General features: G+C 59.8%; 58 protein-coding genes and 1 riboswitch (1 of these 59 only partly in view). Of the genes, 19 read left to right on the forward strand and 39 right to left on the reverse strand.

Annotated elements, in window-relative coordinates; all coding sequences use genetic code 11:
* From ACK9YZ_RS19270 to ACK9YZ_RS19300, 7 genes are all read left to right on the forward strand, one after another.
* Positions 1–74 carry the end of an NADPH-dependent FMN reductase gene (locus ACK9YZ_RS19270; protein WP_216756149.1) on the forward strand. Its footprint begins 502 nt before the window's first position, so only the last 74 of its 576 coding nucleotides appear in the window; its start codon lies off the left edge, out of view; its stop codon occupies positions 72–74.
* A 190-nt stretch (positions 75–264) separates the two neighbouring features.
* Positions 265–378: riboswitch (TPP riboswitch) on the forward strand.
* Positions 369–977, forward strand: a complete 609-nt coding sequence (locus tag ACK9YZ_RS19275; RefSeq protein ID WP_416064845.1) for a YkoF family thiamine/hydroxymethylpyrimidine-binding protein — start codon at positions 369–371, stop codon at positions 975–977. Its footprint overlaps the riboswitch before it by 10 nt.
* A 14-nt stretch (positions 978–991) precedes the next feature.
* A complete protein-coding gene (locus ACK9YZ_RS19280; protein WP_416064846.1) occupies positions 992–1783 on the forward strand; it encodes an ABC transporter permease in 792 nt (263 codons plus the stop codon).
* Positions 1780–2535 carry an ABC transporter ATP-binding protein gene (locus ACK9YZ_RS19285; RefSeq protein WP_416064847.1) on the forward strand — a complete coding sequence of 252 codons (756 nt, stop codon included), beginning with the start codon at positions 1780–1782 and terminating at the stop codon, positions 2533–2535. The genes ACK9YZ_RS19280 and ACK9YZ_RS19285 overlap by 4 nt, the downstream gene beginning before the upstream one ends.
* A gap of 7 nt (positions 2536–2542) precedes the next feature.
* Complete coding sequence (locus ACK9YZ_RS19290; RefSeq protein WP_416066776.1) at positions 2543–3553, forward strand: ABC transporter substrate-binding protein; 1011 nt, start codon at positions 2543–2545, stop codon at positions 3551–3553.
* A gap of 65 nt (positions 3554–3618) precedes the next feature.
* Positions 3619–4833, forward strand: a complete 1215-nt coding sequence (locus tag ACK9YZ_RS19295) for an acyltransferase family protein (RefSeq protein ID WP_416064848.1) — start codon at positions 3619–3621, stop codon at positions 4831–4833.
* Positions 4834–4995: 162 nt separating this feature from the next.
* Positions 4996–5733: a sugar transferase gene (locus ACK9YZ_RS19300; RefSeq protein WP_416064849.1), complete on the forward strand. Its 738-nt coding sequence runs from the start codon at positions 4996–4998 to the stop codon at positions 5731–5733.
* A gap of 161 nt (positions 5734–5894) precedes the next feature.
* Here the strand turns inward: ACK9YZ_RS19300 and ACK9YZ_RS19305 are convergent, their stop codons facing one another.
* From ACK9YZ_RS19305 to ACK9YZ_RS19350, 10 genes are all read right to left on the reverse strand, one after another.
* Positions 5895–6302 carry a F0F1 ATP synthase subunit epsilon gene (locus tag ACK9YZ_RS19305; protein WP_416064850.1) on the reverse strand — a complete coding sequence of 136 codons (408 nt, stop codon included), beginning with the start codon at positions 6300–6302 and terminating at the stop codon, positions 5895–5897.
* A complete protein-coding gene (locus tag ACK9YZ_RS19310; RefSeq protein WP_416064851.1) occupies positions 6302–6541 on the reverse strand; it encodes a hypothetical protein in 240 nt (79 codons plus the stop codon). Before ACK9YZ_RS19310 ends, ACK9YZ_RS19305 begins: the two co-directional genes overlap by 1 nt.
* Complete coding sequence (gene atpD, locus ACK9YZ_RS19315; protein WP_416064852.1) at positions 6541–7968, reverse strand: F0F1 ATP synthase subunit beta; 1428 nt, start codon at positions 7966–7968, stop codon at positions 6541–6543. Before atpD ends, ACK9YZ_RS19310 begins: the two co-directional genes overlap by 1 nt.
* A 22-nt stretch (positions 7969–7990) precedes the next feature.
* Complete coding sequence (locus tag ACK9YZ_RS19320; protein WP_416064853.1) at positions 7991–8875, reverse strand: F0F1 ATP synthase subunit gamma; 885 nt, start codon at positions 8873–8875, stop codon at positions 7991–7993.
* Between the two features lie 28 nt (positions 8876–8903).
* Positions 8904–10433, reverse strand: a complete 1530-nt coding sequence (gene atpA, locus ACK9YZ_RS19325) for a F0F1 ATP synthase subunit alpha (RefSeq protein WP_416064854.1) — start codon at positions 10431–10433, stop codon at positions 8904–8906.
* Entirely contained in the window at positions 10433–10999 is a 567-nt protein-coding gene (locus ACK9YZ_RS19330; RefSeq protein WP_416066777.1) for a F0F1 ATP synthase subunit delta, read from the reverse strand. The genes atpA and ACK9YZ_RS19330 overlap by 1 nt, the downstream gene beginning before the upstream one ends.
* 254 nt (positions 11000–11253) lie before the next feature.
* The gene (locus ACK9YZ_RS19335; RefSeq protein ID WP_416064855.1) at positions 11254–11643 is read right to left on the reverse strand and encodes a DUF4345 domain-containing protein; all 390 of its coding nucleotides are present in this window, start codon (positions 11641–11643) and stop codon (positions 11254–11256) included.
* 79 nt (positions 11644–11722) lie between these two features.
* Entirely contained in the window at positions 11723–13939 is a 2217-nt protein-coding gene (locus ACK9YZ_RS19340) for a primosomal protein N' (protein ID WP_416064856.1), read from the reverse strand.
* 54 nt (positions 13940–13993) lie between these two features.
* On the reverse strand, positions 13994–15142 hold the full coding sequence (locus ACK9YZ_RS19345) for an AAA family ATPase (RefSeq protein WP_416064857.1): 1149 nt from the start codon (positions 15140–15142) through the stop codon (positions 13994–13996).
* A gap of 25 nt (positions 15143–15167) precedes the next feature.
* Positions 15168–16112, reverse strand: coding sequence for a GNAT family N-acetyltransferase (locus ACK9YZ_RS19350; RefSeq protein WP_416064858.1), 945 nt, complete (start codon positions 16110–16112; stop codon positions 15168–15170).
* Between the two features lie 143 nt (positions 16113–16255).
* On the opposite strand from ACK9YZ_RS19350, the gene ACK9YZ_RS19355 reads away from it, so the two are divergent.
* On the forward strand, positions 16256–17191 hold the full coding sequence (locus ACK9YZ_RS19355; RefSeq protein WP_416064859.1) for a tyrosine recombinase XerC: 936 nt from the start codon (positions 16256–16258) through the stop codon (positions 17189–17191).
* A gap of 87 nt (positions 17192–17278) precedes the next feature.
* Complete coding sequence (locus ACK9YZ_RS19360) at positions 17279–18355, forward strand: TraB/GumN family protein (RefSeq protein ID WP_416064860.1); 1077 nt, start codon at positions 17279–17281, stop codon at positions 18353–18355.
* An 8-nt stretch (positions 18356–18363) separates the two neighbouring features.
* Here ACK9YZ_RS19360 and ACK9YZ_RS19365 read toward each other — a convergent pair whose 3' ends face one another.
* From ACK9YZ_RS19365 to sdhC, 18 genes are all read right to left on the reverse strand, one after another.
* Entirely contained in the window at positions 18364–18864 is a 501-nt protein-coding gene (locus ACK9YZ_RS19365) for a cytochrome b (RefSeq protein WP_416064861.1), read from the reverse strand.
* 102 nt (positions 18865–18966) lie between these two features.
* Positions 18967–20370 carry a dihydrolipoyl dehydrogenase gene (gene lpdA, locus ACK9YZ_RS19370; RefSeq protein ID WP_416064862.1) on the reverse strand — a complete coding sequence of 468 codons (1404 nt, stop codon included), beginning with the start codon at positions 20368–20370 and terminating at the stop codon, positions 18967–18969.
* 24 nt (positions 20371–20394) lie between these two features.
* The gene (locus ACK9YZ_RS19375; protein WP_216756167.1) at positions 20395–21147 is read right to left on the reverse strand and encodes an SDR family oxidoreductase; all 753 of its coding nucleotides are present in this window, start codon (positions 21145–21147) and stop codon (positions 20395–20397) included.
* Positions 21144–21671, reverse strand: a complete 528-nt coding sequence (locus tag ACK9YZ_RS19380; RefSeq protein WP_216756168.1) for a hypothetical protein — start codon at positions 21669–21671, stop codon at positions 21144–21146. The genes ACK9YZ_RS19375 and ACK9YZ_RS19380 overlap by 4 nt, the downstream gene beginning before the upstream one ends.
* On the reverse strand, positions 21671–22411 hold the full coding sequence (locus tag ACK9YZ_RS19385) for a DUF4241 domain-containing protein (RefSeq protein ID WP_216756169.1): 741 nt from the start codon (positions 22409–22411) through the stop codon (positions 21671–21673). Before ACK9YZ_RS19385 ends, ACK9YZ_RS19380 begins: the two co-directional genes overlap by 1 nt.
* A 15-nt stretch (positions 22412–22426) precedes the next feature.
* Positions 22427–23674: a 2-oxoglutarate dehydrogenase complex dihydrolipoyllysine-residue succinyltransferase gene (gene odhB / locus ACK9YZ_RS19390; protein ID WP_416064863.1), complete on the reverse strand. Its 1248-nt coding sequence runs from the start codon at positions 23672–23674 to the stop codon at positions 22427–22429.
* A gap of 31 nt (positions 23675–23705) precedes the next feature.
* Positions 23706–24023: a YciI family protein gene (locus ACK9YZ_RS19395; RefSeq protein ID WP_416064864.1), complete on the reverse strand. Its 318-nt coding sequence runs from the start codon at positions 24021–24023 to the stop codon at positions 23706–23708.
* Positions 24024–24040: 17 nt separating this feature from the next.
* Positions 24041–27025 carry a 2-oxoglutarate dehydrogenase E1 component gene (locus tag ACK9YZ_RS19400; protein ID WP_216756172.1) on the reverse strand — a complete coding sequence of 995 codons (2985 nt, stop codon included), beginning with the start codon at positions 27023–27025 and terminating at the stop codon, positions 24041–24043.
* Positions 27026–27193: 168 nt separating this feature from the next.
* Complete coding sequence (gene sucD / locus ACK9YZ_RS19405) at positions 27194–28096, reverse strand: succinate--CoA ligase subunit alpha (protein WP_216756173.1); 903 nt, start codon at positions 28094–28096, stop codon at positions 27194–27196.
* A gap of 18 nt (positions 28097–28114) precedes the next feature.
* Positions 28115–29308 (reverse strand): ADP-forming succinate--CoA ligase subunit beta, encoded by a 1194-nt coding sequence (sucC, locus tag ACK9YZ_RS19410; RefSeq protein ID WP_416064865.1) that lies wholly within the window; start codon positions 29306–29308, stop codon positions 28115–28117.
* Between the two features lie 36 nt (positions 29309–29344).
* The gene (mdh, locus tag ACK9YZ_RS19415) at positions 29345–30307 is read right to left on the reverse strand and encodes a malate dehydrogenase (RefSeq protein WP_007822364.1); all 963 of its coding nucleotides are present in this window, start codon (positions 30305–30307) and stop codon (positions 29345–29347) included.
* 174 nt (positions 30308–30481) lie between these two features.
* Positions 30482–31645 carry a cell division protein ZapE gene (zapE, locus tag ACK9YZ_RS19420; protein WP_416064866.1) on the reverse strand — a complete coding sequence of 388 codons (1164 nt, stop codon included), beginning with the start codon at positions 31643–31645 and terminating at the stop codon, positions 30482–30484.
* A 48-nt stretch (positions 31646–31693) separates the two neighbouring features.
* Positions 31694–32200, reverse strand: coding sequence for a protease inhibitor Inh/omp19 family protein (locus tag ACK9YZ_RS19425; RefSeq protein ID WP_216758947.1), 507 nt, complete (start codon positions 32198–32200; stop codon positions 31694–31696).
* A 137-nt stretch (positions 32201–32337) separates the two neighbouring features.
* Complete coding sequence (locus tag ACK9YZ_RS19430) at positions 32338–33162, reverse strand: DNA polymerase beta superfamily protein (protein WP_416064867.1); 825 nt, start codon at positions 33160–33162, stop codon at positions 32338–32340.
* On the reverse strand, positions 33159–33938 hold the full coding sequence (locus ACK9YZ_RS19435; protein WP_007822372.1) for a succinate dehydrogenase iron-sulfur subunit: 780 nt from the start codon (positions 33936–33938) through the stop codon (positions 33159–33161). The genes ACK9YZ_RS19430 and ACK9YZ_RS19435 overlap by 4 nt, the downstream gene beginning before the upstream one ends.
* A 15-nt stretch (positions 33939–33953) precedes the next feature.
* Complete coding sequence (sdhA, locus tag ACK9YZ_RS19440; protein WP_216756178.1) at positions 33954–35795, reverse strand: succinate dehydrogenase flavoprotein subunit; 1842 nt, start codon at positions 35793–35795, stop codon at positions 33954–33956.
* Positions 35796–35802: 7 nt separating this feature from the next.
* Positions 35803–36183 carry a succinate dehydrogenase, hydrophobic membrane anchor protein gene (gene sdhD / locus ACK9YZ_RS19445; RefSeq protein WP_216756179.1) on the reverse strand — a complete coding sequence of 127 codons (381 nt, stop codon included), beginning with the start codon at positions 36181–36183 and terminating at the stop codon, positions 35803–35805.
* Between the two features lie 11 nt (positions 36184–36194).
* Positions 36195–36587, reverse strand: a complete 393-nt coding sequence (gene sdhC / locus ACK9YZ_RS19450) for a succinate dehydrogenase, cytochrome b556 subunit (RefSeq protein WP_216756180.1) — start codon at positions 36585–36587, stop codon at positions 36195–36197.
* Positions 36588–36890: 303 nt separating this feature from the next.
* On the opposite strand from sdhC, the gene ACK9YZ_RS19455 reads away from it, so the two are divergent.
* Entirely contained in the window at positions 36891–37385 is a 495-nt protein-coding gene (locus ACK9YZ_RS19455; RefSeq protein WP_416064868.1) for a hypothetical protein, read from the forward strand.
* Between the two features lie 98 nt (positions 37386–37483).
* On the opposite strand, the gene ACK9YZ_RS19460 is transcribed toward ACK9YZ_RS19455, so the two are convergent.
* From ACK9YZ_RS19460 to tsaD, 5 genes are read right to left on the reverse strand one after another with little or no spacing between them, the layout of a single operon-like run.
* Entirely contained in the window at positions 37484–38131 is a 648-nt protein-coding gene (locus tag ACK9YZ_RS19460) for a class I SAM-dependent methyltransferase (protein WP_216756182.1), read from the reverse strand.
* 24 nt (positions 38132–38155) lie between these two features.
* Entirely contained in the window at positions 38156–38587 is a 432-nt protein-coding gene (locus ACK9YZ_RS19465; protein WP_416064869.1) for an EVE domain-containing protein, read from the reverse strand.
* 4 nt (positions 38588–38591) lie between these two features.
* Complete coding sequence (locus ACK9YZ_RS19470; RefSeq protein WP_416064870.1) at positions 38592–38885, reverse strand: YciI-like protein; 294 nt, start codon at positions 38883–38885, stop codon at positions 38592–38594.
* Positions 38886–38894: 9 nt separating this feature from the next.
* Positions 38895–39878 carry an NAD(P)H-dependent glycerol-3-phosphate dehydrogenase gene (locus ACK9YZ_RS19475; RefSeq protein WP_416064871.1) on the reverse strand — a complete coding sequence of 328 codons (984 nt, stop codon included), beginning with the start codon at positions 39876–39878 and terminating at the stop codon, positions 38895–38897.
* Positions 39875–40972 carry a tRNA (adenosine(37)-N6)-threonylcarbamoyltransferase complex transferase subunit TsaD gene (gene tsaD, locus ACK9YZ_RS19480; protein WP_216756186.1) on the reverse strand — a complete coding sequence of 366 codons (1098 nt, stop codon included), beginning with the start codon at positions 40970–40972 and terminating at the stop codon, positions 39875–39877. The genes ACK9YZ_RS19475 and tsaD overlap by 4 nt, the downstream gene beginning before the upstream one ends.
* Positions 40973–41044: 72 nt before the next feature.
* On the opposite strand from tsaD, the gene hemC reads away from it, so the two are divergent.
* The 6 genes from hemC to ACK9YZ_RS19510 all read left to right on the forward strand — a co-directional run bounded on the left by hemC (position 41045) and on the right by ACK9YZ_RS19510 (position 46874).
* On the forward strand, positions 41045–41974 hold the full coding sequence (gene hemC / locus ACK9YZ_RS19485; protein ID WP_416064872.1) for a hydroxymethylbilane synthase: 930 nt from the start codon (positions 41045–41047) through the stop codon (positions 41972–41974).
* Positions 41975–41979: 5 nt separating this feature from the next.
* Entirely contained in the window at positions 41980–42687 is a 708-nt protein-coding gene (locus ACK9YZ_RS19490; protein WP_216756188.1) for a uroporphyrinogen-III synthase, read from the forward strand.
* Between the two features lie 68 nt (positions 42688–42755).
* Complete coding sequence (locus ACK9YZ_RS19495) at positions 42756–44027, forward strand: COG4223 family protein (RefSeq protein ID WP_416064873.1); 1272 nt, start codon at positions 42756–42758, stop codon at positions 44025–44027.
* A gap of 2 nt (positions 44028–44029) precedes the next feature.
* On the forward strand, positions 44030–45637 hold the full coding sequence (locus ACK9YZ_RS19500) for a heme biosynthesis protein HemY (RefSeq protein WP_416064874.1): 1608 nt from the start codon (positions 44030–44032) through the stop codon (positions 45635–45637).
* Between the two features lie 18 nt (positions 45638–45655).
* Complete coding sequence (locus tag ACK9YZ_RS19505) at positions 45656–46141, forward strand: TerB family tellurite resistance protein (protein ID WP_216756191.1); 486 nt, start codon at positions 45656–45658, stop codon at positions 46139–46141.
* The gene (locus ACK9YZ_RS19510; protein ID WP_216756192.1) at positions 46131–46874 is read left to right on the forward strand and encodes a glutamine amidotransferase; all 744 of its coding nucleotides are present in this window, start codon (positions 46131–46133) and stop codon (positions 46872–46874) included. Before ACK9YZ_RS19505 ends, ACK9YZ_RS19510 begins: the two co-directional genes overlap by 11 nt.
* On the opposite strand, the gene ACK9YZ_RS19515 is transcribed toward ACK9YZ_RS19510, so the two are convergent.
* The gene (locus tag ACK9YZ_RS19515; protein ID WP_216756193.1) at positions 46855–48099 is read right to left on the reverse strand and encodes an MFS transporter; all 1245 of its coding nucleotides are present in this window, start codon (positions 48097–48099) and stop codon (positions 46855–46857) included. The genes ACK9YZ_RS19510 and ACK9YZ_RS19515 overlap by 20 nt on opposite strands.
* Positions 48100–48236: 137 nt before the next feature.
* Here ACK9YZ_RS19515 and ACK9YZ_RS19520 point away from each other — a divergent pair, with 137 nt between their 5' ends.
* Positions 48237–48527 (forward strand): YggT family protein, encoded by a 291-nt coding sequence (locus ACK9YZ_RS19520; RefSeq protein ID WP_183734650.1) that lies wholly within the window; start codon positions 48237–48239, stop codon positions 48525–48527.
* Positions 48524–48835, forward strand: coding sequence for a DUF167 domain-containing protein (locus tag ACK9YZ_RS19525; RefSeq protein ID WP_416064875.1), 312 nt, complete (start codon positions 48524–48526; stop codon positions 48833–48835). Before ACK9YZ_RS19520 ends, ACK9YZ_RS19525 begins: the two co-directional genes overlap by 4 nt.
* A gap of 58 nt (positions 48836–48893) precedes the next feature.
* Here ACK9YZ_RS19525 and ppa read toward each other — a convergent pair whose 3' ends face one another.
* The 4 genes from ppa to ACK9YZ_RS19545 form a co-directional block, all read right to left on the reverse strand.
* A complete protein-coding gene (gene ppa / locus ACK9YZ_RS19530; RefSeq protein ID WP_183734387.1) occupies positions 48894–49430 on the reverse strand; it encodes an inorganic diphosphatase in 537 nt (178 codons plus the stop codon).
* A gap of 148 nt (positions 49431–49578) precedes the next feature.
* Positions 49579–50085: a GNAT family N-acetyltransferase gene (locus ACK9YZ_RS19535; protein WP_216756196.1), complete on the reverse strand. Its 507-nt coding sequence runs from the start codon at positions 50083–50085 to the stop codon at positions 49579–49581.
* Between the two features lie 197 nt (positions 50086–50282).
* Positions 50283–52103 (reverse strand): translational GTPase TypA, encoded by a 1821-nt coding sequence (gene typA, locus ACK9YZ_RS19540; RefSeq protein ID WP_216756197.1) that lies wholly within the window; start codon positions 52101–52103, stop codon positions 50283–50285.
* Between the two features lie 159 nt (positions 52104–52262).
* Positions 52263–54350 (reverse strand): M3 family metallopeptidase, encoded by a 2088-nt coding sequence (locus ACK9YZ_RS19545; protein WP_416064876.1) that lies wholly within the window; start codon positions 54348–54350, stop codon positions 52263–52265.
* Between the two features lie 204 nt (positions 54351–54554).
* Between ACK9YZ_RS19545 and ACK9YZ_RS19550 the strand changes: the two genes are divergently transcribed.
* Complete coding sequence (locus ACK9YZ_RS19550; RefSeq protein WP_216756199.1) at positions 54555–55001, forward strand: hypothetical protein; 447 nt, start codon at positions 54555–54557, stop codon at positions 54999–55001.
* Here ACK9YZ_RS19550 and ACK9YZ_RS19555 read toward each other — a convergent pair whose 3' ends face one another.
* Entirely contained in the window at positions 55002–55643 is a 642-nt protein-coding gene (locus ACK9YZ_RS19555; protein WP_416064877.1) for a LysE family translocator, read from the reverse strand.
* Between the last annotated feature and the right edge of the window lie 81 nt (positions 55644–55724).

The following is a 55724-nucleotide window of genomic DNA, read 5'->3' on the forward strand; positions in this document are numbered from 1 at the left end:
CCCAGTTGCAATGGTGGACTGAAGCGCTGATCACCGCCCGCAGCGACACTCCTTATGCCGGTGTAGCCGCCTGAGACAACGACATCCGGTTCCGTTTCTGGCAGGTACGGAAGCGGCTGGACACCCGGACAGGGCCTCCGTCCGGGTGTTTCCTTCCCCGACACCTAACAGGTGCTCCCAAACGGTCATCGCCCTCATACCGACCGTGTAGCCGGGTAGGAATTTTGCGGTTGCAGTATCGCAAACCCGGTGTTAGTTTCCGCCACAATTTCACGGGGGAGCTCCGAACTGCCGGGGCTGAGATGTGAGGCGCATGCCTCCGGACCCTTCAAAGCTGATCTGGGTAATGCCAGCGGAGCGAGGTCCAAATGTTTTCCGGCGCGCAAGTGTCCCTGTATCCGATGTCCGGCATTTTCGTCGGCATCATCCTTGACGCTATCAAGGCTCTCGAGCCCTATCGCGATCGTCTTCGCATCGAAACCGACGATATTTCTACGCTGATGGTCGGCCCGCCCGACGTGCTGTTTGCCGCCATGCGCGACCTCTTCGTCTCGGCTGCCGCAAGCGGCGAGCATTGCGTATTGTCCGCCGCCATCTCGCGTGGCTGCCCCGGCGAACCGGATGATGCGATCTGCGGCGCCGGCTTGTCTTCCAGCCGGTCCGAGCCGCTTGCCGAGCGCGTCGAGGCCGCGATTACGGCAGTCAGGGATACGAAACAGACCGGCCGGGCAACGGCAGCCCAGTTTTCTCTCTATGTTATGGGAACGGGCACGCATATGGACGAGATCTATGGCTGCATCGATTTCCTGAAGCGTTCGGGCACATTCGACCGCTCCAAGAATTTCTGCACCAAGCTGCGCGGCGATGCCGGCGCGATCTTTGCGACCATTCACGAAGCCTTCTATCGCTTCGGCGATCCAGAAGGCCATGTGACGCTGGATATCACGGTCTCCGCAAACAGTCCGAGCAAAGCCTGAGACGCTTGACGGCGATGACCTTATCGAACTCGGATTCGACATTTACGGCACTGAGGCGGGCCTTGCCTGCCATTCTTGCCGTGTTTGCCTTCCTGGCTGTCTGGGAGCTCTATGTCGATCTCTCCAGCATCAAACCCTCCATCCTGCCCTCGCCTTCGCGCATCTTCACACAAGGCTGGGTGAAAAGGCAGGCGCTGCTCGACAATACCTGGCCGACGCTCAGCGCAACACTCGGCGGTTTTGCCCTGTCGCTGGTCTTTGCCTTCGTCTCATCGGTGCTGATGGATTTCGTACCCTTCATGCGACGCGCACTGTTGCCGCTGTTCATCGTCAGCCAGACACTGCCATTGGTCGCGATTGCGCCCCTGGTCGTGCTCTGGTTTGGTTTCGGGCTGCTGCCGAAACTTCTGCTCGTCGCACTCGTCACCTTCTTTCCGTTGCTGGTCGCCCTGCTGCAGGGCTATGAATCGACGGACGGGGATATTGCCGAGCTTCTGAGTTCCATGAAGGCGAGCCGCTGGCGCATCTTCTGCCTGGCGAGACTTCCTTCCGCCATGCCCTTCTTCTTTGCAGGTCTGCGCATATCGATCACCTATGCCGTGGTCGGCGCGATCTTTGCCGAATATGCAGGCGCCTCCCGTGGCCTCGGGATTTACATCCTCAACGCCAAGAACAATTTCCGGCCGGATCTCGTGCTCGCCGCCGTCGTTCTCAGTGCCCTTCTGACGCTGTGCCTTTTCGGCCTTACGCTGGCGATCCAGCGTCTCGCCATGCCCTGGCAATCCGCCGCGGAGAAACGCCGATGAGCGGGATGCTGGAGCTTAAGAACATCTCGAAGTCCTTCGATGGCATGGAGGTGCTGAAGGACATCTCTCTCCATATCGCCAGGGGTGAATTCGTTTCGATCGTCGGCCCCTCCGGCTCCGGCAAGTCGACGATCCTCAGGCTGCTGACACAGGCATTGCTGACCGATAAAGGCGACATTCTCTTCGACGGCACTCCGCTCTCACAGGCTGCGCATGCCTTCGCTTTCATGCCCCAGCGCGATGCGTTGATGCCGTGGCGAAGCGTGATCGACAATGCGATCCTCGGCCTCGAAGTACATGGCATGCGTCGCAAGCAAGCGCGCGCCGTCGCGGCCCCTCTCTTCGAACGCTTCGGCCTTTCCGGCTTCGAAAACCACTATCCCGCAGCCCTTTCGGGCGGCATGCGCCAGCGTGCGGCCCTGCTGCGTACTGTGATCCAGCGGCAGGACATGCTGCTGCTCGACGAGCCCTTCGGGGCCCTCGACGCGCTGACCCGCACACAGATGCAGGAATGGCTGCAAGGCATGTGGATCGATCATCGCTGGACGGCGCTGCTGATCACACATGATGTGCGCGAGGCGGTCTTTTTGTCCGACCGTATCTATGTGCTTTCAGCCCGCCCGGCGGCTGTGGTCAGGGAATTCGAGGTACCGCTGGCAAGACCGCGAACGCTTGCCGATCTCGGCTCCCCGGCCGCACAGGCGATCGAAACAGAAATTCTTCAAACACTGCTGCATCCGCAAAGAACCTGAGGAGGTCCTGATGCTTCTCACACGCCGACAAACTCTTTTTGCCGCCATGGCTGCAAGCCTCTCCGGCCGCACCGCCTTCGCCCAGTCCGCCGCCGCAAAGGTCCGCATCGCGCTCGACTGGACGCCGAACACCAATCACATCGGCATCTATGTCGCCAAGGCGAAGGGCTTCTATGAAGCTGCCGGCCTCGATGTCGAAATCCTGCCCTATGCCGATACCAGCGCCGGCACGCTGGTCGCGAACGGCGTTGCCGATTTCGGCATTTGCGGGGAGATCGAAGCCTTCACCCAGCGCGCCGCCGGCGCGGATGTGAAGCTCGTCTACGCCGTGGTGCAGACGGAAACCGGCAGGCTGATCTTCAAGAGCGACCGCGACGACATCAAGAGCCCTAGAGATCTTGATGGTAAGACCTATGGTGGCTTCGGCGGCGCATGGGAGGAGGCACTCGTCTCCGCGATGATCCGCAACGACGGCGGCAAGGGCACCTTCCAGAATGTCACGCTCGGCACTTCGGCCTATGAGGCGCTCGACAACGGCGCCGTCGACTTCACACTGGAAATCTACACCTGGGAGGGCATTGCCGCCCAACTCGAGAACCGGCAGATCAGCCGCTGGCACTACAGCGATTACGGCATTCCCGACGAACAGACGACCGCGATCGCTTCCAGCGACGCATATCTTGCGGCCAATCCGCAAAATGCCCGCGCCTTCATCCAGGCAACACTGAAGGGTTACGCCTATTCGGTCGACAATCCGGACGAGGCCTGCGACCTCTTGATTGCCGGCAGCAATGGCGCACTGCTCAACACCGACCTTGTCAAGGCATCGCAGAAGGCCCTCGTCGAGGGGCATTTCCTCAGGAGCGAAAGCGGCGCGATCGGCACCATCGATCCGGCCAAGGCCGAAGCGATCGGCATTTTCCTGTTCGATCATGGCATCCTCCTCGATGCCAATGGTGCGGCACTGACGGAAAAGCCCGACTTTTCCGCCTACTACACCAACAGTCTCCTTGGCTGAGACGAGCCTGCCCTTGCGGGCAGCAGTTTTTCACTGCAAAGTCCCGCAAGGAGCGAGGGAGTGACATGCAGCAGCAGGACCGGGTGGCTGGAGCGGATTTCTTGCGCGCAGCCGCCTGCTTGCTCGTCCTCATCCATCATCTCATTCTGCGCATCGACCTCACCAAGCTCGGCGAAGGATTGCGGCCGACACTGACTGCCCTGCGCTTCGGCAATTTCGGCGTCGCCATCTTCTTCGTCCTCAGCGGCTTCCTGCTGGCCTTGCCGTTCTGGCGTTCCCTCGACGCCGGCGGCGCCATGCCCGACCTGCACATCTATGCGCTACGCCGCGCGGCCCGCATCGTGCCCGGTTATTGGGTGGCTTTGACGGCGGGCTTCATCCTCAGCGTCACATTGCTCGGATATGCGCTGACGCCGGAACTCGCTATGCGCTATGCCAGCGGCCTTTTCTTCATGAGCCAATGGCACTGGCGCACTTTCTTTCCTGTGGAAGGCAACGGCCCGCTCTGGTCCATCTCTTTCGAAGCGACGAGCTATGTGCTGCTGCCGCTTTGTTTCCTCTGGATTTTCGCGATCCCGGAAAACCGCCGTTCTCCACTTGTCACGCGCCTTGCCTGGCTCGGCATCATTGCCGTGACGCTGATCGCCCATGAAACCTTCCGTACGCTTTCCCCGCCCAATGAGCTGGACCGTGGCTGGCAATATGGCATGCAGGGCGGCGCGAAGGAGTGGATGCCCAACTACAATCCCATCGGCTTTTTCGCCGTTTTTGCGCTCGGCACGCTCGCAGCCGGCATTCAGATCCTGCTGCCGCGAAAGCGTCGGATCTGGTTCGACATCATCGCACTCGCCTGCCTCGTCGCCACCGGCCTCCAGCTACCGCTTTCGACAGGCGGGTCCTGGGAAGCCTACGGATGGCTCGGAGTTCCCTATGCCTTTCCGCTGTTTCCGGTTCTGATCGCTGCCGCTCTTGTGACCCTCTCGCGCTCGGTGCTGCTTGCGGCACTGCTCGACAATACCGTCATGCGCTTTACGGCAACCATCTCATTCGGGATCTATATCTGGCAGGATATCGTGCTGACCTCGATGCAAACGATTTCTCCGGCGATATTCGGGATCGGCAGGGACGATCCGGTACAGGACTGGTTTATCGGCTGCGCCGTTGCGACGCCGATCATTTTTCTTCTCGCAACCTTCAGCTATTTCACGCTGGAACGACCGGCAATACGAAGCGCCGCACGCATAACGCGCAAGAATTCAGCCGTTACCCAATATAGTTAATTCTCAATCCATTGAAAATATCAGAGACATATTTCGAAATACTCCCAAATTTGGCACCGTTATGGTTACGAAAACGTTAAGGAGGCGAGTGACAAATCGATCTCGTCCATGTATTTGTGCCAGCACCACGCAATATGCGAGTATTTCCACGGACGTTGCTTAGTGAACGTGTTTACTTCAAATAAGCTTCAAGATGCGGCTTTCGCTGTGAAAACAGTGAAGATGGAGGCTCTTGACGCAGCGAATTCCAATATTCGCCAGCCCGAGAGCTTTGCCGCATTGGATGGCCGGAACAGACTTCAGCTCGGCTTGAAGAGAGCGTTCGACATTTTCGGTGCAACAAGCGCTCTGGTTATTCTGTTTCCAGTTCTTCTAGCGATCGCGCTTCTCATCGTGATCGATGACGGCGGACCGGTGTTTTTCCGGCAGATTCGCTGGGGCCTGAAGGGCAGCAAGATCACCGTCTATAAGTTTCGCTCCATGCGGGCCGATCTCTGCGATCCAACCGGCGTCCAGCAGACTGTCAAGGGTGATTGGCGCGTGACGCGGATTGGCGCCTTCCTGCGCAAGACCAACATCGACGAGCTTCCGCAGCTTCTCAACGTCATCAAGGGTGATATGTCGCTCGTCGGCCCCCGCTGCCACGCGATCAATATGCGCGCAGCCGGTATGCTCTACGAGGAACTGGTGCCAGAATATCATTGCCGCCATCTGATGCGGCCTGGCATCACCGGCCTTGCCCAGACGCGCGGCTGGCGCGGCCCGACAGATCGACCGACAGAAGCGCGCGCCCGCATTGCCAGCGATATCTATTACATTAGAAATTTCAGCATCTGGCTGGATATGAAGATCCTGTTCCGCACGCTGCTGTCCGAATTGCGCGGCGGCACCGGCTTCTGAGATACTGAATTTTCACGGACGAAATCCATCAGGCCAGCGGTGAGATACCGGCTGTTTTGTTTTTACAGCATTCGCCGGGATAAGGGGCAGCATGTTCTCCCATGAGAAAAGCGGCCTGAAGGCCGCTTTTCTGTTCAATCTATGATGTCTGACTGAGCCGATCAGTCTTGATCGACCATGCCCTGCAGGCGGGTCATCTCCATGATGAAGTGCTCGAGCTTGGACTTGTGCTCGTGATGCACGACATCCTCAAGTTCCTTCTTCGCAGCTTCGATGCGGCGGGTCAGTTCGTCCTTGTTGAGTTCTTCCACCGGAACGGCAGATTCGGCAAGCAGCGTGCATCCGGTCGGCAGGACATCAGCAAAACCGCCGAACACGACATAATCCTGCTTCGAGCCGGAAGAGGTGCGAACGCTCACGATGCCTGGCTTGATTGTCGTCATCGTTGGGGCATGATTGGCCATAACAGTCATTTCGCCTTCGGTGGCAGGAATGACCACCTCGGTCACCATTTCCGACAGCAGCAGACGCTCCGGCGAAACGAGCTCAAAGTTGAAATTGTCAGCCATCAGTGACTTACCTTCTCGGCTATGGCTTCTGTATCTTGCAGTTTGGTCCCGCAGAACGGGCAGTGCATTATCGCTTGGTCGAGATAACCGAGGCCTTTCTCGGTCTGAGCCAGCCCGACAACCATCATCATCACGCCGTTGTCGGCGCGGTAGATGGTCGGCACCGCCGGTTCAGGAAGTTCTGCGACGACCCCCTTCAGGGAGTCGCAGCAGAATATCTCGTCCTGAGTGTCGCTCATCAAGCGGCAGCGAGCTTCTTGGCCTTCTCGATGGCTTCGTCGATCGATCCAACCATGTAGAAGGCAGCTTCCGGCAGGTGGTCGTACTCGCCGTTTACCAGGCCCTTGAAGCCCTTGATCGTGTCCTCGAGAGCAACCAGCTTGCCCGGCGAACCGGTGAAGACTTCGGCGACGAAGAACGGCTGCGACAGGAAACGCTCGATCTTGCGGGCGCGGGCAACCGACAGCTTGTCTTCTTCAGACAGTTCGTCCATGCCCAGGATGGCGATGATGTCCTGCAGGGCCTTGTAGCGCTGCAGCGTCGACTGAACCTTACGAGCAATTTCATAATGCTCTTCGCCGACGACCAGCGGATCGAGCATGCGCGAGGTGGAGTCGAGTGGGTCGACGGCCGGGTAGATACCCTTTTCAGCGATCGAGCGCGACAGAACCGTCGTTGCATCCAGGTGGGCGAACGAGGTTGCCGGTGCCGGGTCGGTCAAGTCGTCGGCCGGAACGTAAATGGCCTGAACCGAGGTGATCGAACCCGTCGTCGTCGTGGTGATGCGTTCCTGCATCTGACCCATGTCGGTTGCGAGCGTCGGCTGATAGCCCACGGCCGAAGGAATACGGCCGAGCAGAGCAGACACTTCCGAGCCAGCCTGCGTGAAACGGAAGATGTTGTCGACGAAGAACAGAACGTCCTGGCCCTGGTCGCGGAAATGTTCTGCAACCGTCAGACCCGTCAGAGCAACGCGAGCGCGGGCGCCCGGCGGTTCGTTCATCTGGCCGTAAACCAGCGCAGCCTTGGAGCCTTCGCCGCCGCCATGCTTATTGACGCCCGATTCGATCATTTCGTGGTAAAGGTCGTTGCCTTCGCGGGTACGTTCACCCACGCCTGCGAAGACCGAGTAACCACCGTGCGCCTTGGCGACGTTGTTGATCAGTTCCATGATGAGAACGGTCTTGCCGACGCCTGCGCCGCCGAACAGACCGATCTTGCCGCCCTTTGCATAGGGAGCGAGAAGGTCGACGACCTTGATGCCGGTGACAAGGATCTGCGCTTCCGTGGACTGCTCGACGTAGGCCGGAGCGTCCTGGTGGATGGCGCGCTTGTGAGAGGTGTTCAGCGGACCTGCTTCATCGACCGGCTCGCCGATGACGTTCATGATACGGCCGAGCGTTTCGTCACCAACCGGAACCGAGATCGGAGCGCCGGTGTCGGTAACCTGCTGGCCGCGAACGAGACCTTCGGACGAGTCCATGGCGATCGTGCGGACTTCGTTTTCGCCCAGATGCTGAGCGACTTCGAGAACCAGACGGTTGCCGTTATTGTCGGTTTCGAGCGCGTTCAAAATCGCCGGCAGTTCGCCTTCGAAAGCAACGTCGACGACGGCGCCGATAACCTGGGTGACTTTGCCGACAGAGCGGGTAGCTGCCTCAGCCATTTTCTTACCCTCTTTCCCTAACTCAGAGCGCTTCCGCGCCCGAAATGATTTCAATCAGTTCCTTGGTGATCTGCGCCTGACGCTGACGGTTGTAGTTCAGTGTCAGCTTGTTGATCATCTCACCAGCATTGCGCGTCGCATTGTCCATTGCGCTCATCTTGGCGCCCATTTCGCCCGCGACGTTCTCGAGGAGGGCGCGGAAGACCTGGACAGAGATGTTGCGCGGGATCAGATCACCGAGGATCGACGCCGGATCCGGCTCGTACTCGTAGACGGCGCCGGCATGGTCTGCATCCTCGGCAACCGCTTCCGGAGCCTTGGCGGGGATGAGCTGCTGTGCCGTCGGAACCTGGCTGATGACCGACTTGAACTCGGAGTAGAACAGCGTGCAGACGTCAAATTCGCCGGCATCGAACATCTCGATGATACGCTTGCCGATCTGGTCGGCATTCTCGAAACCGATCTTCTTGACGTCGCGCAGTTCCTTGCGCTCGACGATCATCGATGCGAATTCGCGACGCAGGATGTCGTAGCCCTTCTTGCCGACGGTGAAGATCTTCACCGTCTTGCCTTCAGCGACAAGTCTGCGGACATGATCGCGCGCGAAGCGGGCGATCTGCGAATTGAAGCCGCCGCACAGGCCGCGTTCGGCCGTGCAGACGACGAGCAGGTGAACCTGGTCCTTGCCCGTGCCGGTCATCAGGACCGGCGCGCCATCCGCATCGGTAACGGCCTTGGCGATGTTCGCCAGGACCGCATTCATACGCTGCGAGTAAGGCCGGGCGGCCTCGGCCGCCTCCTGCGCACGCCGAAGCTTCGCCGCGGCGACCATCTTCATCGCCTTGGTGATCTTCTGCGTCGCCTTGACGGAGGCGATCCGGTTTTTCAGATCCTTAAGTGAAGGCATCCGTTATCCGTCCTAACCTAGTGCCCGATTACTGGAAAGACTTGGCGAAGCTGTCGAGGGCAGCAGTGAGCTTGCCCTTCGTCGCATCGCTGATAGCCTTTTCCGTACGGATCGCATCGAGGATGTCGGAGCCTTCCGAACGCAGGTAGGACAGCAGACCCTGTTCGAACTTGCCGACCTGAGCAACCGGCAGCTTGTCGAGGTAGCCGTTGACACCCGCGAAGATCACGGCGACCTGCTCTTCCGTCTTCAGCGGCGAGAACTGCGGCTGCTTCAGGAGTTCGGTCAGGCGTGCGCCGCGGTTCAGCAGTCGCTGCGTGGCAGCATCGAGGTCCGAACCGAACTGTGCGAAGGCGGCCATCTCACGATACTGGGCGAGTTCACCCTTGATCGAGCCGGCAACCTGCTTCATCGCCTTAATCTGGGCCGAAGAACCGACGCGGGAAACCGACAGACCGACGTTAACGGCCGGGCGGATGCCCTGGTAGAACAGGTCGGTTTCGAGGAAGATCTGACCGTCGGTGATCGAGATCACGTTGGTCGGAATGAAGGCAGAAACGTCGTTACCCTGCGTTTCGATGACCGGCAGAGCGGTGAGCGAACCAGCGCCCTTGTCGTCGTTCATCTTTGCCGCGCGCTCAAGAAGACGCGAGTGCAGGTAGAAAACGTCGCCCGGATAAGCTTCGCGGCCCGGCGGGCGGCGCAGCAGCAGCGACATCTGGCGGTAAGCAACAGCCTGCTTGGACAGGTCATCGTAACCGATCAGCGCGTGCTGAGCGTTGTCGCGGAAGTATTCGCCCATTGCGCAACCCGCGAACGGAGCAAGGTACTGCATCGGAGCCGGATCGGAAGCCGTGGCGGCAACAACGATCGAGTACTTCAGGGCGCCGCGCTCTTCCAGAACCTTGACGAACTGAGCAACGGTGGAGCGCTTCTGGCCGATGGCGACGTAGACGCAGAAGAGCTTGTCCTGATCCGGGCCGTTGTCATGGATCGGCTTCTGGTTCAGGAACGTATCGAGAATGATGGCGGTCTTGCCAGTCTGACGGTCGCCGATGACGAGCTCGCGCTGGCCACGACCGACCGGGATCAGAGCGTCGATAGCCTTGAGGCCGGTCGACATCGGCTCATGAACCGACTTGCGCGGAATGATGCCCGGAGCCTTGACGTCGACGCGCGCACGGCGGGTCGCGTTGATCGGACCCTTGCCGTCGATCGGGTTGCCGAGAGCGTCGACGACACGGCCAAGCAGTTCCGGACCAACCGGAACGTCAACGATCGCGCCGGTACGCTTGACGGTGTCGCCTTCCTTGATGTCGCGGTCGGAGCCGAAAATAACGACACCGACGTTGTCGGATTCAAGGTTGAGCGCCATGCCGCGGATGCCGCCGGGGAACTCGACCATTTCACCAGCCTGAACATTGTCCAGGCCGTAAACGCGAGCGATACCGTCACCAACGGAGAGAACCTGACCGACTTCCGAGACTTCCGCCTCTTTGCCGAAGTTCTTGATCTGGTCTTTAAGAATTGCGGAAATTTCCGCAGCGCGGATATCCATCAGCCGACCTCTTTCAATGCAAGCTTAAGGGTAGAGAGTTTGGTACGAAGAGACGTGTCAATCTGACGGGACCCGACCTTGACGATCAGACCACCAAGAATTGACGGATCAACCGTGACAGCAATCGCCACGTCTTTGCCGGTGACGCCCTTCAGCGCCGCCTTCAATTCAATTTCCTGCTCTGCGGTCAGAGCATGGGCCGAAGTGACTTCGGCAGAAATTTCGCCGCGATGGTTGGCAGCAATGATGCGGAAGGCCTTGATCATGCCCGGCAGGGCAAACAGGCGGCGGTTACGCGCCACGACCTTCAGGAAATTGGCGAAGAAGCCCGAGATACCGGCCTTTTCGGCGATAGCAACGATGCCCTTGAGCTGATCTTCTGCGGAGAAAACCGGGCTGAGAACAAAGCGCTTCAGATCGTCGCTTTCGTCCAGCATGGTCTGGAACCGGTCGAGATCAGCGGTAACGCTGTCAACCGCGCCTTCTTCGAGAGCCAGCTCGAAAAGCGACGAGGCATAGCGCTCTGCAACACCAGAAGTAAGCTGGGACGTGTCTGCCACGGGCACAAATTTCCCTGATTTCAATTCAAAATCGGACTTTCGGCGGGCGCCGAACTTATGATCTTGAATTCGTTTTGATTTCCCCCAGAAATCGCAAGAGAAGCCTCTTGCTTCTTCCGAAATTCGGGGTCCGTCTAACATAGGATATCCGGACTCGCAACACGCGTAATGCCCGAATACGTGTTTCGCTTGATTTTCTGTCTGCAAAATTACGCAAACACCTGAAAGCGGCCCGTGAAACGCCTTCTTTCCGCTTGAGATCACCCTTGCAGAAAGCCGAAAACGTGGAGCAGCGGCAGCGCGGCGATGGCCGCCTGAACAACCAGAAGTAAATAATTGAGGATCGTGCTCCCCTTATCAGACAGAATGGAAATGATGCGGGCGAAAGCCGCCATCGCGAAGGCTGCTCCAAGAGCCAAATAGGTCCAGTCCTGCGCCAGCATGATCGCGGCAAGGCCGAGGCCAAGATAGAGGCCGCCCGTTGATCGGACTTCGCTAAAACCTTCGCGCCGCTCGCCGCGGGACGCCAGACCGACAGCTCGCATAGAAAGGCCAGGCGCGAACATGATGACGAAGCCGGCAAGCGCCGTGAAGGCTGCCGCACCGAAGGCAAGCTGCTCGCCAAATTCCGTCGGAAAGTAGAATTCCATGCCTCGACCCCAAAATCATCAGCTGATTCTGCGTTTATGCCATGATCGACCGCATCCGGAAATGTCGGACAGAAATGATCTACAGGAAGCTCTGCGGATCGATGTCGAGCTGCACCTGAACAGAGCCGCGCTCTTTCGGCGATTGCGACAGCATCGCCCGCAGATAGGCCTGCATGTCGGAATTCCGGCGTCCATGCACCAAAAGACGAAAACGATGGCGGCCGCGCACCAGCGCTAAGGGCGCCTCCGCCGGACCGAGAACGGAAATGCCTGAAACCTGGGGTGCAGCGTTGCGCATGCCGCGCGCATGGTTCTCCGCATCATGCCGCGTATCGGCCGAAACGATGATGGAGGCGAGCCTGCCGAAGGGCGGAAGGATCGCGCGCTCCCGCTCGCTGATTTCGCGCTCGTAAAAGGCCCGCGCATCGCCTGACACGATCGCCTGCATGACCGGATGCTGCGGCTGATAGGTCTGCAGCAGCCCATGACTCTTGAGGCCGGTTCGACCGGCACGACCCGTGACCTGCGAAAGAAGCTGGAAGGTCCGCTCCGCCGCACGCGGATCACCATTCGCGAGCCCAAGATCCGAGTCGACGATGCCGACAAGCGTCATCAGCGGAAAATTGTGCCCCTTGGCCACGAGCTGCGTACCGATGACGATATCCACCTCGCCCTTGGCGATGGCATCGAGCTCCAGCCGCAGCCGCTTCACCCCGCCCATGATGTCGGAAGAGAGCACGATCGTACGCGCATCCGGAAAATGCCGCTCCACCTCTTCGGCGATACGCTCCACGCCCGGCCCGCAGGCGACGAGGTGGTCGAGCGTTCCGCATTCCGGGCAGGCCTCTGGCGTCGGCTCGGTATGACCGCATTGATGGCATTGCAGCTGGCGGCGGAAGCGATGCTCCACCAGCCAGCTCGAACATTGCGGGCATTGGAAACGATGGCCGCAGACACGGCAGAGCGTCAGCGGCGCATAACCGCGACGATTGAGGAAGAGCAGCGCCTGCTCCCCCTTTTCCACCGTCTTACCGATCGCCCGGATCAACACGGGTGACAGGAAACCGCCGCGCTCAGGGGCGTGGCGTCGTAAGTCAACGAGATGCAGATCAGGCAGTGCCGCGTCGCCGAAACGTGTCGGCAGATGGATCGTGCTGTAGCGTCCACTCTGGCCATTGACCTGGCTCTCCACCGAAGGTGTCGCCGAAACGAGTACGACAGGAAAATCGCCAATCCGAGCCCGCACAACAGCCATATCGCGTGCATTGTAATAAACGCGGTCCTCCTGCTTGTAGGCAGGATCATGCTCTTCATCGACGATGATGAGACCGAGATCTTCATACGGCAGGAACAGCGCCGAGCGCGCGCCGGCGACGACCCGCACCTCACCCGTTACCGCCTGCCGCCAGACCTTTTCGCGCATACGCGGCGCAAGATCGGAATGCCACTCGGCAGGTTTCGCGCCGAACCGGTCCTGGAAGCGTTCGAGGAAGCTTGCGGTAAGAGCGATCTCCGGCAGCAGGATCAGTACCTGTTTGCCGCGCCTCAGCGTCTCTGCGATTGCCTCGAAATAGACTTCCGTCTTGCCGGAACCGGTCACGCCGTCGATCAGCGAGACGGCAAATTCGCCCTTGCGCACTTCGTCTAGAATTTCCTCGGCGGCCTCCTTCTGCGGACCCTCGAGGCGGGAGCCGATGAAGTCCGGATCGGGCCTAGCAACGACAGGCGGCGGTGGCAGGAAGATGGTCTCGAAAATGCCCTGTGCGATCAGCCCGTCAACGACGCTGGTGGAGACACCCGCGGCATGGGCAAGACCGATCCGGGTCCACGAGAGCCCGTCCGAGATCGCATCGAGCACGCGCGCGCGCGCCGGCGTCATCCGCTCCGGCTCGCCACCGACGAAACGTAATCCCTCCACCATCGGCTCCGGCTCGAAGGCATTCGGCGCCCTCAGCGCCATCCGCGCCACCAGTCCTGGCGGAGAAAGCGTATAGGTCGCCACCCAGTCGATGAAATCCCGCATCTCCTTGTTGAGCGGCGGGCAATCGAAGACGTGGGTGATGGGCCTGAGCTTCTTAGGGTCGACACCATCCTCACCGCCATCCCAGACGACACCAATCACCTGGCGCGGTCCAAGCGGCACCTGCACGACCGAGCCGGGCTCGACCGCCATGCCTTCCGGCACAGAGTAGGAATAGGGTTTTGGCGCCGGCATCGGCACCAGCACCGGAACCGTACGGTTTACGGGCGGGGCCTCGAAAAGCGCGCCAAAAAGATCGGACGAATCTGTACTCATTGCGGCAGACCATGCCCGCAACGGCCGTAAAATGAAACCCGCCGACAATGAGCGTTATTCGTCATCGTCGTCTTCACCGGCAATCGTTCCCGTCAGCCGCATGCCTTCGATCCAGGTGGCGCCATTCTCGCGGATAACCTTTCGCGGACGAACGCCACATCGTTCGCGCACGGCCTCGGCCAGTTGCGCCGAATGGGTAACGATCCAGATCTGGCTGTTCTTTGACGCTGCCGCGATCATATCGGCAAGCGGCAGCAGCATGTCGGAATGCAGGCTCGCCTCCGGCTCGTTCAAAGCTATGAGCGCCGGCAGCCGGTAAGAGAGCAACGCGGCGGCAAGACCGAGGAAGCGGATCTGTCCGTCAGACAGCTCACGCGGATGAAAGACGCGGTACGGGAAATCCGGAAGCATCAAACCGAACTCCGCCGTCTCACCCGGTTCCGGCACGATGAGCCTTGCGCCCCCGAGCGCCGATGCGAGAATACGATCAAGCTCCACCGTATCCTGCCGCGTGTGCGCAAGCGTCGCAAAGACGGCGGCGAGATTGGCACCATCCTCGTCCAGCATGGGACTGGTGACGGCAAGGCAGGGATGACGAAGCGGCGAGGCCCTGTCCGTGCGAAAACCGTGGAAGAAACGCCAGTTGTTGACGATACGGCGGAAGGTGGCAACTTCCGGAAAATGGCCGGCATCGCCGAGTAGAGCGATTGCTGTTTCCGATGTCAGCGCTTCATCCGGATAGTCTTGCATCCGCCCCGCAGCATCGCGAACAGAGATGCCAGGGCCGACCCGTTTCATCATGACCACCGGACGGCGGCCGGTTTCGACGGAAAGCTCCTCGGTCTTGATCTGCGGTTCCAGTGCAAAGCCCGCAGCCGCCTTTGGCGGGCGCAGCCCGGCCTCGACATGATATCGGAATGTGACGGCCCGCTCTTCGTCGACGATCTCGACTTCCAGGCGAATGCGTGCCGGTCCGTCGGACTTGGGTCGCATGCCGGACCAAAGAGCCGATAGCATGCCGCCTTCAGCGGCAAGCTCATAGGCCAGCCGCCCGCGAACCGCCGCCTGCACAAGTTGCAGGGCACGATAGAGATTGGACTTGCCGGCACCGTTTTCTCCAAGAAACAGCGTCGTATCCGCAAGATCCATGCGGATCGAGCGCAGTGATCGGTAATTCTTGGCAAACATGGAGCGAAGATGCATGCCTCCGCTTTAGCGCAAAGCAACGCTAAAAAGAATGGGCAGCAACCAACTCCGGCAACAGTTGCCGGGACACGGGCACGAAGCGTGAATCCCCATCAGCCGCCATGTCGCAGACCGTGTGCTTTTCCAGCGCTTTCGTCACGTCGTTCAGATCGCCGTCGAGCTGTTCGGCGGGAATGAGATTGCCGATGACGAAATCGAAGCGGTCGCCCTTCTTGTTCAGAAGTTCATAGAATACCGTCATGTCGCGCAATTCCGTCGACCATTTGGCAAACCAGTAGAAAAGCCCGGAATTGCGCGCCGTCATGTGAACGGGCAGGATCGGCAGGCCGTATTTACGGGCAAGGCCGACGGCAGAAGTTTTCCATGGCCGCTCGTTCAGCTGTCCGTTCGCCCAGTAGGCGATACGGCCTGAGGGGAAAAGCACAGTGGCCTTGCCCTCTTTCACCGCATGGTTGGTGAGCTGCAGTGTCTCGCGCGCTTTGAGCTTGCTCTTGAATTCCTCGCGCCATTCGACCGGTATGATCATTTCCGCAAAGCGCGGATTGACGCGTACCGCATCACGGTTGGCGAAAAACATCATATCCGGGCGGCAGGTCTTCAGGAGATCGAACACGGCCACACCGTCGGCAATGCCGGTCGGATGATTGCTGACGAGGATGAAACCGCCTGATGCCGGGATGCGCTCGGCGTTGGTGACGTTGATGTCGAGCTTCAGCAGGTTGCTCATATATTCGAAAGACTGGAAGCCCGGCATGTTGGCAACGTCGTTGGCGAATTCGATCGCCTTGTTGTAGCGCAGCAGCGTGTAGAGAAACGGCCGCATGACAGGCCAAAGCGGATGGCGGACGATCTTCTGGCCGCGCTCGGCGATCAACGTATCGACGATATGGCCGGGCTTTCCGTGTGAAACCAGGGCGATCGCTTCCGCGAGCTGTCCAAAGGCCGTCATGGAATCGCGCCGTGCCATGAAAATTCCTGTTTTACGGGAGCTATAAGCTATCTCAATGAATTATGATCGATACATGACAAGGGCTTGGCAAGCATTAGCAATTCCATAACGCCACTGTTTCAGAATTGGCGTCATCGAAAGCAAATTCAAGAGTTAAAGCCGTGAATGAACTCCTGATCGTTGCCGATCCGCACCTGATGACGGAACGAGGAGCTTGGCTTGAAAACCTCGCCCTGGAGCGCCGCCTCTCCGAGCATACGCTCGATGCCTATGAGCGCGACACACGCCAGTTCCTGATCTTCATGACCGGTCACCTCGGCGGTCCGACGACATTGCGCGATATCGAGGCGCTGCGCCCGGCAGACTTCCGCGCCTTTCTGGCCGCCCGGCGCAAGGAGGGCTCCGGCGCCCGCTCGGTAGCTCGCAATCTCGCCGGCATTCGCTCCTTTCTGCGTCACCTTGAAAAGAAGGGCCTCGTGAATGCGGCGGGCGCCGGCGCCGTGCGCTCCCCGAAACAACCGAAATCGCTTCCGAAGCCGCTCTCCGACCGCCAGGCCATCACCGTTGTCGGCAGCGATGCCCAGCTCCATGACGAGCCCTGGATCGCTGCACGTGATGCTGCCGTCATGACCCTGCTCTATGGTTGCGGCCTGCGCATTTCCGAAGCGCTCGACCTGACACCCACCGATCTCAGGCCCGAAGCCACCACGCTGCGCATCACTGGCAAGGGCAACAAGACCCGCCTGGTGCCGCTGCTGCCCATCGTCTTCGAAGCCGTCGAGAAATACCGGCAGCTCTGCCCCTTTCATTTGGAGGACGGCGAACCGCTCTTTCGCGGCGCCCGCGGCGGCAAACTGCAGCCTGCCATCATCCAGCGCACCATGCAGAAGCTGCGCAGTGCCTTCGGCCTGCCGGAAACGGCAACCCCGCATGCGCTTCGCCATTCCTTCGCCACCCATCTGCTGGCCGGCGGCGGCGACCTGCGCACCATCCAGGAACTGCTCGGTCATGCGAGCCTCTCGACCACGCAGGTCTATACCGGCGTTGATGCATCAAGGCTCCTGGAAGTGTATGATAAGGCGCATCCGCGTGCGTAATCCTTCGTTAACGCTGTCTCTTAAAGGAATATGCGCAAGCCCGGCGTAGAGCATGAGGCTCGAAGCACAAGTGACCGGATTACCAGCATGACGATCTTCATCGGCCACCGGACTTTCCATATCGCGCAGCCCGGCAATATCCTGCTCTGGCTGATCGCAGCCTTCCACATGCTGCTGGCCGCCGCATTGCTCGCCGTTGTCTTTTCCGTCACGCCGGCCGACGCCGCGGAAGACAGCTGCACCGGAAAGAACCTTCTCACCGAACTGCAGCAGAACGACCCTGCCCGTTACGCTGAAGCCGTGAAGGAAGCGGATGCAACGCCAAACGGCAAAGGCATTTTCTGGAAGATCGAAAAACCGGGTCTCAAGGCCTCCTGGCTGCTTGGCACCATGCACGTCACCGACCCGCGCGTCCTGAACCTGCCGCCCCGCACCCAGACTGCTCATGACGGCGCCGATACGATCGTCATCGAGTCCGACGAAATTCTCGATGAGAAGAAGGCGACCGCAGCGTTGCTGATGAAGCCGGATCTGATGATGTTCACGGACGGCACCACAATCGACAAGCTTCTTTCGCCTGGCGACTACAGCCGCCTCGAAACCGGGCTGAAGCAGCGCGGTATCCCCCTCTCCGCCGTTTCCCGCATGCGCCCCTGGATGATCGCGAGCGCCGTTGCACTTCCTGCCTGCGAGATCGCCCGCAAGGCAAAGGGCGTACAGTTCCTCGACCAGAAGATCGCAGCGGATGCGGCCGCCGAAGGCAAACAGGTCAAGGGTCTTGAGACCCTGGCGGAACAGCTGCAGGCCATGGCCGAGTTGCCGGTCGAGTTTCATCTGAAGTCGCTGATCGAGACCCTCGAACTTGGCGGCAAGATGAACGACGTTGTCGAGACCATGACCGACATCTATCTCTCCGGCGATATCGGCATGACCATGCCGATGCTGAAGACCGTTACACCCGAAGGCAGCGATGAGGATAGTGACTACGCCGCCTTCGAGCAGCGCGTCATTCTTGACCGCAACAAGGTGATGGCTGAACGCGCCGCACCCATTCTCGCCAACGGCAATGTCTTCATGGCCGTCGGCGCCCTGCACCTTCCGGGCAAGGAAGGCGTCATCGAACTGTTGCGCCAGCAGGGTTTTACCGTCACAGCCGTTAACTGATCCTTGATCTAGCCGACCGTCATTCGCCGCAAAACATCGGTCTTCCAGTAAAACTGATGAACCAGAGCGCCGAGCACATGCGCGACAACGACGACCCAGAGAATGAGCTTCAGAACGTCGGCATGCAGCGATCCCAATGCCTCCGCACCAAGATAGTAGACCGCGATGCCTGACACCGGCAGGGCGAGCAGCAGCAGATAAAGGCTTGCATGTGCGAGCCGTGCGGCGAGCCGAAAGATTGCCGGCTCGTCTGCGGATTCAGGCGGCACGCCCTGCACGAAGCGCAGACAGAGCCTGACGACCGTCACAAGCAGGATGGCAATGCCGACATAGGCGTGGATATTGGCCGAAGCGATTTGTTCCGGCGAGGGTGTCCCGCCACGGCGGACAAGCCGATACCAGGCATTCATGCCATCGGGCAAAAGAAGATTGTAGAGGACCAGGAGCACGGTCGCCCAGTGAAGGAAACGTTGGGAGAGGCTGTAGCTGACAACGACGCGATCATTCATTTTATTGTCTTTCGTCAAATAGTTAGCAGATCTTGCCTAACAAATAAGAATGCCGCCGGCCCGAAAGCAAGCGGCATCATGAATGATTGCTGATATTTAATCTTACATATGGATCGGCTTGAAGAATGCGGCGAGCGCTGCTTCCTTCACGGCCTCCGACATGGTCGGATGCGCGTGGCAGGTGCGGCCGAGGTCTTCAGCGGAACCACCGAACTCCATCAGCACGGCGATCTCGTGGATCATCTCGCCGGCGCCGAAGCCGACAATGTGGCCGCCGAGCACGCGATCGGTTTCCTTGTCAGACAGGATCTTGACGAAACCGTCCGTCGCCAGCATGGCGCGAGCACGACCGTTGGCCGAGAACGGGAACTTGCCAACCTTGTAGGCGACGCCTGCAGCCTTCAACTCTTCTTCGGTCTTGCCGACGGAAGCGACTTCGGGCTGTGTGTAGACGACGCTCGGAATCACGTCGTAATTCACATGGCCGTGCTGGCCAGCGAGGATTTCGGCAAGCGCGACGCCTTCGTCTTCTGCCTTATGCGCCAGCATCGGACCCTTCACGACGTCGCCGATTGCATAGATGCCTTCGACATTGGTCTTGAAGTGGCCGTCGATTTCGACGCGGCCGCGATTGTCGAGCTTGACGCCTGCTTCTTCGAGACCGAGGCCGGCCGTGTACGGAATACGGCCGGTGGAGATGAGAACGACATCAGCTTCAAGCGTCTGGGCAGCGCCGCCGGCGACCGGCTCAAAGGTCACCTTGGCGCCCTTGCCACCCTTTTCAACCCCCGTCACCTTGGAGCTCAGGTTGATATCGATGCCCTGCTTGCCAAGCATACGCTGGAACTGCTTGGAAACATCGGCATCCATCGGACCGAGGATCTTGTCGAGAAATTCGATGACAGTGACCTTTGCGCCGAGACGCGACCAGACCGAGCCGAGCTCGAGGCCAATGACGCCACCGCCGACGACGATCATCGTTTCCGGTACCTTTTCCAGCGCGATGGCGCCGGTGGAGGATACGACGATCTTCTCATCGATATCGACGTTCACACCCGGGATGCCGGCGACGTCGGAACCCGTGGCGATGACGATGTTCTTGCCTTCGATTTCCTGAACCGTGCCGTCTTCGGCGGTCACTGAGACCTTGCCGGCGGAGACGATCTTGCCGGTGCCGTGGAAGGCGTCAATCTTGTTCTTCTTGAACAGGAAGGCAACGCCGTCGACGTTGGACTTTACCGTCGCATCCTTGTGCGCCAGCATCTTTTCGAGATTGAGCTTCGGAGCGGCGACTTCGATGCCCAACTCTTCCATATGATGCGTCGCATGGAACATCTCGGAAGCATGCAGCAGCGCCTTGGAAGGGATGCAGCCGACATTCAGGCAGGTACCGCCATAGGTGGCGCGCTTCTCGACGACCGCGACCTTGAGGCCAAGCTGCGCAGCCTTGATTGCCGCGACATAGCCGCCAGGGCCGGTTCCGATAACAATCACATCATAGAACATTGCTTTTTCCCTTTACGTTATTGACTAGCGCCCGCCGCTCACATTGAGGATCGCGCCTGTTATGTAGGATGCCGAGGGCGAAAGCAGATAGACGATCGCATCGGCCACCTCTTCCGCTTGTCCGGCTCGCTTCATCGGGATCGATGAAGCCATTTCTTTCGGCCTGTCCGGCTGCCCGCCGGAGGCATGAATATCCGTTTCGATGATGCCGGGACGTATGGCATTGACCCTGACGCCCTCAGCCGCGACTTCCTTGGAAAGCCCGATCGTGAACGTATCGATGGCGGCCTTGGACGCGGCATAATCAACATACTGCGCCGGCCCGCCGATCACTGCGGCCATGGACGAGATATTGACGATCGCGCCACCTCGGCCGCCATGCCTGGTGGACATGCGACGCACCGCCTGACCGGCACAGAGCATCGAACCCGTTACATTGATCCGCATCATGCGTTCGAGACGCTCGGCAGACATTTCATCGACGCGCGCGATGTAGTCGACGATACCGGCATTGTTCACCAGCCCGTCCAGCCGCCCGAAATACTTGTCGACCGCCTCGAACATCGAGACAATATCGGCGGCACTGCCGACATCGCCCTTGACGGCGATCGCCTGACCACCGGCCTTCTCGATCTCAGAAACGACAGCATTCGCCGCCGTCTCGTTCGAGGCATAGTTCACCGCAACACGCCAGCCATGGCGAGCAGCAACCAGACAGGCAGCCGCGCCAATGCCACGGCTGCCGCCGGTAACCAGTAGAACGGGACTGTCGGTCATTGCGCGCACCCCTTGAAATCGAGAACATCCCATGGCGCGATCTTTGCCTTGCCGTCACCCCAGGCCGAAGACTGGCGGATGGCGGGACCGAGACCGGGAAAGACGATCCTGTCTGCTGCCGGGCTATCACCAGACTGCAGATTGTCGAGCCCGCCTTCCTTCGCGCGATATACAAAACCCTGCCAGACCATGCAGGCATCGAGATCGGCGCCGGTAACATCACCGTCAGGGCAGTTGAACATCACCATGCCCATAGTCCGCTGCGGATCGTCGGAGGACATGATATAGCCGTCCATCACGACAGGGGTCTTCAGCGCACTGAGCTTGAACTGATGGGTCGAGGTCATGGCCTCGGAGGTAATCGGCGAAAAGCGCAGCTCATAGGCACCGTCGCGATCTCCATAGATCGCCTTGGCCTGCTTGCATTCGGCAGCGAGGGCGGAAATCGGAGCACAGGACAGTGCGGCGATGACGATCGCTGCCAGACCCTTCCGCTTCGTCGTCATATGCCCCGCTCCATTCATTACAAGCTCGGCTTTCTGCGCCCGTCGGCGTTTTCGATGACTTGGAAATCCGTCAGCAGCACCAGCGGATGCTCGTCCTTGTCCAGACCCCAGAACACCGGATAGAAGCCGTCGCCCCATCCGCTCCAGAAGATCGCCACATTGCCCTTCTTGCCGGCCACCGGCCGGTGCAACGCATAGACACCCTTGTTGGCATCGAGTTCGGAAGCGACCACGTCGTCGTAATAATTCACATCGGAACCCGGCTTTTGCGCCTGAACCAACTGTTCACGTTGCCCGATCAAATCAAGTGTATCTGCGTCCATATAGCTGCCGAGGCCGGCATCGACGGGATAACCGAAGATCTCGTCGTCCTTCAGGGTGCCGACATCCTGGCCCGGAATGGTCGCAAGCTCCCAGTGATCGGGCTTGCCCTCGGCAAAGCGCATGCTTGCCGCCGCAACCCGACCGAAAGCCTCATAGAGCCGCACCGGATATTCGCCGACAGGAACCGTTTTTGCCAATGCCGGCCGATCCGGCTGCGCCAGCGGATCGGCGGCTACGATGCGGCCCGAGGTGAGCTCGACATTGCCCATATCAACGGTCTTGATGGAGCGTGCGGAAAGCTCCGCATCGCCTGATGACACGAGGTCGAAATTACTGCTCGCCTTGTTCGCATCGAAGGCGAGAGCCAAGACCGGCATGAGGGCAACCGTGGCGCAGAACACTGCGCCCGCCACTCGCATGATCCGGTCTCGCATGGCAGATCGCTCCGCTCAGAGGTCCAGAACCAGACGTTCCGGATCTTCCAGGCTTTCCTTGACGCGCACGAGGAAGGTCACGGCTTCCTTGCCGTCGACGATACGGTGGTCGTAGGAGAGTGCCAGATACATCATCGGGCGGATGACAACCTGACCGCCGATGGCGACAGGACGCTCCTGGATCTTGTGCATGCCGAGAATGCCCGACTGCGGTGCGTTGAGGATCGGCGAGGACATCAACGAGCCGTAGACACCACCATTGGTGATGGTGAAGGTGCCGCCCTGCATCTCTGCCATGGAGAGCGAGCCGTCACGGGCTGCCTTGGCGAGGCGGCCGAGTTCCTTCTCGATTTCCGCGATCGACATCTGGTCAGCATCACGGATGACCGGAACGACAAGCCCCTTGTCGGTGCCGACAGCCATGCCGACGTGGCAATAGTTTTTATAGATGATGTCGGTGCCGTCGATTTCAGCGTTGACGGCCGGCAGTTCCTTGAGCGCGTGCGTGACCGCCTTGGTGAAGAAGCCCATGAAGCCGAGCTTCACGCCATGCTTCTTCTCGAAGACATCCTTGTACTTGTTGCGCAGGTCCATGACGGCCTTCATGTCCACCTCGTTATAGGTGGTCAGCATGGCAGCCGTGTTCTGCGCATCCTTGAGACGCTTGGCGATCGTCTGGCGCAGGCGCGTCATCTTCACGCGCTCTTCGCGGCCGGCATCCTCGACCGTCGACGGACCACGCGGAGCTGCAGGGGCTGCCGATGCTGAGGCCGGAGCCGCCGCAGCCTTGGCGACGGCTGCGATGACATCGCCCTTCAGGACCTGGCCGCGTTTGCCAGAACCATCGACCTGATCGGCCGAGAGGTTGTTTTCTGCGAGCATCTTTGCCGCAGCCGGAGCCGGCGGCATGGATGATACGGAGGCGGCCGAAGCGGCAGCGGCAGCAACCGGAGCAACTGGTGTCGGAGCGGGTGCAGCAGGCGCTGCGGCCGGGGCAGCGGCAGCCGGAGCCGCGGCGGCGCCTGCGCCTGCCGCGATCTGGCCGAGAAGCGCGCCGAGGCCAACGGTCTCGCCAGCCTGCGCAACGATTTCCGAAAGCGTGCCGGAAGCCGGAGCCGGAACTTCGATGGTCACCTTGTCGGTTTCAAGCTCGAGAATGGGCTCGTCGGCCTTCACGGCATCGCCGACCTTCTTGAACCAGGTGCCGACGGTTGCCTCGCTGACGGATTCACCGAGTGTTGGAACGCGGATTTCTGTGGCCATTGTTCAAATCCTGATTGTGCTTGTTATCGTGTTAGATAGCGGTCCCAGCCTGCGGCCGGAGAATGATTGAGGGCATTGGCGAGACATCGAAACGAAAACCGAAGCCGGACGTGATGATCGGGTCGGCATCGGCAAGCGCCTTGGCTGCCGCCTGATCCGCAACCTCGACGATGGCGATGCCGAAAGCCCCTCCAGCCTCGAAAACGGGACCGACGGCAATCGCCGATCCTGCAAGGGCTTTCTGGTGCCAATACTCGGCATGGCGCTTCATCGCCGCCATTTCCTCCCCGGTCCCGTCATGCGGGAATGTGAGGCGCGGTGGCACAAGTCTCATGAAGAAATATGCCATCGCGCTTCCCCTTTTTGTTAGCCGCCCAGCGCATCCTCGAGGAATGCGGCTAGCTGCGACAGATGCTTGGACATCAGGCCCGTTGCCGGCGAAGCGGCGGCCGGACGACCCGTGTAACGAACGCGTTGGTACTTCGCATCAATATGGGCAAGCACCCATTCCAGATACGGGTCGATGAACGACCATGCACCCATGTTCTTCGGCTCTTCCTGGCACCAGACCATCTCGGCGTTGCGGAAGCGGGACAGCTCGTTGATGAGCGCCTTGGCCGGGAACGGGTAAAGCTGTTCGATACGCAGCAGATAGATATCGTCGATACCGCGCTTCTCGCGCTCTTCCAGGAGGTCGTAGTAGACCTTGCCGGTGCAGATGACGACGCGACGGATCTTGGCGTCCTTCTGCAGCTTGATCGGGCCGTCCTTGATGACTTCGGCATCGTCCCAAAGGAGACGGTGGAAGGAAGATTCACCGGCCAGTTCGGCAAGCGTCGATACGGCGCGCTTGTGGCGCAGCAGCGACTTCGGCGTCATCAGAATCAGCGGCTTGCGGAAGTCGCGCTTCAGCTGGCGGCGCAAGATGTGGAAGTAGTTCGCCGGCGTCGTGACGTTGGCGACCTGCATATTGTCTTCCGCGCAAAGCTGGAGGAAGCGCTCCAGACGGGCGGACGAGTGTTCCGGACCTTGGCCTTCATAACCGTGCGGCAGCAGGCAGACGAGACCCGACATGCGCAGCCACTTGCGTTCGCCCGACGAGATGAACTGATCGAAGACGACCTGCGCGCCGTTTGCGAAGTCCCCGAACTGGGCTTCCCAGAGCGTCAGAGCATTCGGACGAGCCAGCGAGTAGCCATATTCGAAGCCGAGAACGGCTTCTTCCGAAAGCATCGAGTTGATGACTTCGTAACGGGCCTGCGTCTGCGACAGGTTCGCGAGCGGGATGTAGCGCTCTTCAGTTTCCTGATCGTAGAGAACCGAGTGGCGCTGCGAGAAGGTACCGCGTTCGCAATCCTGACCGGACAAACGAATCTTGTGACCTTCGACGACAAGCGCACCGAAAGCAAGCGCCTCCGCCATGGCCCAGTCGAGGCCTTCGCCACTCTGGATCATGTTGGCGCGGTTTTCCATGAAGCGCTGGATCGTGCGGTGCGCATTGAAGCCTTCAGGAATTTCCGACAGCTTGCGGCCGATATCCTTGAGCGTCTTCATAGGCACGGCGGTCTTGCCGCGGCGCTGTTCGTCGGCATTGTCAGCCGTGCGCAGACCGGACCATTCGCCGTCCAGCCAGTCGGCCTTGTTCGGCTTGTAGTGCTGACCGGCTTCGAACTCCTGCTCGAGATGAGCGCGCCAGTCGGCCTTCATCTTTTCGACTTCGCCGTCGGTGAGCAGGCCTTCGCGAACGAGACGGTCCGCATAGAGCTGCAGGACCGTCTTGTGACCACGGATGACCTTGTACATCTTCGGCTGTGTGAAGGACGGCTCATCGCCTTCATTGTGGCCGTAGCGACGATAGCAGAACATGTCGAGCACGACCGGCTTATGGAACTTCATGCGGAATTCGGTCGCAACCTTGGCCGCATAGACGACGGCTTCCGGATCGTCACCGTTAACGTGCAGGATCGGCGCTTCGATCATCTTGGCGACGTCGGACGGATAAGGCGACGAGCGCGAGAAGGCCGGGTTGGTGGTGAAGCCGATCTGGTTGTTGATGATGACGTGCATCGTGCCGGCGACGCGATGGCCGCGTAGACCCGACAAGCCAAGGATTTCGGCAATGACGCCCTGGCCGGCGAAAGCTGCGTCGCCGTGGATCAGAAGCGGTAGAACCTTGGAACGTTCGGACAGCGGGATGATGTCACCGTCCCAGACGGTCGCGCTCATGTCCTGCTTGGCGCGAGCCTTGCCCATGACCACGGGATCGACGATTTCGAGGTGCGACGGGTTTGCCGTCAGCGAGACATGCACCTTGTTGCCGTCGAATTCGCGGTCGGAGGAAGCACCCAGATGGTACTTCACGTCGCCGGAGCCTTCGACTTCATCAGGCGCGTAAGAACCGCCCTTGAACTCGTGGAAGATGGCGCGGTGCGGCTTGCCCATGACCTGGGAAAGTACGTTCAGGCGGCCGCGATGGGCCATGCCGAAAACGGCTTCCTTGAGGCCGAGATGACCGCCGCGCTTCAGGATCTGCTCGAGCGCCGGGATCAGCGATTCACCGCCGTCGAGGCCGAAGCGCTTGGTGCCCTTGAACTTGACGTCGAGGAACTGTTCGTAACCTTCGGCTTCGACCAGCTTGGCGAGGATCGCCTTTTTGCCTTCGGCGGAGAAGGCAACACCCTTGTCAGGACCTTCAATGCGTTCCTGGATCCATGCCTTTTCTTCCGGATTGGAGATGTGCATGAATTCGACGCCGAGGGTCGAGCAATAGGTACGCTCGAGGATTTCGATCATCTCGCGGAGGGTCGCATATTCGAGACCGAGCACATTATCGATGAAGATCTTGCGATCGTAGTCGGCAGCCGTGAAGCCGTAATTTTCGGGCGAAAGCTCGTGATAGTCATCCACCGGAGCGGCGATGCCGAGCGGATCGAGCTTGGCGTGCAGATGGCCGCGCATGCGATAGGCACGGATCATCATGATGGCGCGAACGGAATCACGCGTCGCTTGCAGCACGTCGGCGGCGCCCGCCGGCTGACCGGCGGCTTCGGCCTTTGCCTTCACCTTGGTCTCGATGACCTTTTCGACGATGCCCCAGTCGCCATCGAGCGCTGAGACGAGATCGCCGCTTGCCTGCAGCGGCCAGTTCTTTTTGCGCCAGGATGCGCCCTTGGCCGCCTTCTTCACATCGGCAGGATCGTCTTCCAGCGCCTTGAAGAAGGACCGCCACTGATCGTCGACCGAGTTGGGATCATCTTCATAACGGGCGTAGAGCTGCTCGATATAGGCAGCATTGGCGCCATCCAGAAACGAGGTGATCTGAAATTGCTCGTTGGCTTCTTGCCGTGCCATGGTGATATGCGGACGCTTCCGTCCGCCTCCTGACTTAGATGAATTTGCCGGCTTCATCGCCGGCTGCCGCATTCCGATTGCCGCCTGTCCGCGGCGCATCCATATTCCACAAATGGAGAGCCGGACGGAAGTTGGGATGCCTTCTTCCGTCCGGGTATATAAGTTGGTTTAGCCCTTGAGGACTTCAACCAGCGTCTTGCCGAGGCGAGCCGGAGACGGCGACACCTTGATGCCTGCCGATTCCATCGCCGCGATCTTCGATTCCGCATCACCCTTGCCGCCGGAAACCACAGCACCGGCATGGCCCATGGTGCGGCCCTTCGGCGCGGTACGGCCGGCGATGAAGCCGGCCATCGGCTTCCTGCGGCCCTTCTTGGCCTCGTCCTTGAGGAACTGGGCCGCGTCTTCTTCAGCCGAGCCGCCGATTTCGCCGATCATGATGATCGAGGTCGTGGCATCGTCAGCGAGGAACATTTCCAGCACGTCGATGAACTCGGTACCCTTGACCGGGTCGCCGCCGATGCCGACAGCCGTCGTCTGGCCGAGGCCTTCGTTGGAGGTCTGGAAGACTGCTTCGTAGGTCAGCGTCCCCGAACGGGAAACGATACCGACCGAACCCTTGCGGAAGATCGAACCCGGCATGATGCCGATTTTGCATTCTTCCGGCGTCAGGATGCCTGGGCAGTTCGGGCCGAGCAGGCGCGACTTGGAGCGGTCGAGGCGAGCCTTGACGCGAACCATGTCCATGACCGGGATGCCTTCGGTGATGCAGGTGATAAACGGGATCTCGGCGTCGATCGCCTCGATGATCGCATCGGCTGCACCTGCCGGCGGAACGTAGATGACGGTCGCGTCAGCGCCGGTCTTTTCCTTGCCTTCGGCAACGGTTGCGAAGATCGGCAGGCTTTCGCCCTTGGAGCCGGTCCAGGTTTCGCCGCCCTTCTTCGGGTGAATACCACCGACCATCTGCGTGCCGTAATAAGCAAGCGCCTGTTCGGTGTGGAATGTACCGGTCTTGCCGGTCAGACCCTGAACAAGGATCTTGGTGTCTTTGTTGACGAGAATAGACATTCTTTCAGATCCTTCAAATTAGCCGTTGATCGCCGCGACGATCTTCTTGGCCGCATCGTCCAGGTCGTCAGCCGCCGTGATGGCCAGACCCGACTCGTTCAGGATCTTCTTGCCGAGATCGACATTGGTGCCTTCGAGGCGAACCACGAGCGGAACCTTGAGACCGACTTCCTTGACCGCGGCAATGACGCCTTCGGCAATGACATCGCACTTCATGATGCCGCCGAAGATGTTGACGAGAATGCCTTCGACCTTGGGGTCTGCGGTGATGATCTTGAAGGCCGCAGCAACCTTCTCCTTGCCGGCGCCACCGCCGACGTCGCAGAAGTTCGCCGGCTCCTTGCCGTAGAGCTTGATGATGTCCATCGTCGCCATGGCAAGGCCTGCGCCGTTGACCATGCAGCCGATGTTGCCGTCGAGCGCCACATAGGCGAGGTCCCACTTGGAGGCTTCGATTTCCTTGGCATCCTCTTCCGTCTCGTCGCGCAGCGCCCTGACGTCGTCATGACGGAACAGCGCATTGCCATCGAAAGACATCTTGGCGTCGAGGACGCGCAGATGACCGTCCTTCATGACGATCAGCGGATTGACCTCGAGCAGGGCCATGTCCTTTTCACCGAACGCCTTGTAGAGCGCCGGGAAGAGCGACTTTGCATCTTCGGCAGCTGCACCGTCGAGCTGAAGCGCCTTGGTGATGGCAGCAACGTCGGCCGCCGTAACGCCGGCTTCCGGATCGATGGCGATCGTGTGGATCTTCTCAGGCGTGTCGTGGGCGACGGCTTCGATGTCCATGCCGCCCTCGGTCGAAACGACGAAAGCCACCTTGCCGACCGAGCGGTCGACCAGGAGCGAGCAATAGAGTTCCCGGGCAATATCGGCACCGTCTTCGATGTAGAGACGGTTGACTTGCTTGCCGGCTTCGCCGGTCTGCGCCGTCACCAGCGTATTGCCGAGCATCTCCTTGGCATGCGCAACGACTTCATCGATCGACTTGGCGAGACGAACGCCGCCCTTGGCATCCGGGCCGAGCTCTTTGAACTTGCCTTTACCGCGGCCGCCCGCATGGATCTGGCTCTTGACCACGTAGAGCGGGCCGGGAAGCGATTTGGCGGCGGCAACGGCTTCCTCGACCTTGAGGATAGCCACGCCTTCCGCGACCGGCGCGCCATAGCCCTTCAGCAGAGCCTTGGCCTGATATTCGTGAATATTCATGGGTTTGTCCCTATTTCGATTGCTTCAGCGCACCAATTACTTGAGGGCGGGCGCGATGTTGATGCAGGCTTCGCAGAGACCGGCAACGGCGCCGACGGACTTGTCGAAGGCTTCCTTCTCGGTCTTGTTGAGATCGATCTCGATGATGCGCTCGACGCCGCCGGCACCGATGACGGTGGGAACGCCGACATACATGTCCTTGACGCCGTACTGGCCGGTAAGGTGAGCAGCGCAGGGCAGGACGCGCTTCTTGTCCTTGAGGTAGGATTCAGCCATTTCAATAGCGGAAGCGGCCGGAGCGTAATAGGCCGAACCGGTCTTCAGCAGACCGACGATTTCGGCGCCGCCGTCACGTGTGCGCTGAATGATCTCTTCGAGGCGCTCCTTGGTGACCCAACCCATGGTGACGAGGTCGGTCAGCGGAATGCCGCCAACCGTGGAGTAACGGGCGAGCGGCACCATCGTGTCGCCGTGACCACCGAGAACGAAAGCCGTGACGTCCTGAACGGAAACGTTGAATTCCTTGGCGAGGAAAAGACGGAAGCGCGAGGAGTCGAGAACGCCGGCCATGCCGACGACCTTGTTGGCCGGAAGGCCGGAGAACTTCTGCAGCGCCCAGACCATGGCGTCGAGCGGGTTGGTGATGCAGATGACGAAAGCGTTCGGGGCATATTTCTTGATGCCGGCGCCGACCTGCTCCATGACCTTGAGGTTGATGCCGAGAAGGTCATCACGGCTCATGCCCGGCTTGCGCGGTACGCCTGCGGTGACGATGCAGACGTCAGCACCTTCGATCGCGGAGTAGTCGCTGGCGCCTGTCAGGTTGGCGTCGAAGCCTTCGACCGGGGAGGACTGTGCGATGTCGAGGCCCTTGCCCTGGGGGATGCCGTCAGCAATGTCGAAGAGGACGATGTCGCCCAGCTCCTTCAGGCCGGCCAGATGCGCCAGCGTGCCACCAATCATGCCAGAACCGATGAGTGCGATCTTGTTACGCGCCATTTCGCTTTTCCTTTGCGATCAAAATCCGTCGGGCGACGCGCGGGCATCGCCCAATGCCGCAATCGCATAGACCTAAAGCCAAAAAATGGCAATGCATTATTTTTGGTGCAGCAATTTCAATCGTTTAGATATTAAAATTCTTACGTAAACGTAAGATAAATTGTCACCAAAGTGTTACTCGGCAGCCCGCCGTTCGTGATGCGCCGCGAGATATTCAGCACTTCTCATCTCAAAAAGACGGGATGCCGTGCGATCGAATTCAAAGCCTTCGGTGCCGCGTCTTTCGACGAGCAGATCTTCGGGCATGGCAGCGGCGGAAACGTAAAGACGGATGCCGTGATCGTAGAGCGTGTCGATCAGAATGATGAAGCGCTTGATCTGGTTTCGCTTTTCCGGACCGAGTAGCGGAACGTGATCCAGAAAGATCGTATCGAAGCGTTCGGAGATGGCCAGAAAATCGGCTGCACTCAACGGCTTATCGCAGAGATCGGCGAAGGAGAAACGCGCCATCCGGTCGGCCGCGAGTGGTACATGGATTGCCCGGCCCTTCATGGGGATCTCCACCGGCTGCGCCTTGCGGCCATGCAGCGCCTGCGTCCACGAGGCATCCATCGCCATGTCGGTGAGCTCGTCGATCGGAACGAGATAGATCGGCTGACTGTTCAGCTTCTCCATCCGATAGTCAGTCGGAGAATCGAGCGTGACGATCTCGACATGCTTTTTGAGCAGCGTGACGAAGGGCAGGAAGAGCCCGCGATTGAGGCCATCCTTGTAGAGATTGTCGGGCTCGACATTCGAGGTTGCCACCAGCACACAACCGCGAGCGAAAAGCTCGGAAAACAGCCGCGACAGGATCATCGCATCGGCGATGTCGGTGACCGTGAATTCGTCGAAGCAGAGCAGTTCCGCCTCCTCGAAAAGCGCGGAGGCAACCGGCGGTATCGGATCGGCCTGTTTCGTCTCGCCGTTCTTCAGCTTCTGCCGGTGGGCGGCGATGCGATTGTGCACATCGGTCATGAATTCGTGGAAATGCGCGCGTCGCTTTTTCCGGCAGGGCGCCATCGCGAAGAACATGTCCATTAGCATCGTCTTGCCGCGTCCGACGCTGCCATGGATATAGAGACCCCTGATACCGGCCTCGGACTTCTTCTTGGATGCGAACAACCAGCCGAGCGCGCTGCTTTTGGCCGCCGGCCGTTTCTGCTTGAGGGAAGCGAGCACCCGATCGAGGCACTTGGCCACGTCCATCTGCGCGGAATCGACCTGCAACGTCCCCGAAGCGGTCAGCGATTTGAGCTGCTCGGTGACGCTGAGCGAATAGTCTGGCATTGGCTGCATGAGGGCTTGTCCGCCTATGCGTAACCGGCGGAACCCCGCCGGATTATCTTACCGGCTGAGGGTGATCGGCTGCCCGGTCGAGGTCTGGCCATTGAAGCTGTTGTCGGCAACCTTGTAGACGGAACCGATCTGGTTGCCGCTGCGGTCCTTGAGCAGAACCTGCTTGCCGGAAACTTCCCAGGAGCCCATGGCCGTCAGCTCGCCAACGCAACCGCGTGTACCGCCGCGCGAACCGCTGCCGAGATTGGTAAGCGTCAGGAACATGTCACAGCTGCCGTTGACACGCCAGCTGCCGACCATCGATTCCTTGGTTACATCCATGGCGGCAGTGGGTGCAGCGCCGCCAGGCTGGACACCCACCGTCGGCGCCGTCGAGGTCGGGGCGGCAGGAAACTGCCCGGTCGGAGGCGGAAGCTGGCCGCCCTGCACGGAGGGTACCGGCTGTGCGGTCAGCGGCGGAGGCGCACTGTTACTGCTGTAATCATATGAGGTGCGCTGGCATCCTGCCAAGGCCAGAGCGGCCGTTAAACCCGTCACCACATATCGCAACTGCATCATCAAGCTCCCGAATGTCCGCCTCAACCGCAGAGATATTTCGATTAGAGGTTCGAATTACCGTATTTCACTTTGGTTAATCAAGTCAGCACAAACCTAAAACGCCTTCGTGACACCTATGGCGAGACCGGCGCAATTCAACCAATCGCTCGCTGGACTTCTTGCTGATAAAATATGTCAGCACGGTGATGTGCCCGACTCTCTGCTTCCTGATCAGGTTCGATACGCTCGGCAAGATCTACATAGCGCTCAATTGATGCCGCAAGAAAGGACCGAATACGCTCCGGCGGCATGCCCTCGCCCATCTCGCGAGTTTGGCTTTTGACCATCACCAGATCATCGATTGCCTTGCGCAGTTCGTGATCGATGCTGACCGCAGCCAGACCTTGCATCATGTTCATTGGCGGCAACTTCCGAAAATCAGTCGTCCGCATCCATTCGAGCGCGATTGCCGGGCGGATCGCATATAGCAGCTTCTTGAGCTTGATCGGCCCATCTCCATGGGCCTGCCAGTGGCGGCGCAGGAGACCGATATAATGAAGCGCAACCTTTTGCGGCACCATGATCTCGTCCAGCACCTCGGAGAGACGATCGCGAAATCCAGGCTCTTCTTCGTAGGCGATGGGCGATTTTATCCATTCGACGAGAACAGCGTTACCCTTGAGGGCAAGGAGCAGGGCTTTGCGTAGGTCCCAACCGCCCGTGTCTATATCACCGACGATCGGAAACTCGATCACATCGCGATGCAAGGCCAGCCCGATGTGGTCCGAGACCGGGCGGACATAGACGAAACGGCAATCATAATCGCTGTCGGGCGACGGAAAGCCCCAAGCACGGCTGCCGCTTTCGATTGCAAAACCGATACGGATGCCCTGCTGTTTGACCGAGGCGAGCCGCGAACGAATTTCAGCGACCGCCTCGGGATCGAAATCATCGATTCCAATGGAAATATCGACGCTCACACGCGACGCTCGACCATCATCTTCTTGATCTCGGCGATCGCCTTGGCCGGGTTCAGACCCTTCGGGCAGGTCTGCGCGCAGTTCATGATCGTGTGGCAACGATAGAGGCGGAACGGATCCTCGAGATTGTCGAGTCGTTCGCCGGTCGCTTCGTCACGGCTATCGATCAGCCAGCGATAGGCCTGCAGCAGGACGGCCGGACCGAGATAACGGTCGCCGTTCCACCAGTAGCTCGGACAGGAGGTCGAGCAGCAGGCGCAGAGAATGCACTCATAGAGACCGTCGAGCTTCTGACGATCTTCATGGCTCTGCTTCCATTCCTTGGCCGGCGTCGGCGAAACCGTCTTCAGCCAAGGCTCGATCGAGCGGTGCTGGGCATAGAAATTGCTGAGATCGGGAACCAGATCCTTGACGACAGGCATATGCGGCAGCGGGTAGATCTTCACCGTGCCCTTGATGTCGTCCATGCCCTTTGTGCAGGCGAGCGTATTCGTGCCGTCGATGTTCATCGCGCAGGAACCGCAGATGCCTTCACGACAGGAACGGCGCAGCGTCAGCGTCGGATCGATCTTGTTCTTGATGTAGAGAAGCGCATCGAGAACCATCGGCCCGCAATCGTCGACATCCACGTAGAAGGTGTCGATCGACGGGTTCTGGCCGTCATCCGGGCTCCAGCGATAGACGCGGAACTCACGCGTGTTCTTGGCACCCGCCGGCTTCGGCCACACCTTGCCTTCGCGCATCTGGGAATTCTTGGGGAGAGCGAGTTCAACCATGTCAGGTTCCTCTGATCAGTATACGCGGGCCTTCGGCTCGATCTTGTGCGGATCGATGCCGTCTGCGATGAGGTCGGTGTGGACAGGCCGGTAGTCCAGCTTCACGTCACCCGCCTCGTTCACCCAGGCCAGCGTGTGCTTGCGCCAGTTGACGTCGTCACGGCCTGCGAAGGCCCCTGACGTGTAGTCTTCGCGGGCATGCGAACCGCGGCTTTCCTTGCGGGCTTCGGCGCCGTAGATCGTGGTGATGGCGTTTGCCATCAGGTTCTGCAGTTCCAGCGTCTCGACAAGGTCGGAGTTCCAGATCATCGAGCGGTCGGTGACCTTGATGTCCTTGAGCTCGCCCCAGATTTCTGAGAGACGGCGGCAACCGGATTCCAGCGATTCCTGAGTGCGGAACACGGCTGCGTCTTCCTGCATGGCGCGCTGCATCTTCTCGCGCAGCACCGCCGTCGGCGTGCCGCCGTCGGCGTAACGCAGACCATCGAAACGGTCCATGATCTTGTCGCAGGCAGCCTTGTTCAGCGCCGGCACCGGCTCGTTGCGGTCGATGATCTCACCGGCACGGATGGCAGCGGCGCGACCGAAGACCACGAGGTCGATCAGCGAGTTGGAGCCAAGGCGGTTTGCACCGTGAACCGAGGCGCAGCCGGCCTCACCGACGGCCATCAGACCGGGGATGATGCGTTCCGGATTGGAGCTGTCGGCATTGAGCACCTCGCCCCAATAATTCGTCGGAATGCCGCCCATATTGTAATGGACGGTCGGCAGGACCGGGATCGGTTCGCGAGTCACATCGACACCGGCAAAGATTTTGGCGCTCTCGGAAATGCCCGGCAGACGCTCGTGCAGAACGGCCGGATCGAGATGGTCGAGATGCAGGAAGATGTGATCCTTGTTCTTGCCCACGCCGCGGCCTTCGCGAATTTCCAGGGTCATGCAGCGCGAAACGACGTCGCGCGAGGCGAGGTCCTTGGCCGATGGGGCGTAGCGCTCCATGAAACGCTCGCCTTCGGAATTGACGAGATAGCCGCCTTCTCCGCGCGCACCTTCGGTAATCAGACAGCCGGAACCGTAGATGCCGGTCGGGTGGAACTGCACGAATTCCATGTCCTGCAGCGGCAGGCCCGCACGCGCGATCATACCGCCGCCGTCACCGGTGCAGGTATGGGCAGAGGTTGCCGAGAAATAGGCGCGGCCGTAACCGCCGGTCGCAAGCACCACCATCTTGGCGGCGAAGCGATGGATCGTACCGTCGTCGAGACACCAGGCGACGACGCCGGTGCAGCGGCTGCCATCATCGGACATGATGAGGTCGAGTGCGAAATACTCGACAAAGAATTCGGCATTGTTGCGCAGCGACTGGCCGTAGAGCGTGTGCAGGATGGCGTGGCCGGTACGGTCGGCAACGGCGCAGGTGCGCTGCACCGGGGGACCTTCGCCGAAGTTCTGCATGTGGCCGCCAAACGGGCGCTGATAAATCTTGCCTTCCTCGTTGCGCGAGAACGGCACGCCGTAATGTTCCAGCTCATAGACCGCTTTCGGCGCTTCCATGGTCAGATACTGCATGGCGTCGACGTCGCCGAGCCAGTCGGAACCCTTGACGGTGTCGTAAAGGTGCCACTGCCAGCTATCCGGCGTCATGTTCTGCAGCGAGGCGGCGATGCCGCCCTGGGCCGCAACCGTATGCGAGCGGGTCGGAAATACCTTGGTGATGCAGGCCGTGCGGAAGCCCTGTTCGGCCATGCCGAGCGTGGCGCGCAGGCCGGCGCCGCCGGCGCCGACGACGATTACGTCATAGGAATGGTCGACATAGGTGTAGGCCTTCCCATTCTGAGCGGGTGAAGACGTTGCCATGATACGGTTATCCTACGAATGCGATTTTCAGAATGGCGAAGAGACTGAGGCCGGCAATCAGAACCGCGAAGAAGGTGTTCAGCATCAGGAGCAGCAGCTTGCCGATCTCCCCGTGAACATAGTCTTCGATGATGACCTGCATGCCGAGCTTCATGTGGATCGCGCCGGAAACGACCATCAGGCCCATAACGACTGCAACGAACGGGTTCGAGAGGGCGCGAACCACGTCGGCATAAGGCGCACCGGCATAGACGATCATGAAGATGACGAAAAAGATGATGAGGGGCACGTTGGCGACGGCCGTCAGGCGCTGACGCCAGAAGTGATCGGTGCCGTCCTTGGCGGAACCGAGGCCGCGAACCTTGCCCAGAGGAGTGCGCATATCCATGAGTGCGACCTTCAGAAGCGAATGATGAAGCCGATCACCCAGACCAGCACGGTCAGACAGAGCGATCCGATGATATTGGCGATGGCGAGCCTGGTCGAGAATTCCTTCTCGAAGCCGTAGCCGAGGTCCCACATGAAGTGGCGGAAGCCGCCGAGCATGTGGTGAAGGAGTGCCCAGGTGTAACCGAGCAGGACGAGTTTGCCGATGATGCTGCCAAGCACCCAGTTGGCCCAGTCATAATAGGCCAGGCCGGTGGCGGCCGCGATCAGCCACCAGGCAATCAGCAGCGTGCCGAAATAGAGAGCGCCACCGGTAATGCGGTGAACGATCGACATGACCATGGTGGGGATCGGCTTGTAAATTTGCAGATGCGGCGACAGGGGCCGGTTTGTTACATTCGCCATCAGAACCTCGCGGCGTCTTCTCTTTGCCCTTGATGTCAGGGGCTTTTCTGAGTCAACCACACGAATGACAAAATTCTGTGTGCGTTGCATCAATCTCGACGTTTAATCACCGAAACCCCTGACGACAAGCATAATTGCTGCCTGCTTTTAATTTAATCGATTCGCGTTACCGGGAAGTTTTCAACACTGCAAAACTCGTCTCTTTCGCTCAATTTTTGAGCTGACCGCATGCCGGCGTGGACAAGATCAGCCTTTTGGCGCAATCTGGCGTTAACGATTTGTTAGCGTTTCGGAGTTTGGTCCATGTTTCGCAGTCTGTCCAAGGCCACCCTGGTCCTTGTCGCGGTGCTTGCAGCGCTTCCCGCCACGGCCGGAGAACGCAACTTCGATCATCGCTTTCCGCGCCATAACGGTTTTAATGAAGGCGTCTTCCTCGGCAGGCGCACCCACTGGGACAGTGGCCTGCACTTCAGACGCGACAACGTCATCCGCTATCGCCCCCTTACCCCGTTTTTGAAGCAGTTCAGCTACCCGGGGACAAGCCGCTACGGCCGCAGTAACATCGTTGTCATTGCAGCCCAGCCCCAGAGCTATGATCCGAATTACGGGAGCAGCGGCCTCTACGCCGGATCATCCTATGCCTATCAGACCGATGGCGGAACCTATGTCGGCGGCGACGGGTACTATCGTCTGGCTGCGCCGGAAAGTAACCTTGCCCCGAAGGCCAAGGTCATCGATGTCGGCATCGCCGATGATCCCTGCTCTTATGAGGCCAATGTCTGCGTCATCCGACCCTAGAGCAGGTCGCGCAAAAGTGTGCAGCGGTTTTGCGACAACGACATGCTAAAACAAGAGCTTAAAGCGTATCAGGCGAATCTGACAGATCGCGATACGCTTTAAGGCCTGAACCGCCAGACAGTCGTCTTCTTGACCTCGCTGTCTTCAAGCGCCCGGGTGACGGGCACTTCGTAGACGGCGCAGAATTCCAGCCTGTCCTTTGGAAGATAGGCCCGTCCGGGATCGCCGACCAGCACATCCTTGCCCTCGGCAGCGAGCGTCACGAACCAAGGCACCAGCGCACCGGCGAAGGATTTGTCATAGAAAACGTCGCCGGCAAGAACCACATCCGCATCGACATTCTGTCCGATGAGATCGGCTCCGGTGAAATCCAGCGAGACGGAATTGACGGCCGCATTCAGCCGCACCACCGTCTGCGACCACGGATCGATATCGGCGGCCATCACTTTGGCAGCGCCAGCCTTGCGTGCGGCAATTCCTACCAGTCCCGAACCGCTCGCGAAATCGAGGACGCACTTTCCTTTGACGGTTTCGGGACGATCGAGAACATAACGCGCCAACCCCTGCCCGCCCGCCCAGGCGAATGCCCAGAACGGCGGCGGCAGGCCGATCGCCTCAAGCTCCTCTTCCGTCTTCAGCCAGAGGTCATGGGCTTCGCTCGCCAGATGCAGCCGTATCTCCGGCACATGCGGCGGCGCAAGCAGGCTGGTATTGGCGCGGACGAAGGTTTCCGGTTCGGTTTTCAAAGCTGCTCAGCTTCTCAAAGCTGCTCAGCGCGGCGGGTTGGCAAAACCGCCCATGCGGCAGACCTCGGCCCATTCGTCATCCGTCACCGGCTGCACGGAAAGCCGCATCGAGGTGACCAGCGACATCTTGGACAGCTTTTCGTTTGCCTTGATATCCTTCAGCGTCACCGGCTTCGGCACATCCATGACGGCGCGGATATCGACGCAATCCCAGCGGTCATCGCCCTTCGCCGTCGAATCCGGATGCGACAGCGCGCAGACCTCGACGATACCGACAATCTCCAACCCGTCATTGGAATGGTAGAAGAAACCCTCGTCGCCGATCTGCATGGCCCGCATGTTGTTGCGCGCAAGGTAGTTGCGCACGCCGGTCCATTCGGTGCCCTTCTCGCCGGCGGCCTTCTGCTGCTCCCAGGACCATGCTGCAGGCTCGGATTTATAAAGCCAGTGCGCCATCCCCTTAAGCCTCCGGCTTGTTGAAGACCCAGTTGAAGGGCTTCACTTCGACGTTTTCGAAGAGACCAGCCAGTGCATAAGGGTCGGCAGCGCCGAGTGCGTTGGCCTCTTCCAGCGTTTCTGCATGAACGATGACTAGACTGCCATTCGGCTTGCCTTCGGCATCGAGGAATGGACCAGCCATGGCAAGCTTGCCTTCGGCATTCAGCTTGTTGAGGTAATCGAGATGGGTTGGGCGCGTTTCCATGCGCACGTCGAGATGGCCGGGCTTGTCCTTGCAGAGGAGGGCGAAAAGCATGTCTGTCTCCTATTCGGTCGTAATTGGACGTGTCATCAATTGTTCGATGGCTTCGGATATGGCAAGTTTGCCTTCGATGATCGCTGAAACCGCATCGGTGATCGGCATCTCCACGCCAAGCTCCCTGGCAAGCCGCGAGGCGACAGCCGCGGCGAAAGCCCCTTCCACCAACTCGCCACGGGACGGATCGACCTTTTCGCCGCGCCCTAGCGCAATGCCGAAACGCAGGTTGCGCGACTGATGGCTGGTTGCCGTCAGCACCAGATCGCCGAGGCCGGAAAGCCCCCGCGCCGTGTCGGCATGGCCGCCCTTCGCGACGATGAAGCGCGACATCTCGGCAAGCCCGCGGGCAATCAGCGCCGCACGCGCCGAATCGCCGATGCCAGCGCCTTCGACGATGCCACAGGCAATCGCCAGCACATTCTTCAATGCGCCGCCAAGCTGCACGCCGATGCGGTCTACCGAGGCATAAAGCCGGAAGGTGCGGCTCGAAATCGCCTGCGCCAGTCGTTCGGCAACCTGCATGTCGGCAGCGGCAATCGCCATGGCCGTCGGTAAACCCTTGGCGATATCGGCGGCAAAGCCCGGACCGGAGAGCACGGCTACCGGATGATCCGGCAGTTCCCGCTCCAGCATATCGGTCAGCAGCGCGCCGGTTGTCCGCTCGATACCCTTCGCACAGGTGACGACGATAGCATCCTTAGCCAGATAAGGACCATAGCTCCGCGCCGCATCTGCCTGCGCCTGCGAGGGCACGGCAAAGAGTACGATATTCGCATTGCCGATCACGTCGGCTTCGGCAGAAAATTCCAGTGTTTCCGGCAGCGCAATGCCAGGCAGAACGGCATCATGCAGCCGCTCCGCCTTGAGATCTTCGATCAGCGACGGATTGCGGCCAACGAGGATAACCGAGTTGCGCCCTGTGAGCGCGATGACGGCCGCGAGCGCCGTGCCGAAAGCTCCCGATCCGACGACCGCGATGCGCTCGCTCATGCCTTGGCTCCCCGCTTTCCGGAGCCAAGCTTGGTCGCTGCGTTGGAATCGAGCGGCCAGCGCGAACGCGGCTGCACGTCGAGATCGTCAGGCGCAACACCCTTCGCCATACGTTCCAGCCCGGCCCAGGCGATCATCACGGCATTGTCGGTGCAAAGCCGAAGCGGCGGCGCGATAAAGCGGAAGCCGTTCTTATCGCAGAGCATCTGCAGCGTGCTGCGGATTTCCAGATTGGCGGCGACGCCACCAGCCACCACCAGCGCCGGCTTTTCGGCGAGGTCGGCAAACTCCGCCTTGAACCGATGCAGACCGCGGCCGACACGATCCTTCATCGTACGGGAAATCGCTTTTTGGAAGGAGGCACAGATATCGGCGACATCCTGATCCGTCAGTGGCGCAATCCCAATTGCCGCCTGCCGCACGGCCGTTTTAAGGCCGGAGAACGAAAAATCGAGCCGCGCCTCGCCCACCAGCGGTCGCGGGAATTTGAACCGATCGGCATTGCCGCACTTCGCCATTCGCTCCACCGCCGGTCCCCCTGGATAGGGAAGGCCGAGCAGCTTTGCCGTCTTGTCGAAGGCTTCGCCCAACGCATCGTCGATTGTCGTGCCCCAGCGCTCGTACTCGCCGATGCCACGCACCAGGATGAGCTGCGTGTGACCGCCGGAGACGAGCAGCATCAGATAAGGGAAGGAAAGTCCGTCCGTCAGCCGCGCCGTCAGCGCGTGGCCTTCCAGATGGTTGACGGCATAAAGCGGCTTGCCGGCCGCCTTGGCGATCGCCTTGCCGGTCATCAGACCGACCAGCAGCCCGCCGATCAGGCCGGGGCCAGACGTTGCGGCAATCGCGTCGACATCCGAGAGCGACAGATTGGCGCGCTTCAAAGCCTCGTCGATCAGCTCATCCAGAGCTTCGACATGGGCGCGCGCTGCAATCTCCGGCACCACGCCACCATAGGCGCTATGCTCGTCCAGCTGGGAAAGAACGACATCCGACAGTACGTTGGAGCGACCTTCCGCATCGCGCTCGACGACGGCAGCAGCGGTCTCGTCACAGCTTGTCTCGATACCGAGGATGCGCAGAAAGGGAGCCATGAAACCTGTTCGTTGATTGCGATAGGGTTTAAACCTGTTTACGAGAACTCCGGTAACAACGGATCAAAGCGGATGCAAACAAAACCTTTCCGGATTGGCACGCGCGGCAGCCCGCTGGCGCTCGCACAGGCGCGCGAAGCCCGCGACCGGCTGATGGCAGCCCATAACCTGCCGGAGGAGATGTTCGAAATCGTCGTGTTGACGACCAAGGGCGATCGTATCACCGACCGTTCGCTGGCCGAGATCGGCGGCAAGGGACTTTTCACCGAAGAGCTGGAGCAGCAGCTCATCGCCGGCGATCTCGATTTCGCCGTGCATTCCAGCAAGGACATGCCGACGATTCTACCGGAAGGTCTCTATCTCTCCGCCTACCTGCCGCGCGAAGATATCCGCGACGCGGTCGTCGGCCGTACCGCGCCGAAGCTGATCGACCTGCCACATGGCGCAAGCGTCGGCTCGTCCTCGCTTCGCCGTCAGGCGCTCATCCGCCGCATGCGGCCGGATATCAACGTCATCACCTTCCGCGGTCTCGTGGAAACGCGCCTGCGCAAGCTGCAGGAAGGCCAGGTCGACGCGACGCTTCTGGCGCTCGCCGGCCTCAAGCGTCTCGGCAAGGTCGACGTCATTACCGATATCCTCGACCCCGACAATTTTCCGCCCGCACCGGCGCAAGGGGCGATCTGTCTTGAAAGCCGCATTGGCGACAACAGGATCGACGATCTGCTGGCGCCGATCAACGATTCGCCGACCTTCGACACGGTCTCCTGCGAGCGTGCCTTCCTTGGCGCCCTCGACGGCTCCTGCCGGACACCGATCGGCGGCTATGCCGTCTGCGAAGGTGATCAGATACGGTTCTCAGGCCTCATCATCACGCCTGACGGCCGCCACCACCATGCGATCACCATCGACGGCCATCGCCGCGATGCAGCGGCACTCGGCACCCGCGCCGGACAGGACGTCCGCGCAAGGGCTGGCAGCAACTTCTTCGAGGACTGGAGCTAGTCCGCATGCGCGTACTCGTCACCCGTCCCGCACATTCGGGTGAGCGAACCGCTCAACGTTTGCGTGAGCTGGGTCATGAGCCGTTGCTGCTGCCGCTCGCCCATCCCCTCCACGACATGGTAGCTGCTCGGCTGGCTCTGGAAACATCAACCGGGTCAATTGCCATAACGAGCGCCGAAGCGGTGCGCACCTTGCAGGCTTTGGGCGAGGCACTTTCACCTCACCTTTCGCGCAGCCTTTTTGCCGTTGGCGAAACGACAGCCGACGAGGCACGGAAGCTGGGTTTCCGTTCTGTCACCGCATCATCAGGCAGCGGCCGTGAGCTTGCCGAACAGATCGCTGCAAGTAACGCCGGAGAGCTTCTCTATCTCGCCGGCAATCCGCGCGCAGGGACCTTCGAGACGCGACTGGCGGAGCTCGGGCACAACGTCTCGATTGCCGAATGTTACCGGATGGAGCCCGCCGCACCCAACCCGGAAGCTGTCACGACGCTCCTGACAGAGAATGCTCCGGATGCGGTTCTTTTTTACTCCCGCCAGACCGCTGGCAATTTCTTTCATATCCCGCAGGTAGAGTCCCTTTTTCTGCAGCTGCCGAAAATCCGTCTCATTTGTCTCAGCAACACTGTTGCGGAAGCTGTTCCATCGGTCTTGAAGAGAGCCCTGGAGATTTCGCCAATGCCGGATGAAAAAAGCCTTTTGTCGCTGCTTTGAAGGCTTTAGCCGCCCAATTTTGATCTAACCTCTTCCCTTAATTGTCATCCCTGTCTAGTTTCGTTGCAATGCAGGATAATGAGGACCTCATGGTATCGGGAAATCCGCCACGCCACTCGAAGAGCTCCGACGAACCGGTCACGATCGACTTGGACGCGCAAGACTTCGCCTCGGCGAACGACCCCGAAAAACCTGCCGAAACGTCAGCGGAAGCAGCCGGTGATGCGCCAGTGATCGAAGCCGTAGCGGCTGCGGAAGCCAGAGGTGAGCCGCTTTCGGAACATGAGAGCGAGCGAGCAGCAGGAGCACAGGAAGAACCGCCGGCCAAAGAGCCTCCCCCGAGCGAAGCTGTGCGGCCAGCACCTCAGAAGGGTGCGGGCACTTCGAGTCTTATCGCCGCTGGCATCTTCGGCGGCCTCGTCGCCCTGCTTGGCGCTGGCGCGATCCAGTATGCTGGCTATTTGCCGAGCTCCTCGACCCATCAGACGAACTCTGGCGAATTGGCGGATCTCTCCGGCGAGATCGAAGGCCTCAAACAATCGGTCGCGAGCCTTGCCGCCAACCCACCACCGGCTGCCGATAGCAGTGCGCTCGAAAAGCGCGTCGCTGCTCTCGAAGCGGCCCCTCCGGCGCCGGCACCCGGCACATCGACCGGCTCGGCCGATGCCGAAGCGCTCAACCAGAAGATTGCAGATTTGACAGCTGAGATCGATCAGCTGAAGACGAGCCTGGCGCAGACTACCGAGCAGCAGGCCTCAAACGGCGCCGACATTTCCAGCCGCCTCGCCGAAGCCGAAAAGAAGCTGAACGAACCGCGCGAGGATGTCGCCGTTGCTCGCGCCATCGCCGCCGCGGCTCTCAAGGCCGCGATCGACCGAGGCGGCCCCTTCATCGCCGAACTCGATACGTTTGCCGGCGTGGCGCCAGATGATCCGGCCGCGACCGATCTGCGCAACTTTGCCGAAACCGGCGTACCCTCGCGCGCCGAACTGATCCGTCAGGTTCCCGATGTCGCCACCGCCATCGTCGAATCCGTTAACCAGCCTGATCCCAACCAGAGCTGGTCGGACCGGCTGATGTCGAGCGCCAAATCGCTGGTGTCGGTCCGTCCCGTCGGCAATGTCGAAGGCGAAAGTGTCGAAGCGATCGCCGCACGCATGGAGGACAAGGTGAAAAACGGCGATCTGCCCGGTGCAGCCACCGAATGGAACAGCCTGCCCGCAACGGCAAAACAGGCTTCCGCCGCCTTCAAACAGTCGCTCGAAGCCCGCATCCGCGTTGAAGATCTCGTTGGCGGAGCTCTCTCCAAAGCCGTTTCCGGCACCGGCAAGGAAGGATGAGTATGGTCCGCCTGGTTATCTTCGCGCTCCTCGTCCTCGTTCTTGCTTATGGTTTCTCCTGGCTTGCCGACCGCCCCGGCGATCTGTCGCTGATCTGGGAGGGTCAGATCTACCAGACCAAGCTGATCGTTGCGGCAAGCGCCATCATCGCATTGATTGCCGCCGTCATGGCGGCGTGGTGGTTCGTCCGCCTGATCTGGACCTCGCCGCATTCGGTGACGCGTTATTTCCGTGCCCGCAAGCGCGATCGCGGCTATCAGGCGCTGTCGACCGGCCTCATCGCTGCCGGCGCGGGAAACTCACTGCTCGCCCGCAAGATGGCGGCCCGCTCACGCGGTCTCATCCGCGCCGATCAGGAACCGCTGATCAATCTTCTGGAAGCACAGGCCGCTCTCATCGAAGGCCGCTATGACGAGGCACGCTCCAAGTTCGAGGCGATGGCCAATGACCCCGAAACACGCGAACTCGGCCTGCGCGGTCTTTACCTGGAGGCCAAGCGCCTCGGCGCCAACGAAGCGGCTCGTCAATACGCGGAAAAAGCCGCCGACAATGCGCCCTACCTGCCTTGGGCCGCACAGGCGACGCTCGAATATCGCAGCCAGTCCGGTCGCTGGGATGACGCCATCCGGCTGCTGGAACAGCAAAAGGCCGCCAAGGTCGTCGAAAAGGCCGAAGCCAACCGCCTGCATGCCGTACTTCTGACCGCCCGCGCCGATGACAAGCTGGAAAGCGACCCCGTCGGCGCGCGCGACGATGCCCAGCAGGCGCTGAAACTGTCGGCCGAATTCGTCCCCGCCGCGCTTATTGCCGCCAAGGCGCTTTTCCGTGACGGTGGTATACGCAAGGCAGCCTCCATTCTCGAACAGACATGGAAGGCCGGGCCGCATCCGGAGATCGGCCGCATCTACGTTCGCGCCCGCAGCGGTGACTCCACGCTCGATCGGCTGAAGCGCGCCGAGCGGCTGGAGAGTATGCGGCCGAATAATGTGGAATCCCTCCTCATCGTCGCTCAGGCGGCGCTCGACGCGCAGGAATTTGCCAAGGCCCGCGCCAAGGCGGAAGCCGCCGCCCGTATCGAACCGCGCGAAGCAGCCTTCCTTCTGCTTGCGGATATCGAGGAAGCCGAAACCGGCGATCAGGGCCGTATGCGCCATTGGCTGGCACAGGCGCTGAAGGCACCGCGCGATCCGGCCTGGGTTGCCGATGGCTTCGTCTCTGACAAATGGCTTCCCGTCTCGCCGGTGACCGGCCGTCTCGACGCCTTCGAATGGAAGGCGCCTTTCGGTCAGCTGGAAGGACCGGTCGAGGAGGGTTCGACCGCCCCCCTTGAAACGGCGCTGAAGACCTTGCCGCCGCTGCGCGAAACCCGGCCGGAAAGCGTGGTCAATGACCACCGCATCATCGAGCTGGAGCGGGCCGCAACGATTGCCGAAGCCGTGCGTCCGGTAACTCCTGCGCCCGCGCAGGCAAGAGCCGCCGAACCGTCTGCCTCCCGACCGTTGCCTCCTGCCCCCGAACCAAAACCCTTCTTTGGCGGCCTGCCGGATGATCCCGGTGTCCGTGACCCCAAAATGGAACCGGAACCGAAGACACGGCTCCGTCTTTTCTGAAATGGAACGAAAAACCGCATGCTCGAACGCTTTCAGGCCTTTTTCCAGCATCTGACCGCCGACCGTCCGAAATCAGGCTTTGCCCCCGATGATCCGCGCATCGCGGTCGCCGCGCTCTGTATGCAGGTCATGGAGGCCGACGGCCAGATCAAGGACAGCGAGAAGAAGCGACTGCGCAAGCTCCTGAAGGAGCAGTACGCGCTTGATGGTAAGCAGCTCGATGCGCTGATGGCCGCGGGGCGTGAAGCCGAAAGCTCGGCGGTTGATTATTTCCGCTTCACGTCCGATCTTAAGAGACATCTCAATACCGAACAGCGGCTGGAGCTGATCGGCATTCTCTGGGATATCGTCTATGCCGATGGCGAGCGCAGCGAGATGGAAGACCATGTGATCTGGCGGATCGCCGATCTCCTGGGTGTTTCTTCCCGTGAGCGTATTCAGAAGCGGCAGGAGGCGGCCGCGCGGGTTACAGACGCACAGGTGGTGCAGGACGATGCCGACTGACAGAATTATGAGACGCGATAAGCGCCCCATTCTCATCATTCTTCATCAGGAGCGTTCCAGCCCTGGTCGTGTCGGCCAGCTTCTCATCGAGAAAGGCTATGATCTCGATATCCGACGCCCGGTACTCGGCGATAAGTTGCCCTCCACGCTTGATGATCATGCCGGTGCAGTGGTTTTCGGCGGCCCGATGAGCGCCAACGATCCCGATGAGTTCGTGAAAGCGGAGATCGACTGGCTGGAGATACCGCTCAAGGAAAACCGCCCCTATCTCGGCATCTGCCTTGGTGCACAGATGCTGGCGCGCCAGCTCGGCAGCAAGGTCACTGCCAATTGTGACGGGTCCACCGAGATCGGCTGGTATCCGCTGCATACGACCGAAAGGGGTCGGCTGCTGATGCACTGGCCGAAAATGGTCTATCACTTCCACCGGGAAGGATTTGAACTGCCGCATGGTGCCGAGCTGTTGGCATCCGGCGATGCTTATCCCAATCAGGCCTTCCGCTACAATGGCAACGCCTGGGGCCTGCAGTTCCACGCGGAGCTGACACGGGTGATGATGCATCGCTGGGTGGTGCACGGCGCCCACCGCTTCATCCTGCCGAATGCACAGCAGGGGCGCGAACATCTTGAAGGTCGCATGCTGTTCGATGCGCCGCTCAGAGCCTGGCTCGACGATTTCCTGGATATCGTCTTCGAAGGCAAGACGGCGGCCGTTACGCCACTTCTCGCATAGGCGCGGCAAGCGTATCGATCTTCCGCAGCTTCGGGAATCCGGTTGCCCATATTGCAGCAACGGCGAGCGTGCCAATCCCACCGATAATGACGGCAGGGACGGCGCCAAAAACCGAAGCCATCGTACCCGCGCGGAATTCCCCGAGCTCGTTGGAAGCGCCGACGAAGACCGTATTGACCGCGTTGACACGGCCACGCAGATGGTCCGGTGTCCAGAGCGCGATCAGACTTTCGCGAACATAGACGGAGATCATGTCCGCAGCGCCCATGATGGCGAGCGCGGCAATGGAGACTTCGGTATTCGTCGACAAGCCGAAGACAATCGTACCGAGACCAAAGATGGCCACGCCGATGAACATGTACATCCCGGCCTTATGCTTAAGAGGATAAGCGGCAAGGAAAATTGCCATGATGATGGCGCCGACGCCAGGCGCCGAGCGAAGCAAGCCGAGGCCCCACGGCCCGAGCGTCAGGATATCGCGGGCAAAGATCGGCATCAGTGCCGTGGCACCGCCGAGGAGAACGGCGAAGAGATCGAGCGAGATGGCGCCGAGCACCACCCTCTCTTCTCGGATATAACGGAAGCCGCCGAGGATCATGTCCCAGCTCTTGGCCTCTCCCGCCGTCTTCTGCGGCGGCTTTGGAATCATGCAGAGCAGGATCGCACCGAGCGCGGAGAAGATAACGGCAACCCAATAGGCCGTCGAAGCGCTGACCCCATAAAGCAGACCGCCGAGCACGGGACCGGTTATGGCCGCGAGCTGCCAGGACGACGAATTCCAGGCGATCGCATTGGAGAGATCCTTCTCCGGTACGAGGTTCGGCGCAAGCGACTGCACCGCCGGCGCCATGAAGGCACGCTCGATGCCGAAGACCAGTAGAACGATGAAGACCGGGATCGGCGAAAATGTGCCCGTAACCGTCATACCGAGCAAAACCAGTGTGCAGAGCGCACCGACGAGTGAACAGATCGAGGCAATGGCGCGGCGATTGTGGCGATCGGCCACCGAACCGGTGACGAGGATGAGCACGAGGGACGGCAGGAACTGCACGAGCCCGATCAGGCCGAGATAAATGGCGCTCCCCGTCTGATCATACATCTGCCAGCCCACCGCGACGCTGACGATCTGCTGCGAAAACGAGAGCAGGAATCGCGCGAAAAAGAAGCGCGTGTAGGACGGATGCCGGAACGCGGCAAAACGGTCTCCGGTGGGCGAAAGCGACATAGAGCTTTTCCGAGGAAACGGCGCCAAAGCCGTGCAAAAGCGGCCGTTAAACATGATTCATCGTGCGGTTTCACACGGCACTTGCTCGTTTAGTCGCCAATGTCTACATGTCTGTCAACAACGAATTGGAGACGACGATGATTGCGCTGTTTCAAACCATTGATTTGGCTTTGCAACTTTACACTTGGATCCTGATTGCCAGCGCTATCTTCTCCTGGCTCTATGCATTCAACGTCATCAATTCCAGCAATCAGTTCGTCAATCAGGTCGGAACGTTCCTCTATAACGTCACTGAACCCCTGCTGCGCCCGATCCGTCGCCTGCTGCCCAATCTCGGCGGCATTGACATCTCGCCGATCATCCTTTTGCTGATCATCTTCTTCCTGCGTTCCTTCCTCTGGACGACGATCTATCCGCTCGTCGCTTGACCTCGCCCTGGAAGAAATTTGACGATCATATCCGCCTAGCCGTCCGGCTGACGCCGAATGGCGGGCGGGATGCCATCGACGGTATCGAACCCGATGGCGAGGGCGGAATGCTGCTAAAAGCGCGCGTGACCGCCGTTCCGGAAAAGGGAAAAGCCAACAAGGTGCTCATCGCCCTCATCGCCAAATCGCTCGGCATCGCCAAATCCTCCGTCGATCTCGTCTCCGGCGACACATCGCGTAAAAAAATCCTCCGGATCGATGGCGACCCGGAGGATTTGATCAGAAAGCTTGAAACGCTTTTCGGCTAAAGCAATTCCAGCAAAAGTGTGCAGCGATTCTGCGTCCGGAATTGCATAAAAGCTAGGATCAGGCCTTTTCCTTCTTGGCGCGCTCGATCGCTTCGAGGATGAGCGCGCCGGCTTCCTTGGAATCGCCCCAGCCGTAGATCTTCACCCATTTGCCGGGTTCCAGATCCTTGTAGTGCTCGAAGAAGTGCTCGATCTGCTTCAGCGTAATTTCCGGAAGGTCGGTGTAGTCCGTGACCTTCTCATAACGCAGCGTCAGCTTGGGCGACGGAACGGCAATGATCTTCTCGTCCTTGCCGGAATTGTCTTCCATCTTCAGAACGCCGATCGGGCGGACGTTGATGACACAGCCCGGGACCAGCGGGCGGGTGCTGGCGATCAGGACGTCGATCGGGTCGCCATCTTCCGAGAGCGTATGCGGTACGAAGCCATAGTTACCCGGATAGGTCATCGGCGTGTAGAGGAAACGGTCGACAACCAGCGTGCCGGCTTCCTTGTCCATTTCGTACTTGATCGGATGACCGCCGACCGGAACCTCGACGATAACGTTGACGTCTTCTGGTGGATTATTACCGATTGAAACGGCATCGATGCGCATAAGAAACTCCCGCGAGGTTGAATTGGTCGCAGCCAGTTAATCGGTTTCATCTCGCAACGCAACATGCCTCGCAAGCAATGCTTAATATGCAAGGACATCCAAAAGTCGAATATTTGCAGTGTGAAATGGGTCGGTTGCGAAGCCGTAATCAGTTCCAGATGAAGCCGATCTTTTTGATCTGCTTATGGTCGAAATTTTCCATGCCTTCGCAGAAATCGATACCGCCATGATCGCGATAAAAGCCGGCAGCCGTCTCGTTCTCTTCCAGGCACCAGACGACCATGCCGTTACAACCAAGGGATTTCAGAAGTCGCCGGGCTTCGCCGAAAAGCAGTTTACCGAGGCCGATGCCCTGGTATTCCGGACGCAGGTAGAGCTCGTAGATTTCGCCTTCCTGCGGCAGCGCGCGGGCGCGATTGAGACCGAGGGTCGCATAGCCCGCGACAGTGCCCGCAACATCGAGAACAAGCAACGTGGCAGGGCCACGTGTCGCCTTGCGCCACCAATTTTCGCCGCGGCGTTCGATCATCTGGGTGAGTGCGCGATGCGGAATGATGCCTGCATAAGTATGCTGCCATGAAAGCCGATGGGCTTCCGAAATGGCTCGGGCATCATGCGGTTCGGCCCGCCGGACATCAATCGACAACGTCTTCATAACGCTTACTCTGGTCCTGCCGGAGGCAATTAACCATATGCGACAGCCGCATCGTGATCGATTGCCCACAGACTTGATATGTGGACGACAGAGAAAATTTAACGCTTTTTTAACGATTGTCACAAGCCGGAATCGACGCGGCGCACAATAAAAAACCCCGGCGCAACGGCCGGGGTTTTAGGGATGGCTCGAGGCTCTTAGAGCGCCGCCTTCGACTTTTCGAACCGCTTGCGGTCGTTTGCGTCGAGATACATCTTGCGAAGACGAATATTCTTCGGCGTCACTTCCATCAACTCGTCGTCCTGGATCCAGGAGAGTGCACGATCAAGCGTCATGCGGATCGGCGGCGTCAGCTTCACTGCTTCGTCCTTGCCGGCGGCGCGGATGTTGGTGAGCTGCTTGCCCTTCAGGACGTTCACTTCAAGATCGTTGTCGCGTGAATGGATGCCGATAATCATGCCAGCATAAACCTTTTCGCCCGGCTCGATGATCATCGGGCCACGATCTTCCAGGTTGAACATCGCATAAGCGACAGCTTCGCCGGATCCGTTGGCGAGCAGCACGCCATTGACGCGGCCACCGATCACACCCTTGTAGGGCTGGTAGTCGTGGAACAGGCGGTTCATGATCGCCGTGCCGCGCGTATCCGTCAGCAGTTCCGACTGGTAGCCGATCAGGCCACGGGTCGGTGCGTAGAAACGCAGGCGAAGACGGTTGCCGCCCGACGGACGCAGCTCAGCCATTTCGGCCTTGCGCTCGGACATCTTCTGGACGACGACACCGGAATGTTCCTCGTCGACGTCGATGACGACTTCTTCGATCGGCTCCAGGAGCTGGCCGCTTTCGTCCTTGTGCATCACGACGCGCGGACGTGACACGGCAAGCTCGAAGCCTTCACGACGCATGGTTTCGATGAGAACGGCGAGCTGAAGTTCGCCGCGGCCGGAAACGTAGAACGAATCCTTGCCTTCGGCTTCTTCAATCTTCAGGGCGACGTTGCCTTCGGCTTCCTTGAAGAGACGGTCGCGGATGACGCGGCTCGTCACCTTGTCGCCTTCGGTGCCCGCCAGCGGGCTGTCGTTGACGATGAACGACATGGTAACCGTTGGCGGGTCGATCGGCTGCGCCTTCATCGCTTCCGAGACGGACGGATCGCAGAACGTATCGGCGACAGTACCCTTGGAAAGGCCAGCGATCGCGACGATGTCGCCCGCATGGGCTTCTTCGATCGCCGTGCGCTCGATGCCGCGGAACGCGAGGATCTTGGAAATTCGGCCGGTTTCGATCAGCTTGCCGTCCTGACCGAGAACCTTGACGGCCTGGTTCGGCTTGATCGAGCCCGATGCAATGCGGCCGGTGATGATACGGCCGAGGAAGGGGTTGGCTTCGAGGATGGTGCCGATCATGCGGAACGGGCCTTCTTCGACAGTCGGCTCCGGAACATGCTTCAGCACCAGGTCGAGAAGCGGCGCAAGCCCCTCATCCTTCGGGCCTTCCGGGTTGACGTTCATCCAGCCGTCGCGGCCCGAACCGTACATGATCGGGAAGTCGAGCTGTTCGTCGGTCGCATCGAGATTTGCGAAGAGGTCGAAGACTTCGTTGATAACTTCTTCATGGCGACCATCGGGACGGTCGATCTTGTTGATCGCGACGATCGGACGAAGGCCGACCTTCAGCGCCTTGGAGACGACGAACTTCGTCTGCGGCATCGGGCCTTCGGAGGAATCGACCAGAACGATCGCGCCATCCACCATCGAGAGAATGCGCTCGACCTCACCGCCGAAGTCTGCGTGGCCGGGGGTGTCGACGATGTTGATACGGACACCTTTCCATTCCACCGAGGTCGCCTTGGCGAGAATGGTGATACCGCGTTCCTTTTCAAGATCGTTCGAGTCCATCACGCGTTCTGCAACGCGCTGGTTCTCACGGAACGAGCCGGACTGTTTCAGGAGCTCGTCGACAAGGGTCGTTTTGCCATGGTCAACGTGCGCGATGATCGCGATGTTGCGAAGTGCCATTTGTCATAATCTCTGAGGCTGGGGCGCTACGCTTAGTGGACGCGCCATTTATGTTTGGCGCGCTCATACCGCTTTTTTCGCGATTGCGAAAGGGGGTGGCACGCGAAAGCTGCGGCATGGTTGTCACCATACCGCTTTGCTCCATGTCATCAAACTGTCTTATGCGTCGCTACCTGTCAATTCCTCGAAGGTCGCAAGCCCCTTCTTGACGAGCATCGCGTCCGGGCTCGGCAGCTTGCCGCGGAAAGCCTTGTAAGCCTCTTCCGGATCGACGGAACCACCGGTGGAGTAGATGTTCTCGCGAAGCTTCCTGGCCATTTCGCCATTAAAGGCATCGCCCGTCTCTTCGAAGGCGGCGAAGGCATCGGCATCGAGCACTTCAGACCACATGTAGGAATAGTAGCCAGCCGAATAGCCGCCGGAGAAAATATGCTGAAAGTGCGGCGTGGCATGACGCATGACAATCGATTTAGGCATGCCGATCTCCGAGAGCACCTCAGCCTGCACGGCCATTGGATCATCCACGCCGTCGCGTGTGTGGAAGGCCATGTCGACCAGCGCGGAAGATGTGAACTCCACGGTGTTGAAGCCGGAATTGAAGGTGCGGGCTGCTAGAACCTTATCGAGCAATGCCTGCGGCATCGGCTCCCCGGTTTCGAAATGCACGGCATATTCCCTAAGGATCGCAGGAACCGTCAGCCAGTGCTCGTAGAGCTGCGAGGGCAATTCCACGAAATCACGCGACACGGCTGTGCCGGCGACCGAGGGATAGGTGACATTGGACAACATACCGTGCAGCGCGTGGCCAAACTCGTGGAACAGGGTGCGCGCATCATCGAGCGAAAGCAGAGCCGGCTTGCCTTCGGCAGGCTTTGCGAAGTTACAGACATTGTAGATGATCGGCAGCTCGCCGTGATGACCGTTCTTCAGCATCAGCTTGTGCTGCGACTGAAAGGAACTCATCCAGGCGCCCGAACGCTTCGAGCCGCGGGCGAAATAGTCGCCGAGAAAGAGGGCGACCAGCTTGTCGTCGCGGTCGCGGATTTCGAAGACGCGCACATCGGGATGGTAGGCAGCAATGCCCTTCTTCTCCACGGCGCGAATGCCGAACAGCCGACCGGCAACATCGAAGCAGGCGTCGATGATTTTTTCGAGCTGCAGGTAGGGCTTCAATTCCGCTTCCGAGAAATTGAACCGCTGCGCCCGAATCTTTTCCGCATAGTGCCGCCAGTCCCAAGGCATAACCTCATGGTTCTTACCCTCGGCAGCGATCAAACCGGCAATATCGGCTTCCTCCTCATGGGCACGCTTCACGGCCCTTGCCCAGACGGCACGCAGCAGATCGTTCACGGCCTCTGGCGTCTTTGCCATCGTGTTGTCGAGCTTCAATTCCGCAAAATTGCCGTATCCAAGGAGTTTCGCCACCTCATCACGAAGCGCAAGCGTCTCGCGAATGATGCTCCTGTTGTCAGTCGCGCCGGCATTTTCACCGCGCGCCACCCAAGCTTTGAAGGCCTGCTCGCGAAGATCGCGCCGCTCCGAAAAAGTCAGAAATGGCTCGATGATCGAGCGCGACAGCGTTACGGCATACTTGCCGTCCTCGCCGCGCTCGCGGGCAGCAACTGCCATCGCATCGCGCAGGAAATCGGGAATGCCGGCGAGTTCGTCTTCACTGGAGAGAATCAGTGACCAGCTCTTCTCGTCGGCTAGGACGTTCTGCCCGAACCCTGTGCTGAGGCCGGCGAGTTTTTCATTGATCGCGGCAAGCTTCTCCTGCTCCGCCTTAGGCAGCTTGGCACCGGATTTGACGAAGCCTTTCCAATGCCGTTCCAGCACCCGCGTCTGTTCCAGCGTCAGGCCAAGGCTCTCACGTTTTTCCCAGAGCGCATCGATGCGCTTGAAGAGGTCGGCATTCATGCCAATCTTCGAATAATGCCGTGACATCTTCGGCGAAATATCGCGTTCCAGTGCCTGAATGACGTCGTTGGTATGGGCACCGGCGCGGTTCCAGAAAAGAGCGGAAACGCGCGACAGCTCATCGCCGGCGATTTCGAGCGCTATGACCGTATTGTCGAAGGTCGGTTCCTGTCTGTTACCGGCGATCTCGTCGATCTCTCTTTCGTGCGAGGCGAGAGCAGCCTCGAAGGCGGCCTCGAAATCGCCATCGGCGACCGCATCGAAACGCGGCAGGCCATGAAGGCCATTCCAGTTGACAAGTGCCTGATTGAATTGAATGGGAGAAGACATATGAAAGTCCTTTATGCCGGCAAGTGGATCGATAATATAGGAAGGCCATCACAGAATTGATATGTGGGTAACTTGGACTTTTGCCCGTCCGGCTAAATCTTGAGGGCAAGAATTGATACATGAAAATTAACCAATCGTTAACGATTGACGCGAATCGGGCCGAGACGCTAGTTTCTCTTAATCTTCATGTAAGAGGACATGCGCATGGAAATTTTTTCCCTGCGGTCTTCTCAGAGTTTGCTATTCAAAAACAATCCCAATAATAACGCAAAAAGTTCGAAGACCGCTGATATTACAATCGAGCCCAAGCCGGCTGTCGCCCAAGGTTCGTTCCAGATCGAAGATTCTGACAAAGGGCAGGCGCTCGATTTTACGGCCGTCAGCCCGGGTGAATTGCGCAGCTATGCGCGCCAGAGCTTCGATAACGGCCTGATCGATCAGAATACGTTTGCCGCGATATCCGAACCACTGCCGATGCACGCGATCGATCCGCTCGGCAATGTCATCGATCTATCCAACGTCACCGACGGCACGAGCTTCAACTTCCTCGACTACTATCGCAGCCAGCTTCAGATCGCCATGTCGATCGGCGATCCGAACGAGGTTCAGACGCTGAATTCGGTCGTTGGTTTCCTGGGCAGTGAGGCCTGATCAGGCCTTCCGCCAGCCGAGCAGACCAGGCGTTGCGTGCCACAGCGCCTGCACGGCAAAACCCATGAAGAGCACGCCCGAGCAACGGACGATCAAACGTTCATGCGCGCGGTAGAAGCGGCGCACAACGCCGGCGCCGATGATGCCGATCAGGATGATATCCGCGGTGATGAAGCCCACGAAGGAAACACTAAGCAACATCGGCAGCGCCTGGAAATCGAGCGCGTTCGCAGAGCCCGCAACTAATGCCGTGAACGTGGCGAGCGCCACTGGATAGCCCTTCGGATTGGTGACGCCGAAGATCAGCCCACGTCGGAAAGGCCGCTCCACCACCATCAATGCCTGCCCCTCCGCTTTCGGCTTGGCATTGATGGCGCTCCAGCCGATCCAGGCCAGATAGAAACCGCAGGCGAGCCCAAGCAGGTCGAACACGAAAGTGCCTATGGTCTTCGCCCCGACGATTGCGACCAGCGCCAGTCCCGACCAGATAAGATCGCCGACGAGATGACCCATCATGAAGAAGGCGCCCGCCCTACGCCCCTGCCCGGCGCCAATGCCGAGAAGCTGCAGGAAGGCCGGGCCGGGAATGAGCACATAGAAAAGCGCCGCCAGAAAGGCGCCGAGAAGCAGGGATTGCGGCATGGGAATGCTCCAGTGATGACGGCTAAGCTTATGCGACAACCTCGCCGCGTCAAGACGTTGCAACCTGCAATCGGCACAACA

The sequence above is a fragment of the Rhizobium sp. ZK1 genome, assembly GCF_047782645.1.
Lineage (GTDB): Bacteria > Pseudomonadota > Alphaproteobacteria > Rhizobiales > Rhizobiaceae > Rhizobium.

What these genes read in the sequence shown, in the direction of transcription:
- ACK9YZ_RS19400 (WP_216756172.1), bottom strand. Translation starts at nt 27,025, where the DNA reads ATGGCACGGCAAGAAGCCAACGAGCAATTTCAGATCACCTCGTTTCTG.
- ACK9YZ_RS19305 (WP_416064850.1), bottom strand. Translation starts at nt 6,302, where the DNA reads ATGGCTGACAATTTCAACTTTGAGCTCGTTTCGCCGGAGCGTCTGCTG.
- ACK9YZ_RS19365 (WP_416064861.1), bottom strand. Translation starts at nt 18,864, where the DNA reads ATGAATGATCGCGTCGTTGTCAGCTACAGCCTCTCCCAACGTTTCCTT.
- typA (WP_216756197.1), bottom strand. Translation starts at nt 52,103, where the DNA reads ATGGCACTTCGCAACATCGCGATCATCGCGCACGTTGACCATGGCAAA.
- ACK9YZ_RS19470 (WP_416064870.1), bottom strand. Translation starts at nt 38,885, where the DNA reads ATGCTTTTCGCCCTCCTCTGCAAGGACAAGCCCGGCCATCTCGACGTG.
- sdhA (WP_216756178.1), bottom strand. Translation starts at nt 35,795, where the DNA reads ATGGCAACGTCTTCACCCGCTCAGAATGGGAAGGCCTACACCTATGTC.
- atpD (WP_416064852.1), bottom strand. Translation starts at nt 7,968, where the DNA reads ATGGCTGAGGCAGCTACCCGCTCTGTCGGCAAAGTCACCCAGGTTATC.
- ACK9YZ_RS19280 (WP_416064846.1), top strand. Translation starts at nt 992, where the DNA reads ATGACCTTATCGAACTCGGATTCGACATTTACGGCACTGAGGCGGGCC.
- ACK9YZ_RS19360 (WP_416064860.1), top strand. Translation starts at nt 17,279, where the DNA reads ATGACGATCTTCATCGGCCACCGGACTTTCCATATCGCGCAGCCCGGC.
- odhB (WP_416064863.1), bottom strand. Translation starts at nt 23,674, where the DNA reads ATGGCCACAGAAATCCGCGTTCCAACACTCGGTGAATCCGTCAGCGAG.
- ACK9YZ_RS19350 (WP_416064858.1), bottom strand. Translation starts at nt 16,112, where the DNA reads ATGGCACGGCGCGATTCCATGACGGCCTTTGGACAGCTCGCGGAAGCG.
- ACK9YZ_RS19545 (WP_416064876.1), bottom strand. Translation starts at nt 54,350, where the DNA reads ATGTCTTCTCCCATTCAATTCAATCAGGCACTTGTCAACTGGAATGGC.
- mdh (WP_007822364.1), bottom strand. Translation starts at nt 30,307, where the DNA reads ATGGCGCGTAACAAGATCGCACTCATCGGTTCTGGCATGATTGGTGGC.
- ACK9YZ_RS19335 (WP_416064855.1), bottom strand. Translation starts at nt 11,643, where the DNA reads ATGGAATTCTACTTTCCGACGGAATTTGGCGAGCAGCTTGCCTTCGGT.
- ACK9YZ_RS19345 (WP_416064857.1), bottom strand. Translation starts at nt 15,142, where the DNA reads ATGCATCTTCGCTCCATGTTTGCCAAGAATTACCGATCACTGCGCTCG.
- ACK9YZ_RS19320 (WP_416064853.1), bottom strand. Translation starts at nt 8,875, where the DNA reads ATGCCTTCACTTAAGGATCTGAAAAACCGGATCGCCTCCGTCAAGGCG.
- ACK9YZ_RS19475 (WP_416064871.1), bottom strand. Translation starts at nt 39,878, where the DNA reads ATGAGCGAGCGCATCGCGGTCGTCGGATCGGGAGCTTTCGGCACGGCG.
- ACK9YZ_RS19515 (WP_216756193.1), bottom strand. Translation starts at nt 48,099, where the DNA reads ATGTCGCTTTCGCCCACCGGAGACCGTTTTGCCGCGTTCCGGCATCCG.
- ACK9YZ_RS19455 (WP_416064868.1), top strand. Translation starts at nt 36,891, where the DNA reads ATGTTTCGCAGTCTGTCCAAGGCCACCCTGGTCCTTGTCGCGGTGCTT.
- lpdA (WP_416064862.1), bottom strand. Translation starts at nt 20,370, where the DNA reads ATGTTCTATGATGTGATTGTTATCGGAACCGGCCCTGGCGGCTATGTC.
- sucC (WP_416064865.1), bottom strand. Translation starts at nt 29,308, where the DNA reads ATGAATATTCACGAATATCAGGCCAAGGCTCTGCTGAAGGGCTATGGC.
- ACK9YZ_RS19375 (WP_216756167.1), bottom strand. Translation starts at nt 21,147, where the DNA reads ATGACCGACAGTCCCGTTCTACTGGTTACCGGCGGCAGCCGTGGCATT.
- ACK9YZ_RS19500 (WP_416064874.1), top strand. Translation starts at nt 44,030, where the DNA reads ATGGTCCGCCTGGTTATCTTCGCGCTCCTCGTCCTCGTTCTTGCTTAT.
- sucD (WP_216756173.1), bottom strand. Translation starts at nt 28,096, where the DNA reads ATGTCTATTCTCGTCAACAAAGACACCAAGATCCTTGTTCAGGGTCTG.
- ACK9YZ_RS19275 (WP_416064845.1), top strand. Translation starts at nt 369, where the DNA reads ATGTTTTCCGGCGCGCAAGTGTCCCTGTATCCGATGTCCGGCATTTTC.
- tsaD (WP_216756186.1), bottom strand. Translation starts at nt 40,972, where the DNA reads ATGGCTCCCTTTCTGCGCATCCTCGGTATCGAGACAAGCTGTGACGAG.
- sdhD (WP_216756179.1), bottom strand. Translation starts at nt 36,183, where the DNA reads ATGGATATGCGCACTCCTCTGGGCAAGGTTCGCGGCCTCGGTTCCGCC.
- ACK9YZ_RS19340 (WP_416064856.1), bottom strand. Translation starts at nt 13,939, where the DNA reads ATGAGTACAGATTCGTCCGATCTTTTTGGCGCGCTTTTCGAGGCCCCG.
- ppa (WP_183734387.1), bottom strand. Translation starts at nt 49,430, where the DNA reads ATGCGCATCGATGCCGTTTCAATCGGTAATAATCCACCAGAAGACGTC.
- sdhC (WP_216756180.1), bottom strand. Translation starts at nt 36,587, where the DNA reads ATGGCGAATGTAACAAACCGGCCCCTGTCGCCGCATCTGCAAATTTAC.
- ACK9YZ_RS19385 (WP_216756169.1), bottom strand. Translation starts at nt 22,411, where the DNA reads ATGCGAGACCGGATCATGCGAGTGGCGGGCGCAGTGTTCTGCGCCACG.
- ACK9YZ_RS19490 (WP_216756188.1), top strand. Translation starts at nt 41,980, where the DNA reads ATGCGCGTACTCGTCACCCGTCCCGCACATTCGGGTGAGCGAACCGCT.
- ACK9YZ_RS19435 (WP_007822372.1), bottom strand. Translation starts at nt 33,938, where the DNA reads ATGGTTGAACTCGCTCTCCCCAAGAATTCCCAGATGCGCGAAGGCAAG.
- ACK9YZ_RS19465 (WP_416064869.1), bottom strand. Translation starts at nt 38,587, where the DNA reads ATGGCGCACTGGCTTTATAAATCCGAGCCTGCAGCATGGTCCTGGGAG.
- ACK9YZ_RS19510 (WP_216756192.1), top strand. Translation starts at nt 46,131, where the DNA reads ATGCCGACTGACAGAATTATGAGACGCGATAAGCGCCCCATTCTCATC.
- hemC (WP_416064872.1), top strand. Translation starts at nt 41,045, where the DNA reads ATGCAAACAAAACCTTTCCGGATTGGCACGCGCGGCAGCCCGCTGGCG.
- ACK9YZ_RS19380 (WP_216756168.1), bottom strand. Translation starts at nt 21,671, where the DNA reads ATGAATGGAGCGGGGCATATGACGACGAAGCGGAAGGGTCTGGCAGCG.
- ACK9YZ_RS19550 (WP_216756199.1), top strand. Translation starts at nt 54,555, where the DNA reads ATGGAAATTTTTTCCCTGCGGTCTTCTCAGAGTTTGCTATTCAAAAAC.
- ACK9YZ_RS19310 (WP_416064851.1), bottom strand. Translation starts at nt 6,541, where the DNA reads ATGAGCGACACTCAGGACGAGATATTCTGCTGCGACTCCCTGAAGGGG.
- ACK9YZ_RS19555 (WP_416064877.1), bottom strand. Translation starts at nt 55,643, where the DNA reads ATGCCGCAATCCCTGCTTCTCGGCGCCTTTCTGGCGGCGCTTTTCTAT.
- ACK9YZ_RS19495 (WP_416064873.1), top strand. Translation starts at nt 42,756, where the DNA reads ATGCAGGATAATGAGGACCTCATGGTATCGGGAAATCCGCCACGCCAC.
- ACK9YZ_RS19425 (WP_216758947.1), bottom strand. Translation starts at nt 32,200, where the DNA reads ATGCAGTTGCGATATGTGGTGACGGGTTTAACGGCCGCTCTGGCCTTG.
- ACK9YZ_RS19295 (WP_416064848.1), top strand. Translation starts at nt 3,619, where the DNA reads ATGCAGCAGCAGGACCGGGTGGCTGGAGCGGATTTCTTGCGCGCAGCC.
- atpA (WP_416064854.1), bottom strand. Translation starts at nt 10,433, where the DNA reads ATGGATATCCGCGCTGCGGAAATTTCCGCAATTCTTAAAGACCAGATC.
- zapE (WP_416064866.1), bottom strand. Translation starts at nt 31,645, where the DNA reads ATGCAGCCAATGCCAGACTATTCGCTCAGCGTCACCGAGCAGCTCAAA.
- ACK9YZ_RS19535 (WP_216756196.1), bottom strand. Translation starts at nt 50,085, where the DNA reads ATGAAGACGTTGTCGATTGATGTCCGGCGGGCCGAACCGCATGATGCC.
- ACK9YZ_RS19505 (WP_216756191.1), top strand. Translation starts at nt 45,656, where the DNA reads ATGCTCGAACGCTTTCAGGCCTTTTTCCAGCATCTGACCGCCGACCGT.
- ACK9YZ_RS19395 (WP_416064864.1), bottom strand. Translation starts at nt 24,023, where the DNA reads ATGGCATATTTCTTCATGAGACTTGTGCCACCGCGCCTCACATTCCCG.
- ACK9YZ_RS19520 (WP_183734650.1), top strand. Translation starts at nt 48,237, where the DNA reads ATGATTGCGCTGTTTCAAACCATTGATTTGGCTTTGCAACTTTACACT.
- ACK9YZ_RS19285 (WP_416064847.1), top strand. Translation starts at nt 1,780, where the DNA reads ATGAGCGGGATGCTGGAGCTTAAGAACATCTCGAAGTCCTTCGATGGC.